At 68.9% G+C, this 55,144-nt stretch carries 57 protein-coding genes and 1 pseudogene (2 of these 58 only partly in view); 39 read left to right on the top strand and 19 right to left on the bottom strand.

Features of this window, described 5'->3' with window-relative positions; all coding sequences use genetic code 11:
• On the bottom strand, positions 1-647 hold the 5' portion of the coding sequence (locus QFZ29_RS14315) for an NAD(P)-binding oxidoreductase (protein ID WP_306894716.1). The gene continues 10 nt to the left of window position 1, outside the view; the window shows 647 of its 657 coding nt (coding positions 1-647); it begins with the start codon at positions 645-647; its stop codon lies off the left edge, out of view.
• 98 nt (positions 648-745) lie between these two features.
• Here QFZ29_RS14315 and QFZ29_RS14310 point away from each other — a divergent pair, with 98 nt between their 5' ends.
• Positions 746-2,395 (top strand): acyl-CoA dehydrogenase family protein, encoded by a 1,650-nt coding sequence (locus QFZ29_RS14310; protein ID WP_306894715.1) that lies wholly within the window; start codon positions 746-748, stop codon positions 2,393-2,395.
• A 55-nt stretch (positions 2,396-2,450) separates the two neighbouring features.
• Here QFZ29_RS14310 and QFZ29_RS14305 read toward each other — a convergent pair whose 3' ends face one another.
• The 3 genes and pseudogenes from QFZ29_RS14305 to QFZ29_RS14295 form a co-directional block, all read right to left on the bottom strand.
• Positions 2,451-3,647 carry an MFS transporter gene (locus QFZ29_RS14305; protein WP_306894714.1) on the bottom strand — a complete coding sequence of 399 codons (1,197 nt, stop codon included), beginning with the start codon at positions 3,645-3,647 and terminating at the stop codon, positions 2,451-2,453.
• An 85-nt stretch (positions 3,648-3,732) separates the two neighbouring features.
• Positions 3,733-4,110 carry a cyclophilin-like fold protein gene (locus QFZ29_RS14300; RefSeq protein WP_306894713.1) on the bottom strand — a complete coding sequence of 126 codons (378 nt, stop codon included), beginning with the start codon at positions 4,108-4,110 and terminating at the stop codon, positions 3,733-3,735.
• 269 nt (positions 4,111-4,379) lie between these two features.
• Positions 4,380-5,397, bottom strand: a pseudogene (locus QFZ29_RS14295) (zinc-dependent alcohol dehydrogenase family protein).
• Positions 5,398-5,527: 130 nt separating this feature from the next.
• Here QFZ29_RS14295 and QFZ29_RS14290 point away from each other — a divergent pair.
• A complete protein-coding gene (locus tag QFZ29_RS14290) occupies positions 5,528-6,466 on the top strand; it encodes a helix-turn-helix transcriptional regulator (RefSeq protein WP_306894712.1) in 939 nt (312 codons plus the stop codon).
• 37 nt (positions 6,467-6,503) lie between these two features.
• Here the strand turns inward: QFZ29_RS14290 and QFZ29_RS14285 are convergent, their stop codons facing one another.
• Together QFZ29_RS14285 and QFZ29_RS14280 are read right to left on the bottom strand one after the other, a co-directional pair.
• Positions 6,504-7,475: an N-acetylglucosamine kinase gene (locus QFZ29_RS14285; RefSeq protein ID WP_306894711.1), complete on the bottom strand. Its 972-nt coding sequence runs from the start codon at positions 7,473-7,475 to the stop codon at positions 6,504-6,506.
• A 12-nt stretch (positions 7,476-7,487) separates the two neighbouring features.
• Positions 7,488-7,937, bottom strand: a complete 450-nt coding sequence (locus QFZ29_RS14280; protein ID WP_306894710.1) for a MarR family winged helix-turn-helix transcriptional regulator — start codon at positions 7,935-7,937, stop codon at positions 7,488-7,490.
• Between the two features lie 104 nt (positions 7,938-8,041).
• Between QFZ29_RS14280 and QFZ29_RS14275 the strand changes: the two genes are divergently transcribed.
• The 9 genes from QFZ29_RS14275 to QFZ29_RS14235 all read left to right on the top strand — a co-directional run bounded on the left by QFZ29_RS14275 (position 8,042) and on the right by QFZ29_RS14235 (position 12,800).
• The gene (locus QFZ29_RS14275) at positions 8,042-8,464 is read left to right on the top strand and encodes an SRPBCC family protein (RefSeq protein ID WP_306894709.1); all 423 of its coding nucleotides are present in this window, start codon (positions 8,042-8,044) and stop codon (positions 8,462-8,464) included.
• 74 nt (positions 8,465-8,538) lie between these two features.
• Positions 8,539-8,757, top strand: coding sequence for a hypothetical protein (locus tag QFZ29_RS14270; protein ID WP_306894708.1), 219 nt, complete (start codon positions 8,539-8,541; stop codon positions 8,755-8,757).
• Between the two features lie 66 nt (positions 8,758-8,823).
• Positions 8,824-9,096 carry a hypothetical protein gene (locus tag QFZ29_RS14265; RefSeq protein ID WP_306894707.1) on the top strand — a complete coding sequence of 91 codons (273 nt, stop codon included), beginning with the start codon at positions 8,824-8,826 and terminating at the stop codon, positions 9,094-9,096.
• Positions 9,097-9,220: 124 nt separating this feature from the next.
• On the top strand, positions 9,221-9,769 hold the full coding sequence (locus tag QFZ29_RS14260; RefSeq protein WP_306894706.1) for a hypothetical protein: 549 nt from the start codon (positions 9,221-9,223) through the stop codon (positions 9,767-9,769).
• A complete protein-coding gene (locus tag QFZ29_RS14255; RefSeq protein ID WP_306894705.1) occupies positions 9,745-10,581 on the top strand; it encodes a hypothetical protein in 837 nt (278 codons plus the stop codon). The genes QFZ29_RS14260 and QFZ29_RS14255 overlap by 25 nt, the downstream gene beginning before the upstream one ends.
• Before the next feature lie 196 nt (positions 10,582-10,777).
• The gene (locus QFZ29_RS14250) at positions 10,778-11,215 is read left to right on the top strand and encodes a YbhB/YbcL family Raf kinase inhibitor-like protein (protein ID WP_306894704.1); all 438 of its coding nucleotides are present in this window, start codon (positions 10,778-10,780) and stop codon (positions 11,213-11,215) included.
• Positions 11,216-11,381: 166 nt separating this feature from the next.
• Positions 11,382-12,029, top strand: coding sequence for an NAD(P)-dependent oxidoreductase (locus QFZ29_RS14245; protein WP_306894703.1), 648 nt, complete (start codon positions 11,382-11,384; stop codon positions 12,027-12,029).
• Between the two features lie 121 nt (positions 12,030-12,150).
• Positions 12,151-12,489, top strand: coding sequence for a putative quinol monooxygenase (locus QFZ29_RS14240; protein WP_306894702.1), 339 nt, complete (start codon positions 12,151-12,153; stop codon positions 12,487-12,489).
• A gap of 14 nt (positions 12,490-12,503) precedes the next feature.
• The gene (locus QFZ29_RS14235; protein ID WP_306894701.1) at positions 12,504-12,800 is read left to right on the top strand and encodes a hypothetical protein; all 297 of its coding nucleotides are present in this window, start codon (positions 12,504-12,506) and stop codon (positions 12,798-12,800) included.
• Between the two features lie 4 nt (positions 12,801-12,804).
• Here QFZ29_RS14235 and QFZ29_RS14230 read toward each other — a convergent pair whose 3' ends face one another.
• Positions 12,805-13,710: a helix-turn-helix domain-containing protein gene (locus QFZ29_RS14230; protein WP_306894700.1), complete on the bottom strand. Its 906-nt coding sequence runs from the start codon at positions 13,708-13,710 to the stop codon at positions 12,805-12,807.
• A 127-nt stretch (positions 13,711-13,837) separates the two neighbouring features.
• Between QFZ29_RS14230 and QFZ29_RS14225 the strand changes: the two genes are divergently transcribed.
• Complete coding sequence (locus QFZ29_RS14225; RefSeq protein WP_306894699.1) at positions 13,838-14,689, top strand: SDR family NAD(P)-dependent oxidoreductase; 852 nt, start codon at positions 13,838-13,840, stop codon at positions 14,687-14,689.
• Positions 14,686-15,456, top strand: a complete 771-nt coding sequence (locus QFZ29_RS14220; protein ID WP_306894698.1) for an SDR family NAD(P)-dependent oxidoreductase — start codon at positions 14,686-14,688, stop codon at positions 15,454-15,456. The genes QFZ29_RS14225 and QFZ29_RS14220 overlap by 4 nt, the downstream gene beginning before the upstream one ends.
• A gap of 67 nt (positions 15,457-15,523) precedes the next feature.
• Here QFZ29_RS14220 and QFZ29_RS14215 read toward each other — a convergent pair whose 3' ends face one another.
• Positions 15,524-16,627: a carboxylate-amine ligase gene (locus tag QFZ29_RS14215; protein ID WP_306894697.1), complete on the bottom strand. Its 1,104-nt coding sequence runs from the start codon at positions 16,625-16,627 to the stop codon at positions 15,524-15,526.
• Positions 16,628-16,875: 248 nt separating this feature from the next.
• Here QFZ29_RS14215 and QFZ29_RS14210 point away from each other — a divergent pair, with 248 nt between their 5' ends.
• The 5 genes from QFZ29_RS14210 (at position 16,876) to QFZ29_RS14190 (ending at position 21,871) form a co-directional block, all read left to right on the top strand.
• A complete protein-coding gene (locus QFZ29_RS14210) occupies positions 16,876-17,253 on the top strand; it encodes a YciI family protein (RefSeq protein ID WP_306894696.1) in 378 nt (125 codons plus the stop codon).
• Positions 17,254-17,266: 13 nt separating this feature from the next.
• Positions 17,267-18,529 (top strand): RNA polymerase sigma factor, encoded by a 1,263-nt coding sequence (locus QFZ29_RS14205; protein WP_306894695.1) that lies wholly within the window; start codon positions 17,267-17,269, stop codon positions 18,527-18,529.
• A 79-nt stretch (positions 18,530-18,608) separates the two neighbouring features.
• Entirely contained in the window at positions 18,609-19,649 is a 1,041-nt protein-coding gene (locus QFZ29_RS14200) for a permease (protein WP_306894694.1), read from the top strand.
• A complete protein-coding gene (locus QFZ29_RS14195; protein WP_306894693.1) occupies positions 19,642-20,448 on the top strand; it encodes a TIGR03943 family putative permease subunit in 807 nt (268 codons plus the stop codon). The genes QFZ29_RS14200 and QFZ29_RS14195 overlap by 8 nt, the downstream gene beginning before the upstream one ends.
• Positions 20,438-21,871, top strand: a complete 1,434-nt coding sequence (locus QFZ29_RS14190; RefSeq protein WP_306894692.1) for a hypothetical protein — start codon at positions 20,438-20,440, stop codon at positions 21,869-21,871. Before QFZ29_RS14195 ends, QFZ29_RS14190 begins: the two co-directional genes overlap by 11 nt.
• An 8-nt stretch (positions 21,872-21,879) precedes the next feature.
• Here QFZ29_RS14190 and QFZ29_RS14185 read toward each other — a convergent pair whose 3' ends face one another.
• Positions 21,880-22,620, bottom strand: coding sequence for an NINE protein (locus QFZ29_RS14185; protein ID WP_306894691.1), 741 nt, complete (start codon positions 22,618-22,620; stop codon positions 21,880-21,882).
• 9 nt (positions 22,621-22,629) lie between these two features.
• The gene (locus QFZ29_RS14180; RefSeq protein ID WP_306894690.1) at positions 22,630-23,430 is read right to left on the bottom strand and encodes a sulfite exporter TauE/SafE family protein; all 801 of its coding nucleotides are present in this window, start codon (positions 23,428-23,430) and stop codon (positions 22,630-22,632) included.
• Positions 23,431-23,759: 329 nt separating this feature from the next.
• Between QFZ29_RS14180 and QFZ29_RS14175 the strand changes: the two genes are divergently transcribed.
• Complete coding sequence (locus QFZ29_RS14175; protein WP_129520071.1) at positions 23,760-23,963, top strand: cold-shock protein; 204 nt, start codon at positions 23,760-23,762, stop codon at positions 23,961-23,963.
• Between the two features lie 66 nt (positions 23,964-24,029).
• Here the strand turns inward: QFZ29_RS14175 and QFZ29_RS14170 are convergent, their stop codons facing one another.
• The gene (locus QFZ29_RS14170) at positions 24,030-24,896 is read right to left on the bottom strand and encodes an NAD-dependent epimerase/dehydratase family protein (protein WP_306894689.1); all 867 of its coding nucleotides are present in this window, start codon (positions 24,894-24,896) and stop codon (positions 24,030-24,032) included.
• A gap of 108 nt (positions 24,897-25,004) precedes the next feature.
• Here QFZ29_RS14170 and QFZ29_RS14165 point away from each other — a divergent pair, with 108 nt between their 5' ends.
• The 4 genes from QFZ29_RS14165 (at position 25,005) to QFZ29_RS14150 (ending at position 27,800) form a co-directional block, all read left to right on the top strand.
• Positions 25,005-25,643: a UdgX family uracil-DNA binding protein gene (locus QFZ29_RS14165; RefSeq protein ID WP_306894688.1), complete on the top strand. Its 639-nt coding sequence runs from the start codon at positions 25,005-25,007 to the stop codon at positions 25,641-25,643.
• A 19-nt stretch (positions 25,644-25,662) separates the two neighbouring features.
• Positions 25,663-26,919: a fatty acid desaturase family protein gene (locus QFZ29_RS14160; RefSeq protein WP_306894687.1), complete on the top strand. Its 1,257-nt coding sequence runs from the start codon at positions 25,663-25,665 to the stop codon at positions 26,917-26,919.
• Positions 26,920-27,062: 143 nt separating this feature from the next.
• The gene (locus QFZ29_RS14155; protein ID WP_129520067.1) at positions 27,063-27,269 is read left to right on the top strand and encodes a cold-shock protein; all 207 of its coding nucleotides are present in this window, start codon (positions 27,063-27,065) and stop codon (positions 27,267-27,269) included.
• Positions 27,270-27,476: 207 nt separating this feature from the next.
• On the top strand, positions 27,477-27,800 hold the full coding sequence (locus QFZ29_RS14150) for a TFIIB-type zinc ribbon-containing protein (RefSeq protein ID WP_306894686.1): 324 nt from the start codon (positions 27,477-27,479) through the stop codon (positions 27,798-27,800).
• 18 nt (positions 27,801-27,818) lie between these two features.
• Here the strand turns inward: QFZ29_RS14150 and QFZ29_RS14145 are convergent, their stop codons facing one another.
• The 5 genes from QFZ29_RS14145 to QFZ29_RS14125 form a co-directional block, all read right to left on the bottom strand.
• Positions 27,819-28,952, bottom strand: a complete 1,134-nt coding sequence (locus QFZ29_RS14145) for a glycosyltransferase (protein ID WP_306894685.1) — start codon at positions 28,950-28,952, stop codon at positions 27,819-27,821.
• Positions 28,949-31,111 (bottom strand): amylo-alpha-1,6-glucosidase, encoded by a 2,163-nt coding sequence (locus tag QFZ29_RS14140; RefSeq protein WP_306894684.1) that lies wholly within the window; start codon positions 31,109-31,111, stop codon positions 28,949-28,951. The genes QFZ29_RS14145 and QFZ29_RS14140 overlap by 4 nt, the downstream gene beginning before the upstream one ends.
• Positions 31,112-31,292: 181 nt before the next feature.
• Complete coding sequence (locus QFZ29_RS14135) at positions 31,293-31,745, bottom strand: VanZ family protein (protein WP_306894683.1); 453 nt, start codon at positions 31,743-31,745, stop codon at positions 31,293-31,295.
• Between the two features lie 89 nt (positions 31,746-31,834).
• Complete coding sequence (locus tag QFZ29_RS14130; RefSeq protein WP_306894682.1) at positions 31,835-32,254, bottom strand: VOC family protein; 420 nt, start codon at positions 32,252-32,254, stop codon at positions 31,835-31,837.
• Positions 32,255-32,404: 150 nt separating this feature from the next.
• The gene (locus QFZ29_RS14125; protein ID WP_306894681.1) at positions 32,405-33,328 is read right to left on the bottom strand and encodes a helix-turn-helix domain-containing protein; all 924 of its coding nucleotides are present in this window, start codon (positions 33,326-33,328) and stop codon (positions 32,405-32,407) included.
• A gap of 91 nt (positions 33,329-33,419) precedes the next feature.
• Between QFZ29_RS14125 and melA the strand changes: the two genes are divergently transcribed.
• The 7 genes from melA to QFZ29_RS14090 all read left to right on the top strand — a co-directional run bounded on the left by melA (position 33,420) and on the right by QFZ29_RS14090 (position 39,388).
• Entirely contained in the window at positions 33,420-34,862 is a 1,443-nt protein-coding gene (gene melA / locus QFZ29_RS14120; protein WP_306894680.1) for an alpha-galactosidase, read from the top strand.
• Positions 34,863-35,244: 382 nt separating this feature from the next.
• Positions 35,245-35,646 (top strand): ArsR/SmtB family transcription factor, encoded by a 402-nt coding sequence (locus QFZ29_RS14115; protein WP_306894679.1) that lies wholly within the window; start codon positions 35,245-35,247, stop codon positions 35,644-35,646.
• Positions 35,643-36,116: an SRPBCC family protein gene (locus QFZ29_RS14110; RefSeq protein ID WP_306894678.1), complete on the top strand. Its 474-nt coding sequence runs from the start codon at positions 35,643-35,645 to the stop codon at positions 36,114-36,116. The genes QFZ29_RS14115 and QFZ29_RS14110 overlap by 4 nt, the downstream gene beginning before the upstream one ends.
• Before the next feature lie 35 nt (positions 36,117-36,151).
• Positions 36,152-36,598 (top strand): VOC family protein, encoded by a 447-nt coding sequence (locus QFZ29_RS14105; protein WP_306894677.1) that lies wholly within the window; start codon positions 36,152-36,154, stop codon positions 36,596-36,598.
• A gap of 137 nt (positions 36,599-36,735) precedes the next feature.
• On the top strand, positions 36,736-37,341 hold the full coding sequence (locus tag QFZ29_RS14100; protein WP_306894676.1) for a hypothetical protein: 606 nt from the start codon (positions 36,736-36,738) through the stop codon (positions 37,339-37,341).
• Positions 37,342-37,409: 68 nt separating this feature from the next.
• Positions 37,410-38,318, top strand: coding sequence for a PhzF family phenazine biosynthesis protein (locus tag QFZ29_RS14095; RefSeq protein WP_306894675.1), 909 nt, complete (start codon positions 37,410-37,412; stop codon positions 38,316-38,318).
• 80 nt (positions 38,319-38,398) lie between these two features.
• Positions 38,399-39,388: an aldo/keto reductase gene (locus QFZ29_RS14090; RefSeq protein WP_306894674.1), complete on the top strand. Its 990-nt coding sequence runs from the start codon at positions 38,399-38,401 to the stop codon at positions 39,386-39,388.
• A gap of 16 nt (positions 39,389-39,404) precedes the next feature.
• On the opposite strand, the gene QFZ29_RS14085 is transcribed toward QFZ29_RS14090, so the two are convergent.
• Complete coding sequence (locus tag QFZ29_RS14085; protein WP_306894673.1) at positions 39,405-41,849, bottom strand: phosphoketolase family protein; 2,445 nt, start codon at positions 41,847-41,849, stop codon at positions 39,405-39,407.
• Positions 41,850-41,998: 149 nt separating this feature from the next.
• Here QFZ29_RS14085 and QFZ29_RS14080 point away from each other — a divergent pair, with 149 nt between their 5' ends.
• The gene (locus tag QFZ29_RS14080) at positions 41,999-42,919 is read left to right on the top strand and encodes an AEC family transporter (protein ID WP_306894672.1); all 921 of its coding nucleotides are present in this window, start codon (positions 41,999-42,001) and stop codon (positions 42,917-42,919) included.
• A 39-nt stretch (positions 42,920-42,958) separates the two neighbouring features.
• Complete coding sequence (locus QFZ29_RS14075) at positions 42,959-43,708, top strand: DUF1353 domain-containing protein (protein ID WP_306894671.1); 750 nt, start codon at positions 42,959-42,961, stop codon at positions 43,706-43,708.
• 23 nt (positions 43,709-43,731) lie between these two features.
• Here the strand turns inward: QFZ29_RS14075 and QFZ29_RS14070 are convergent, their stop codons facing one another.
• Entirely contained in the window at positions 43,732-44,019 is a 288-nt protein-coding gene (locus QFZ29_RS14070) for a hypothetical protein (protein ID WP_306894670.1), read from the bottom strand.
• 97 nt (positions 44,020-44,116) lie between these two features.
• Here QFZ29_RS14070 and QFZ29_RS14065 point away from each other — a divergent pair, with 97 nt between their 5' ends.
• Together QFZ29_RS14065 and QFZ29_RS14060 are read left to right on the top strand one after the other, a co-directional pair.
• Entirely contained in the window at positions 44,117-44,704 is a 588-nt protein-coding gene (locus QFZ29_RS14065) for a TetR/AcrR family transcriptional regulator (RefSeq protein WP_306894669.1), read from the top strand.
• Positions 44,705-44,917: 213 nt separating this feature from the next.
• A complete protein-coding gene (locus tag QFZ29_RS14060; protein WP_306894668.1) occupies positions 44,918-45,682 on the top strand; it encodes an LGFP repeat-containing protein in 765 nt (254 codons plus the stop codon).
• A 36-nt stretch (positions 45,683-45,718) separates the two neighbouring features.
• Here QFZ29_RS14060 and QFZ29_RS14055 read toward each other — a convergent pair whose 3' ends face one another.
• The gene (locus QFZ29_RS14055) at positions 45,719-48,085 is read right to left on the bottom strand and encodes a beta-galactosidase (RefSeq protein ID WP_306894667.1); all 2,367 of its coding nucleotides are present in this window, start codon (positions 48,083-48,085) and stop codon (positions 45,719-45,721) included.
• Positions 48,086-48,280: 195 nt separating this feature from the next.
• Here QFZ29_RS14055 and QFZ29_RS14050 point away from each other — a divergent pair, with 195 nt between their 5' ends.
• The 5 genes from QFZ29_RS14050 to QFZ29_RS14030 all read left to right on the top strand — a co-directional run.
• Positions 48,281-49,588 carry an ABC transporter substrate-binding protein gene (locus QFZ29_RS14050; RefSeq protein WP_306894666.1) on the top strand — a complete coding sequence of 436 codons (1,308 nt, stop codon included), beginning with the start codon at positions 48,281-48,283 and terminating at the stop codon, positions 49,586-49,588.
• A 59-nt stretch (positions 49,589-49,647) separates the two neighbouring features.
• Positions 49,648-50,616: a carbohydrate ABC transporter permease gene (locus QFZ29_RS14045; RefSeq protein ID WP_373426216.1), complete on the top strand. Its 969-nt coding sequence runs from the start codon at positions 49,648-49,650 to the stop codon at positions 50,614-50,616.
• Between the two features lies 1 nt (position 50,617).
• On the top strand, positions 50,618-51,544 hold the full coding sequence (locus QFZ29_RS14040; protein WP_306894665.1) for a carbohydrate ABC transporter permease: 927 nt from the start codon (positions 50,618-50,620) through the stop codon (positions 51,542-51,544).
• 32 nt (positions 51,545-51,576) lie between these two features.
• Entirely contained in the window at positions 51,577-52,593 is a 1,017-nt protein-coding gene (locus QFZ29_RS14035; protein ID WP_306894664.1) for a LacI family DNA-binding transcriptional regulator, read from the top strand.
• A 72-nt stretch (positions 52,594-52,665) separates the two neighbouring features.
• Positions 52,666-55,144: the 5' portion of a DEAD/DEAH box helicase gene (locus tag QFZ29_RS14030; RefSeq protein ID WP_306894663.1), read on the top strand. Its footprint extends 56 nt past the window's final position; the window shows 2,479 of its 2,535 coding nt (coding positions 1-2,479); its start codon is at positions 52,666-52,668; its stop codon lies beyond the right edge, outside the window.

Raw genomic sequence — 55,144 nt, 5'->3', positions numbered from 1 at the left:
GCGGTGAGCGCCTCGACGATCGGCTCGTCGCCGCTCACGAGCTCGAACTGCACGCGCACCGCGAGGCCGTTCTCGAGCACCGCGGCGATCACGGCCGCGACATCCGCTCGGGGGATCCGTCCGCGCCCGACGGGCGTGCCGACGCGCACGAGCCCGGTCGGCGGGTCGTTCGTGAGGGAGCCGGGGCGCACGATCGTCCAGTCGAGGTCGCGGTCACCGTTGCGCACCGCGGCATCCGCTTGGCTCTTGGCCTTCAGGTAGATCTGGAAGATGTCGTCGGATGCCGCGTCGAAGCGGTCGACGTTGATCGCCGACACGATGACGAGTCGGCGCACGCCGGCAGCGTCGGCGGCGTCGGCGAGCAGGATCGCGGCATCGCGGTCGACGGTGAACTTGCGCTCGGCCGAGCTGCCGGGGCCGGCGCCCGCGGCGAACACGGCCGCGTCGGCGCCCGCGAGCACCTCGGCGAGCTCGCGGACCGAGGTGTGCTCGAGGTCGAGCACCACGGCGGTCGCGCCGGCCGCCTCGACGTCGGCGCGGTGATCGGGATCGCGGATGATCGCCAATGGTTCATGCCCGCCGTCGGCGAGCAGGCGCTCGAGGATGAGCGCGATCTTCCCGTGGCCCCCAGCTATGACGACTCGCATCGCCACAGTCAACGCTGCGGCGGCCGATGCCGCAAGCGACGGAGTCATCTCATCGTGTCGGCGGATGACTCGAACGACGAGAATGGCCCCGGAGGTCGATGATGATCAACACGCACGAGGTCGAGAACCAGGTGCCGCCGCGCGAGGACGTCGACGAATTCACGTCGAACGCGCCGCTCGTCGAGGCGGTCGAACGATGGGGGAGGCCCGCGGCCGCCGCTGCCCTTCGTGAGACCGGGCAGCTCGTCGGCACCGCCGCCTTCCAGCACGACGCCGAGCGGGCGAACACGCACCCGCCGATCCTGCACACGCACGACCGATGGGGGCGCCGCGTCGACGAGGTCGAGTACGACGACGCGTACCACCGCATCCTCGACGCGGCCGTGGGCGCGGGCGCGCACACGTCGGCGTGGGCCGATCCCGGTGCGGGCGCGAACGTCGATCGCGCCGCGACGTTCTACCTCTTCGCGCAACTGGAGCCCGGGCACGCGTGCCCCGTTTCGATGACCCACGCGGCGGTGCCGACGCTCGCGCTCGCGGCATCCGGCCTTCGGGATGAATGGATGCCGCGGCTGCTGAGTCGGGAGTATGAAGCGGGGCTGGGTGGGGGTGGTGCGAAGGCGTCGGCGCTCGTCGGCATGGCGATGACCGAGAAGCAGGGCGGCTCCGACGTGCGCGCGAACACCACGCGAGCCGAGCCGACCGGCGCCGACGACGGGTGGGGCCGCGAGTTCGCCCTCACGGGGCACAAGTGGTTCTGCAGCGCGCCGATGAGCGACGCGTTCCTCGTGCTCGCGCAAGCGCCGGGCGGGCTCAGCTGCTTATTCGTGCCCCGTTTGCTGCCCGACGGGACGCGGAACGTGTTCCGCATCGAGCGCCTCAAGGACAAGCTCGGCAACCGGTCGAACGCCTCGAGCGAGATCGAACTCGCCGGAACCAGCGCTTGGCTCGTCGGCGAGGAGGGCCGCGGCGTCGCCACGATCGTGCAGATGGTGACGCGCACGCGCCTCGATTGTGTCATCGGCACGGCGGCCGGCATGCGGCAGTCGGTCGCCGAGGCCGCGTGGCATGTGCGGCATCGCAACGCGTTCGGATCGCTCCTCGTCGACCAGCCCGCGATGGCGGCCGTCGTGGCCGAGCTCGCACTCGAATCCGAGGCGGCGACGCTCACGTCGATGCGCCTCGCCCGCGCGTACGACGACGATGCGGATGCCGCCGAGCAGGCCTTCCGGCGCCTCGCGACCGCCGTGTCGAAGTACTGGGTCTGCAAACGGGGGCCGGGCCACGCCTACGAGGCGCTCGAGTGCCTCGGCGGCAACGGCTACACCGAGGCGTTCCCGCTCGCGCGGCGCTATCGCGAGCAACCCCTGCTCGCGATCTGGGAGGGATCGGGCAACGTCATCGCCCTCGACGTGCTGCGGGTGCTCGCCCGCGAGCCCGAGGCGTTCGAGGCCTTCTTCGACGAGGTCGGGGCCGCCGCGGGGGAGCATGCCGGCTTCGACCTCGAGCTCGCCGAGGCGCAGTCCGTGGTTCGGGAGATCTCGGCGGATGTCGCGGGCTCGGCGGCCCGGGCGAGGGAGCTCACCGAGCGGCTCGCCCTGGTACTGCAGGGAGCATTGCTGCTCCAGCACGCTCCGAGCGAAGTGGCGGACGCCTTCGTGCGCACACGCCTCGAGGGCGCCGGCGGCATGCTCTACGGCGCGCTCCCTCCTGGCGTCGACACGGCGGCGCTGCTCGCGCGGGCGTAGCGAACCGCGGGCACGATGGGTGTGAAGCGCGCCGTTCGAGCTCCTATTCGCTGCGTCATCTGGCTGGGAAGGCTGAGTGGCGCCCCCTGTACGCGATGCCGAGGAGCAGGATTGCGAGCCCGCTCATGACCATCGGGAGCATCAGGCCGTCGAAATTGTCGACGAGGGCAGCGCCGAGCACGCCGGCCGCGAAGATCGCGAGGTTGAACGAGACCGGCAGGAAGGCGTTCGCGACGTCAGCGTTCTCGCCGCTCAAGTCGCTCATCGCGGCCTGCATCTGAGCGGGTGCGCCCCCGAAGGTGATGCCCCACAGGGTGATCGCCACGAGCACGGCGACGATCGACTGATGACCGAGGAACAGGACCACTCCCGCGGCGGCGAAGAGGGCGATGCTCGTGAAGAGGAGAAGTCGTCGATGGCGGTCGATGATCGCACCGGTGACCGCGATGCCGATCACTGACGCCATCCCGAACACGACGAGCGCGAGTTCGACGGTGGGCCCTGCGCTGGCAGTTCGAAGGTAGGGAGCGATGTAGATGTAGGTGGTGCTGTGGGCGAGCATCCAGACGAAGACCACGGCGAGGATGGCGGCGATGCCGGGGATGCCGAAGACCCGACGGAGCGGGAGGCGGGACGTTGCGGCCTGACCGGATGCCCCGGGGATGAACGCGACGGCCAGCGCGATGAGGATGAGCGTGAGGATCGAGAGTCCTCCGAACGACCATCGCCAGTCGAGGTTGGTTCCGACCCAGGATCCGATCGGCGTTCCGAGGGCGATGCCGATCGGGGCTCCCGCGGAGACGATTGCGAGCGCGCGGCCGCGGTGTCCTGGCGCGGTGATGCGAAGCGCGTACCCGGCGAGCATTCCCCAGAGCATCCCGGAGAACGCGCCGGCGACGAATCGCGCCGCGAGGGAGAGCGCGACATCGGTGGCGAGCGCCGTGACGGTGTTCACGACGAGGAACCCGGCGATGCCGATCAGGAGCAGGCGCTTTCGACGCATGCCACGGGTGAGGGTGATGGCCGGGATCGTCGCCACGACTGTCCCGAGGGCATACGCGCTGACGAACTGTCCTACGGTTCCTTCGGACGTGTCCATGCTCGCCGCCATCTGGGGCAGCAGCCCAGCAGGCATGGTCTCGGTGGAGATGAGGACGAACCCGAGAAGGGCCATCACCGACAGGGCCGCCCAGGGCAGGCGTTCGGCTCGGACGGGTGTGGCCGTCTGATCGGGCGCGATTGTCACGTTCACTTCGTTCCATTCCTTGGCGGGCGATACGTCATACGGAACCCCCCTCGTTCGTTCGCTGCCGGAAGCGCTACCCCGCCCCGCACGTTCAGCCTGCAAGGTTCAGGGTGGCGGTGAAGTCGGAGTTGAGGCCGCGGATCCGAGTGAGGTCGTCAAGCGTGCCGATCCTGACGATGCCGTTGAAATAGCCCACAGGTTCGTAGTAAAGGACGAGGGCTTGCCTCGGGGCGTAGTACCCGATGGTGAGCGGGTCAGCATCGTCTCCGGCGGGCACCCCGTCGAGCGAGAGCGGTGTGGGGAGGTCTGCGATCTTTTCCTGGCCGCCGTAGTCCGTGAATGAGAGCGTGAGGGGAAGCTGATCGATCAGTGACCGTGAGGCTGCGTTGTCTGCCAGATTCCCGGTGAGCACTGTTCGGTCGATGGTGATCGTAATGGTGGTGCCGTCTGTTGGAGGCTGCTGAGTCATGTTTTCGCTGGCTCCTGGGATGGTCGAGGTTGGGGAGGGGGTTGAGGTCGGGGTCGAGGGAGACGTCGGGGATGTACTGGGCGTCGCTGAACGCGTTGGGTTGTCGATGGGTGCAGTGCATCCGGTGAGGGCAAGGAGGACCGCCAGCGATCCTGCGATGAGGAGCTTTCGTCGCATCGTTGTTTCCTTCTCTTGGACTGGGGTGCTTGAGCCTGCGAAGGGTCGCACCGGCCGCCGAGGGGGTGCGGCGCCCGGTGCGACCCGGAGCGTCACGGCCGAAGCAGTGCCTTGATGGCGCGTCGTTCGTCCATGGCCTTGTAGCCCTCTGCGGCTTGATCGAGCGGGAGTTCGAGGTCGAAGACCTTGCCGGGTTCGATCTTCCGGTTGATGATCAGATCGATGAGCTCCGGCAGGTACTGCCGGACGGGGGCGGGTCCGCCATGCAGGTTCACGTGTGAGAAGAAGAGCTCCTCGCCGGGCAGCTCGACGCCGTGAGCGACGCCGACGTAGCCGACGTGCCCGCCAGGCCGGGCGGACCGGATCGCCTGCATCATCGACTCCTGAGTGCCGACGGCCTCGATGACCGAGTGCGCACCGAGACCGTTGGTGAGCTCCTTGATCTTCGCGACGCCTTCGTCTCCGCGCTCGGTGACGATGTCGGTCGCGCCGAACTCCCACGCCAGCTTCTGACGGGGCTCGTGACGGCTCATCGTGATGATCCGCTCGGCGCCGAGCTGCTTGGCGGCGAGGACGCCAAGAAGACCCACGGCACCGTCGCCAACCACCGCGACGATCTTGCCCGGCCCCCGCTTGCGCCGCCACGGCTCCGAACCAGCCGGTGCCGAGCACATCCGAAGCGGCGAGCAGGCTCGGAACCAGGTCGGGATCGGGCAGTTCCGAGGTGGCGACGAGGGTTCCATCGGCCAGCGGGACCCGCATCAGCTCGGCTTGGGCGCCTTGGACCCCCTCGCGGTGCACGCACGAGGTCTGGTAGCCGGATCGGCAGATCTCGCAGGTGTTGTCCGAGGCGAAGAATGATCCGACGACGAACTGACCGGGCGTGATCGTCGTCACCTCGCTGCCGACCTCCTCGACGATGCCGGCGTACTCGTGCCCGATCGGGGTTGGTCCGTTGGTCGCATCGATGCCGCGGTAGGGCCAGAGGTCCGACCCGCACACGCACGCAGCGGACAGCCGGATGATGGCGTCGGTCGGGGCCAGGATGCTCGGGGCCTCGCGATCTTCGACACGGATGTCGCCGGGACCGTGAAGTACTACACCACGCATGATTCTTCTCCTTGGCTGTCGTTCGCGTCAGTCTCAAGAGAACGGCATCCCAGACTGTCGAGGGAGGCCCTGCTGTGAGGCGTACTCGCAGGGCATCCCTCCCGGAGCGGCACGGGCGTACTGTCATTGCATGGACAATCGCAATGAGGTCCGCGAATTCCTCGTCTCGCGGCGGGCCAAGGTGACCCCGGAAGACGTCGGCCTGCCAGCCGGCGGCAACCGCCGCGTCCCGGGCCTGCGCCGCACCGAGGTCGCAACACTCGCCGGCGTCAGCATCGAGTACTACTCGCGTCTGGAACGCGGCAGCATCGCCGGTGCGTCGCCGAGTGTGCTGGATGGAATCGCTCGCGCACTCCGGCTGGATGACGCAGAGCGAACCCACCTGTTCGATCTCGCCCGGGCAGCCGACGGCACCGCGGCGATCACACGACCGCGCCGCAGAACCGGGAAATCCTGGACCGTCCGACCCAGCCTGCAATGGGCGCTGGACGCCGTCGTCGCCGGGCCCGCCTTCGTGCGCAACGGCCGGATGGACCTCCTCGCGATGAACGCCCTCGGCCGGGCGTTCTACTCCGAGGCGTTCATCGACCCCCAACGTCCCGTGAATCTCGCACGCTTCGCCTTCCTCGACGACCGTGCACGGCAGTTCTACCGGAATTGGGAGTCCATCGCCGACATCAACGTGGCGATCCTCCGCACCGAGGCCGGCCGCGACCCGCACGACAAGGAACTTCATGACCTGGTCGGTGAGCTCTCCACGCTCAGCGAGGAGTTCCGCCGACGCTGGAGCGCGCACAACGTGCGCGACCACGGAACGGGAGTCAAGCACTACCACCACCCGATCGTGGGCGACCTGAGCTTGGCCTACGAGGGTCTCGAGATGGCCGCCGAACCAGGCCTCACCTTGACCATCTACACCGCAGAGCCGGGGTCGCCGTCCGAAGAGGGACTTCGACTCCTCGCATCCTGGGCCGCATCACAGGCCGCGGAATCGGATGCACAAGCGTTGCGCCCGACGGGAGCCGCCGCCGATCCGGGGAAGCGTGACGGACACTCAGTGGACCGGTAAGAACAGAAACGAAGTTGGGGCGCCGTTCCTCTCGCCGTCAGTGAACCCAGAGGAACGGCGGATGCCCCGCTGGCGCGTCACCCGACGCGACGAGTCTCGCGAGCCGCACCGCGCCGTCGAGCGGCGTGCCGGCCGGATCGATGAGTGATGCGTCTGGCGCGAGGCGCACGAACTCGGCCTCGAACCCGGCGGTGAACGCACCGCCGGCCTTGAAGACGCCGCCGACACCCGACGCGCGCCAGGGCAGTCGAGGGTCGAGCGCTGCGGCGAGCGTGCCCGCCACGAGCGTCCCAGCGGTCGACATGATGCGGGTCGCCACGGGGTCGCCGATGCCGGCGAGCGCGGCGACATCCGCCGCGAAGCCTGCGAGGATCGCGCCGCGGTCGTCGCGCGTGGAGAGCTGCGCGGGCCACTCGGGCGCCGGGCCGAAGCGAGCGACGGCCGCGGCAAGGAGTGCCGCGGCATCCGTCGTCACGCCGTCGTGCGTGAGGATCGCGGCCTTGAGTCCTTCGATGCCGACCCACGCGCCCGAGCCGCGATCGTCGTAGAGGTGGCCCCAGCCACCGACCCGCCGCCAGATCGAGCGGAGGTCGGTGCCGATCGCGATCGTGCCGGTTCCCACGGCCACGACCGCGCCGCCCGAGCCGGCGAGTGCGCCGAGGTGCGCCGTGACGCCGTCGATCGCGAAGGCGACGGGAGCGCCTCCGGCCGCGGCGCTGAGACGCGGAAGCTCGACGGCCGGGTCGCCGGCGAGCGAGGCGATGCCGGTGGCGCCGATGCCGATCGCGGCAAGCGGGGCATCCGGCCACTGCACGCGAACCGCGGAGATGAGCCGTTCGGCGACTTCGAGTGTGCTCGTGCCGCCCTCGGCGATGCTGCGAACCCCCGGCAGCAGGCGGCGCGAGGAACCGAGCGGGGCGCCGGCCGGCTCGAGTGCGGCGCGGCTGCCGGTGCCGCCGATGTCGATACCGAGCACCCAGGGTCCGGGTTCGGAGATCCGTTGCACCATGCCGGTCATTCGTCAGCCGCCGAATCGCCGCTCGAGGCTCGCGGCCGAGGGCGATTCCCCGAGCACCCGCTGCAACGCCTCGAGCAGGCGGGCGGCATCGCGAGAGCCGATGCCGTCCTCGAGTAGCGCGTCGATCTGCGCCGTGGCCTTGCGCACGCGGGGGAGCAGCGCGTGGCCCGATTCGCTCAGGCTGAGCTCGATCGATCGGCGATCGCGGGAGCTCGGCATCCGTTCGACCCACCCGCGCGTGACGAGCAGGTCGACGGCTCGGCTCGGGCTGCCGACCTCGCACACGATGAGCTCGCCGAGCGTGCGCAAGCTGATCGGGCCGCGCTCGCCGAGCACGGTGAGGATCTCGGATTGCGCGGGCGTGACGCCCAGCGGCCGCAGCCGCTCGGCGAGCAGCCGGTTGCCCTCGCGCTGCACGGCGAGGATCGTCAGCCGCAACTGCTCGAAGTTCATCGCCGCCTCCACGCTCAATTGTCACGCTGCACTTGTGTCGAGTATATCGATGATGTATCACTGAATTACACGTAATCCATGATGTGTCATCTAAGGAGCTCGCGATGTCCGCCCTTCACTCCAGCACCGTTCAATTGCCGGCGACGGATGCCGCGGTGCTCGCGGTGCTCATCGACGCAGGCGGGTTCGCCTCGTGGAACCCCGCCCTCACGTCCGTCGACTGCCCAGATCCCGTTGCCGTCGTGGGAGCCGCATACCCCGCCACCGTGCGAGGCGTCATTCCGGCGACGTTCACGTACGAACTCATCGAGCCGCGGCGCGTGGTGCACCGGCTCGCTTTCCGCGGCTTCGAGGAGCTCGGCGAGTGGGAGCTCGAGCCGGCTGGCGACGGCGCGACTCGCGTGACGCACTCGTTCCGTCAGACCGGGCCCGTCGCAGCACTGATTCCAGCCGGTGCCGCCGGCGTCGCGGATCTCCGCACCGGCCGCCTGCGCGACGAGGTGCAACGGCGGTCGAGCGTGGGCTGAAGGTGCCACGTCGGCCCGCTTGGTCTCGGCGTTGCAACGACCCGATGTCGGACCCCCGGCGTACCGTGGCGCACATGACGAACCAGATGCAACACAACCTCGAGCGCGACGTGCTCGACGAGCCGTGCCCGCGCTGCGGGTCGGTTGCCGTTCGCGTCGGCGTCTACGTAACCCTTGTCGAGAACCCGGCGACGGATGCCGCGGCCGACCCGTTCGCAGGCGACAGCCCGCTCTTCGACTGCCGCGATTGCGGGTTCGAATGGGGCGAGCTCGTAGCCGACCTCATGCGCTGACCTCTGCGTCGAATTCTCCGTCGTGCGACGGAGGCATATGGCGCCCGCGATTCCTAGGCTCGACCTATGACTGATGATCAGAAGCCTCGCCCGATATCGCAGCTGGGCGCCGCGTGGGGCCTTGGCCTCGCGCTCGGCATCGGGATCGGCGTCGCTCTCGGAGTAGCCCTCGGCAACACTGCTCTGGGCATCGGAATGGGCATCGGCGTCGGATTGGCCCTGGCAATCGCGTTCGGTGCGACGAAGAAGGCGCCGGGTGCCGCATCCGCAGCCGGTGCGGCCGCCTCTCCCGACGCGGAAACCGACACGCCTGAACCGCCGGCCGACGGCCCGCGCTGACCGCTCGCTGCCCGCTCGCTGCCCGCTCGCCGCCTGTGGATAACAGGCGAAATCGCCCTTCCGCTCGCCTAGGGTATTCGCCATGCCCCGTTCTCGCCCGGCCCGACCCGCCCGTCGCACGGGCGTGCTTTCGCTGGCCGCAGCGGGTGCGATCGCCCTGGCGCTGAGCGGCTGCACCGGTGCCCCCGGGCCGACGCCGACGCCGAGCGCCTCGACGGACACCGCCGAGCCGATCTTCGCCTCCGACGAGGAGGCGCTCGCTGCGGCGGAGGCCTCCTACGTTCGATACCTCGAAGTCGTGGACAAGCTAACCCAAGACGGAGGATCCGATCCTGACAGGGTGAGAGATGTCGCGACGCCGGCCTATGCGGTCGAGTTGCTGGACTCACTCCAAAGGCTGCGGGAAAGCGGTAACCACACCGTTGGAGCGACACGATACGAAGACATGAGGCTCATCGAGCGAGGTGAATCCGATGGCTCGGCGAAAGTGTCGGTGTATCTCTGTCTGGATGTCAGCGACATAAGAGTCGTCAATGCCGGGGGGTCCGACGTCACACCAGCCGATAGGGCGGCCCGGGCGCCTATTCAGGCTCAATTCGAATCGTCGGCGAATAACTCGGCTGAGCTTCTTCCGTCAGGATCTGAGTCGTGGTCCGGCGACGACTTCTGCTAGCGACCGGGGCTCTCGCAGCTCTCACTACCCTCATTGCCGCCAGCCCCGCGTTCGCCGCTAACGAGATCGACTGGGTTAGTGGGCAGAACACGAATTCAGAAACGGAGCTAGTTGCAGGGAAGAGCGATGCGGGATCGGAACTAGATGACGACGACGTGGCCTCGCCAGTCGTTGAAGAGGAAGGTGACGGCGAAGAGGAAGTCGATGGCGAAGTCATCAATGTCATTGACCTGGCGCTTGGCACGCGTCCAGACAATTGCAGCCCCATCAATGTCGCCATCTGCGCCGGCGATCCTCAGCCAGAGCCCGAGGAACCCGCACCGGAGGTCGTCGTCAGCCTCCGCGACATCGCGTCGTTCCGGCCGGCGAAGCCGGGAAACGGGATGGAGCCGGGCGGGTGGGCGATCGAGGATCTTCCGGCGAACTTCGTGGCCGCGGCATCCGTCGAGGTGGTCTCCGGCACGTTGCTCGGGCAGCCCGCCGACGTTCGATTCACGCCGGTGGGCTACCGATGGACGCACAGCGACGGCACGATCGTCGAGAGCGGGCATCCGGGCGCGAACTGGGAGGCGCTGGGCTTGCGTGAGTTCTCCGCGACCCCAACGAGCCACAGCTACGCCGAATCAGGCGAGTACATCGTCGAACTCTCCGTTGTGCTGCGCGCCGAGTATCGGTTCGCCGGGTCCGGATGGCGAGCCATCGCCGGCACGCTGAGCATTGCCGGCGAGCCGCAGCCAGTGCTCGTGGGACAGTTCGACACGGTGCTCACGCAGGGCGACTGCAACACGCATCCGTCGGGCCCAGGCTGCTGAATCGGCTTTCGCGGCGCGGGTCAACGCCGTGGAGGAGGAGCCCGTTCTGCCGGAGTGACCGAATTCGGTCACTCCGGCGCGATCCGGTCACTCCCGCGAGCGGCCGGGCGATTCTGGATGCACGCCCACATCCCGCGGCTCGTCGATGGAGAATGACGTCGAAGGAAATGACGAGCTCTCGAAGGAGAGGTACGACATGAAACTCAGCTCAACCGACTTCGACGACGGCGGGCAGCTCGACACGCGGCACGGGAAGAAGTTCGACAACGTGTCACCACAACTGGCGTGGACCGACCTGCCGAGCGGAACCGGATCGCTCGCACTGACCATGATCGACACTGATCCGGTCGCGCGTGGGTACGTCCACTGGTTCGTCGACGGCATCCCAGCGGTCGACGGGCAATTCGACAGTGGGGTCGGGGGAGCGGTACCCGCGGGGCGCGAGCTCACCCCCTATGCCGGTCCCTTCCCACCATCCGGAACGCACGAGTACGTCTTCACGCTCTATGCGCTCGACCCATCGGCGCCGGAGCTCTCGGCGAAGACCGCGGCGAACGAACTTCCCCAAGTCGTCTCTGGTCACGTGCTCGCCACATCCGAGCTCAAGGTGAGCTTCACCAATCCGAATTCCTAGGCCTCGGCGCGAATATCCCCAGGCGTCTCATCCGCCGTGGATGTCGTGCTCGCCCTACTTACGGAAAGGTGCCTACTTACCGAAAAGTGCCTACTTACCAAGAGAAACCACCTCTCATACAGTGACCGGAGCACGGAACACGGATTCACATCGCGAGAGGGAGACAATGGCGCGCATCACTGTGCTCGGCGGCACCGGATACACCGGGGGAAACATCGCACGGGAGGCCGCTGCACGGGGTCACGACGTGACATCCTTCAGCCGGAACGAACCCGCCGAGCCGGTTCCCGGCGTGCGCTACGAGACCGGTTCGATGCTCGACGAGACCGACCGCGAACGTGCCGTGGCAGGCGCCGACGTCGTCGTGGCAGCCCTCGCCCCGCGAGGCGAGCTGGAAGACGAGCTGAGCTCGGTCTACGCCGGGCTCGGCGAACTCGCCGCCGCGTTCGGAGCCCGCTATGGGGTCGTCGGAGGATACAGCTTCCTCCGCCCCGAGAAGGGGGCGCCCCGCATCGCCTTCACCGAGGAGATCCCGCCGCAGTACGCGAAGGAAGCGCGCGTGATGGCGACGATCGCCGACGAGCTCGTCGACGACGCGCCCGAGGAACTCGACTGGTTCTTCGTCAGCCCCGCGGCGGTCTACGGGTCGTATGCGCCCGGCGAGGCACGCGGCACGTACCGCATCGGCGGCGACGTCCCACTGGCCGATGAGAACGGCCCGTCCGCGATCTCTGGCGCCGACTTCGCTGCAGCGATCGTCGACGAGATCGAGAAGCCGACCCACCGCCGCGCACAGTTCTCGGTCGCCTACTGACCGGATGAGCCGGGCGGCGACGCGGCCCCCAACGCGTCGCCGCCCCTCCGGCGGGAGAACCGATCCAAGTTGCCCGCGAGCCGCACTGGCACACCATGCGATTCGCGACCACCATGGTCGAATGACCTTCGCGAACGTCGGACGACTCGGCACGAAGCCGGGCACGCGCCAGCAGCTCATCGAAATCCTCACTCGAACGAGTGGGGAGATGGCCGATCACGGATGCCTCCTCTACGAAGTGGGCCTGAACGACGAAGATCCCGACGCCGTGTTCGTGAGCGAGCTGTGGGAGTCCGCTGAGGCCCACGCGGCATCCCTCGAGCTCGACAGCGTGCGCGCCGCGATCGCCGAGGCGAGGCCGCTTCTGAGCGGCGACATGGGCGGGTACCGTTTCGATGTCGTCGGCTCGCCGCTTCGCCGGTTGGCCGCTGACCGTGCGACCGCGACGAGGGGACATTGATGTCTACAGAATCGATGCCGTCCACCGTGATCTGGTGGGGCGTCGTCACCGCCATCGGAGGGGCGTTGTTCATCACGTTCGCGCCCACGGCGCTGAATCTCATGATGGTCCCCAACACAGATCAGTGGCAGTCGGCATACGTGGTGCTGGATGCGTTGATCCAGATCGCACGAACGCTGCTCGCACCCCTCGGGGCGGCGTTGATCGCTGCAGGACTGGTGATGCGATACCTCGATCGGCGTCTGCAGGGTGAACGTATCGCCGACCGCCCTCGGCGCATGCGTTGGCCCGACTCGCGGGAAGAGGCCTGACGGGCTAGGCGTCCGTCGCCTCCGTGGGCACGGGTGATGACGTCGACGCAGCCGCATCGGTGGTCGCGGCCCAGTTGGCGAGCAGCTGCAGCCCGTCGTGTGAGGATGACCCCGGTTCGGCGGTGTACGCCAGGAGGATGAGTCCACGCTCGGAGGACAGCTCCATGCCCTCGTAGCTCAGGTCGAGGTCTCCGACGACGGGGTGGTGGACCGACTTGGTCCCGGTGCGGTGCTCGCGGACGTCGTGTGAGGCCCAGAGGCTACGGAACGCATCGCTGCGCGTCGACAACTCGCCCACGAGGTCGCTGAGGGCGCGGTCGTACGGCGCACGCCCTGCCTCGCTCCGGAGGACCGCCACGCTCTGGTACGCCGTGTCATCCCAGTGTCGGAAGAACGTCTGGGCGCGCGGGTCCAGGAACACGAAGCGCGCGAGGTTGGCCGGGCGCTGCGGCTGCACGTACGCCTCCGAGAAGAGGGCGAACCCCAGTCGGTTCGCGGCGACCACATCGAGCCGCCCGTTCTGCACGACCACGGGGACGCCGGTCATCGCGTCGATGGTCTGCTGCACGCCGGGTCGCACCTGTTGCTGCCGAGCCGGTCGCTGTTGCTGCCGGGGCCGGGCGCCCTCGTTCGCCGAGCGGACGAGATCGTACAGATGGGTGCGCTCGGCGTCATCGAGCTGCAGCGCACGGCTGATCCCCTCGAGCACCGACTCTGAGACGCCCGTGGCGTTGCCGCGCTCGAGGCGCACGTAGTACTCGACGCTCATTCCCGCGAGCAACGCGACCTCCTCGCGGCGGAGGCCCGGAACGCGGCGGCGACCGCCGAAGTTCGGCAGCCCGGCCTGCTCCGGCGTGAGTCGAGCCCGCCGAGTGGTGAGGAACTCACGGATGTCGCTGCGGCTGTCCATGCCTCGACGCTACGCCGATCGTCGCGCGCGAGGGGGGTCCTGCCGTTAACCGGAACGGCCGGGACTCCCTTGACCGCGCGGGTACGCCTTGACTGGGATTCATCACCCAACGAAAGGCACACAGAACATGACTGACCAGAAGGTTTGGTTCATCACCGGCACCAGCCGTGGCATGGGCGTCGACCTCGCCAAGGCGGCACTCGCCGCCGGTCACGCCGTCGTCGCCACCGGCCGGGACGCGGACCGCGTTCGCAACGCCGTCGGCGAGCACGACGACCTCCTCGCCGTTGCCCTGGACATCACCGACCAGGATGCCGCCGATGCCGCTGCACAAGCGGCCGTCGACCGCTTCGGCAGGATCGATGTCCTCGTCAACAACGCCGGCAACTTCTACGCCGGCTTCTTCGAAGTCATCAGCCCCGAGCAGGTCCGCGCCCAGATGGAGACGAACTTCTTCGGCCCGCTCAACGTGACCCGTGCGATCCTCCCCGTCATGCGCGCTCAGCGCAGCGGCCAGGTGATCACGATCACCTCGTCGGGCGGTCTCGTCGGATTGGAGTTCGCCGGTGCGTACGCCGCGTCGAAGTTCGCGCTCGAAGGCTGGATGGAGTCCCTCGGGTACGACGTCGAGCCTTACGGGATCACGACGACCATCGTGGAACCCGGGTTCTTCCGCACCGAACTCCTCGTCGAGGGCGCCTCCTCGATCTGGCCTGAGCTGACCGTTGACGACTACACCGAGCGCACCGCAGCCACCATCGCGTTCTGGAAGAGCATGAACGGCCAACAGGGCGGCGACCCCGCCAAGCTCGCCGCGGCGCTGGTCGCGATCGCCGGGCTCGAGCAGCCTCCGCTGCGCTGGCTCGCCGGCGCCGACGCGATCGCGACGGCGGAGCAGAAGGCGAACGAGTTGCTCGCCCACGCCGACGCTCACCGCGAACTGTCGAGCTCGCTCGCCTTCGACGATGCATCCGTTTGACCGGACCAACGAAACTGATCAGTACGGTCGCCCTCGTCACGGGGGCCAGTAGCGGCATTGGCGAGGCCACCGCGCGCCGTCTCGCCCGCCACGGCGCATCCGTCGCCCTCGTGGCCCGACGACGAGGCCGCTTGGAGGCACTCGCCGCCGAGATCGAGGAGGCCGGCGGCAGCGCACTCGTCGTCGAGGCGGACATCACAGATCGCGCCCAGGCCGAGGCGGCCGTGCAGCAGGTGGTCGACCGCTTCGGTCGCCTGGACATCCTCGTGAACAACGCCGGCGTGATGCTCCTCGGTCCCGTCGTCGGGGCCGATGTCACGGAGTGGGAGCGCATGATTGCCGTGAACGTGCAGGGCCTGCTCTACACGACTCGCGCCGCGATGCCGCACTTGCTCGCCGCCGCCGCCGACGAGGCCCGCCGAGTCGCCGACATCGTCAACATCAGCTCGATCGCCGGCCGCGTGGCGTGGGGCGGGTACGGTGTCTACAACCTCACCAAGTTCGGCGTGAACGGGTTCACCGAGTCGCTCCGCCAGGAGGTCACCCAACGGCATGTGCGCGTGGGCGTGCTCGAGCCGGGCGGTGTGGCGACCGAGCTCGGCTCGCACAACAGCGCTGAGATCCAGGACGAGATGATCGCGCCGTTCCTGGAGCGGACCGAGATCCTCGCCGCTGAGGACATCGCCGACGGCGTCGCCTACATGGTGACTCGCCCACGGCACGCGTCCATCGGCGAGCTGTGGATCATGCCGACCGACCAGGCCTGACCGAGCTCGCGCCGCCAGGCAGGCCCGCTGTCGCGAGGACTGACGGCCACGATCGCCACGAGCGCCACTACTCCGCGGTGATCGTCTCGTCGAATAGCGTGCGCAGGGCGCGCCGCCCGTCGCGCTCCAGCGCGGCACGCTGACGGGCTGCGCCCGTGCCGTCGTGCAGGAGCCGGCGTACCGACTCGTTCACCGCGTCGAGGTCGCCAGCGGCGGAGAGCTCGGGCTCGAGTATGCGGACGAATCCCTGCACGGCCTCGCCAGCGGGGGCGAGTCCGCCGCTCGCCGGATCGAACACGTCGGCCTGCAGGCCCACGTGCGCCGAGTGCAGCACGGCGGCGCTCAGCAGCTCTGACGGGACCTCGGCCGAGGCGTCGGCCGCGGCATCCGGCGCCGAGGGCTCCTGGAGGGAATGGGTGACGAGGCCGCGGCAGAGCGCGGCGATGAGGATGGTCGTCTCGGCGTCGAGCTGCGCGTCGGCCATGCGGAACTCGATGGTGGGCAGGTGTTCCGAGAGACGCACGTCCCACGCGATGAGGGCGAGGTCGCTGATGCCGCCGATGCCGATGAGGCGTGCGATGCGGCGGTCGTAGTCGGCCGCGTCGATGAACGACGGGGGGCAGCCCGCCGTGCTCCACCGGCGCAATTGCACGTTGCGCCAGCTCTCGTAGCCGGTGTCGTACCCGCGCCAGAGCGGCGAGTTCCCCGAGATGGCGGTGAGGAGTGGCATCCATGGCCGCGCCGCATTGAGCGCGATGACGCCGGCCTCCCGATCGGGAATGCCGACGTGCACGTGCAGGCCGCTCATCTGGTGGTCGGCGATCAGGCCACTTAGGTCGCGCACGATGCGGTTGTATCGCTGCTGCTCGGTGATCGACGGGAACGGCGTCGTGTCGGGCGGGGTGCCCACGCTCGCTGCGACCACGTCGAATCGCGCGGCATCCGCGGCCATCTCCCGCCGGAAGGCGAGCAGGGAGCGACGCGCATCGTCGAGGCGCTCGAAGACGGCCGACGCGTGCTCGACTTGCGACGCGAGGAACTCTCGGTGCGTGACGTCATGCCACTCGGGTGAGGCGGAAAGACGCTCGAAGACATCGGCGGCGACGTCCGCAGGCAGCAGGCTCTCACGGTCGAGGAACATGAATTCCTCTTCGATGCCGAACGTCGTCATGCATCCCCCGATCCACGGCAACCGTGCGCCCTGCACGCACTCTCGCGGCCTTGCACGTGCCGTGTCAAGTGGTTGCCGTCGCCCCGCCGCTCGGCTGATCGACGACAGCGAACGCGACGAATGCAGCGGATGCCGCCGATGTCGGGGCATCGGTCGAGAATCGCGACGCAGCCTCGACATACTGATGGGAGCGCGGTTCTGCCTCCCGGACGAACGATGAACGATCAACGATCGAAGGAGCCACTCCGATGAAGTACCTGATCCAGATCTACAGCAACCCCGAGTCGCGCACGGCATGGGAGGGCTTCAGCCCCGAGGAGCGAGCCGAGGGCTACGCGTACTACCGTGCCATCAGCGACGAGCTCGTCTCGAGCGGCGAACTGCTCGCGAGCGAGCCGCTCGCCGACATCTCCCTCGCCAAGCGCGTGACGAAGACCGACGATGGCGCCGTCGCGAGCGATGGACCTTTCGCCGAGACCAAGGAGCTGCTCGCCGGCTTCTACCTCGTCGACTGCGACAGCGAGGCGCGCGCCCTCGAGATCGCCGCCCGGTTCCCCGAGGCCGAGTACGGGCTCATCGAGGTTCGCCCGACGCTCGACATGGCCGATCGCGGCGGCGACCTCTGAGAGACCGCCGGTCGTGAGCGACGCCGTTCGGGCACTGCGAGACGCCGCACCGTCGGCCCTCGCGGTGCTCGTGCGGCGCTACGGCGACTTCGAGGGGTGCGAGGACGCGATGCAGGAGGCGCTCATCGCGGCATCCACGCAATGGCCGACCGATGGCGTGCCCGACAGCCCGCGAGCCTGGCTCGTGCGGGTGGCGTCGCGGCGCTACATCGACCAGGTGCGCTCCGACATCGCCCGCCGCCGCCGCGAATCGCTCGCCGCCGAGCTCGAGCCGCCGGCCGCAGCGGTGCCCGCCGTCGACGACACGCTCACGCTGTTCCTGCTCTGCTGCCATCCGGAGCTCGGCCGGCCGGCGCAGCTCGCGCTCACCCTGCGCGCCGTCGGCGGGCTCACGACCGCCGAGATCGCACGCGGCCTCCTCGTGCCCGATGCGACGATCGCGCAGCGCATCTCCCGCGCGAAGGCGCGCATCAGGTCGAGCGAGGGATTCCGGATGCCGGCGCCCGACGAGCTCGCGGCCCGCATCGCCGCCGTGCGCCACGTGCTCTACCTCATGTTCACCGAGGGGCACACGGCGAGCTCGGGCGACGAACTCGCGCGAGTCGACCTCTCGGCCGAGGCGATCCGCCTCACCCGGCGCTTGCATGAGGACGTGACGGATGCCTCGGGCGAGACCGCGGGCCTGCTGGCGCTCATGCTGCTCACCGACGCGCGGCGGGCGGCGCGCACCGACGCGTCGGGCGCACTCGTGCCGCTCGACGAGCAGGACCGCTCGCGTTGGGACCGCGTGATGATCGACGAGGGCGTCGCGCTCGTCACCGAGGTGCTCGATCGCGCCCCCATCGGGCCGTACCAGCTGCAGGCCGCGATCGCCGCCGCGCACGACGAGGCCGCCTCGACCGAGTCGACCGACTGGATCGAGATCCTCGGGCTCTATGACCTGCTCGCCCGCCTGGCCCCCGGCCCCATGGTGACGCTCGGTCGCATCGTCGCGCTCGCGATGGTCGAGGGCCCCGCCGCAGGACTCGCCGCGCTCGACCGGGCAGAGGGGGCATCCGTCGACGACTCCGGCTCGGGCTCCGGCGCGGGCCACGGCGGCGCAGCACTCGCCGAGCATCACCGCACGTGGGCGGTGCGCGCCCACCTGCTCGAGCGAGCCGGATCGACGGATGCCGCATCCCTCGCCTTCGTCGAAGCCGCCCGCCGCACGCTCAACGGGCCGGAGCAGCGCTACCTCGCGGCGAAGGCCGAGGCGCTGCGCGCCTCTGCCGGTTGAGGAGCCACGAGACGCTCGGATGCCACCGGAGGCACGACATGGACGCGGGGCACAGGAATCGTTGCGTACCCTAGACGCCATGAGCCTGACGAAGCCGGTGCCGCCGCACCACGCGACGACCGGCTCACGCACCGCTCGATCGCGCGGCGCCGTCGGCCTGGGGCTCGGCGTCGCGCTCGTGCTCCTCTTCGTCGCGATCCGCGTGCTCGCACCCGAAGAGGTGGGCAACCTCCTCTCGAACTCGGTTCAAGACTTCTTCACCCTCTCGATCAGCGTCGTCATCGAGAGCCTCCCGTTCGTGATCCTCGGCATCCTGCTCTCCATCGGCGTGCAGGTGTGGCTGCCCGAGGGGTTCCTGTTGCGGCACCTGCCGCGCAACGCGGTGGCGCGTCGCATCGTCATCTCCATGCTCGGCGTGCTGCTGCCGGTGTGCGAGTGCGGCAACGTGCCGCTCGCCCGCGGCCTGATCCTTCGCGGGCTCACCGTGGGGGAGTCGATGACGTTCCTGCTCGCGGCGCCCATCCTGAACCCCGTCACGATCATCACGACCTACCAGGCGTTCGGCTGGAACGACGGCATCCTCGTCTCGCGCATCCTCGGCGGCTTCGTGATCGCGAACCTCATCGGGTGGATCTACAGCCGTCACTCGAGCCCGATGAGCCTGCTCACGCCGAAGTTCCAGGCGACGTGCGCGCACGCCCACGACGAGGTGCCGGCGACCCGCACCCGACGCAGCGTCGACATGTTCACGAAGGAGACGACCGCGATGCTGCCCGCGCTCTTCGTGGGCTCGGCGATCGCCGGTCTCATCCAGGTGGGCGTCTCACGCGACCTGCTCGTGACGCTCGGCCAGAACCCCGTGCTCTCGGTCTTCGCGCTCATGGCGCTCGCGTTCGTGGTCTCGATCTGCTCGAACGTCGACGCGTTCTTCATCCTCGCCTTCGGCTCCACGTTCATGCCGGGCGCGATCGTGGCTTTCCTCGTCTTCGGGCCGATGATCGACGTGAAGATGCTCGCGCTCATGCGCACGACCTTCACGGCGAGAACGCTCGTGCAATTGACGGTGATCGTCGGGCTCGCGAGCGCAGCCCTCGGATTGGCGGTGAACGCTCTTGCTTAAGCGCCTGATCGCCCGGTGGCAGGGCGTCCTGCTCACGCTCGTCGGCATCGTCGCGACCGTGTGGCTCGGTGCCACCGGCCAGCTCGGGCTCTACATCCACCCCCGCTACTTCTGGTTCTCGATCGCGATGGCCCTCATCGGCGCCGTGTTCGTCGTCGCGGCGTTCGCGTTCACCCCGCTCCCCGAGGAGCCCGATGAGGCGACGGATGCCGCAGCCGCACCAGGACTCCACGACCACTCGCACCACGACACCGCCGAGCCTCCGCGAGGGAACCGCGCCGGCACGGTTCGCGCCGCGCTCGCGGCGTTGACCATCGTGGTCGCCACGGGCGCGCTGCTCGTGCTCCCGCCGACGACGCTCACGTCGGCCACGGCCACCCAGCGCAGCATCAACAGCGCGACCTCCGCACTCGACGCGAGCTCCCCGACCCTCGTCGGCGGCGACACCGCGAACTTCACCGTGAAGGACTGGGCGCTCCTGCTGCGACAGAACCCCGACGTCGGCTACTACGCCGACAAGGACGTCGACGTCGTCGGCTTCGTCACGGCGTCACCCGACGACCCCGAGAATGTGTTCTACCTCGCGCGGTTCAGCGTCACGTGCTGCGCGGTCGATGCGCAGCCGATCGGCGTGCCCGTGTATCTGCCCGGGTGGCAGGAGCAGTTCGAGGAAGACCAGTGGCTCGCGGCGACGGGTGCAATCGAGCAGAACCCCGGCTCGACGGGCGACGAGCCGCTCGTACTCGTGACCGAGACGCTCGAGGTCACCGAGCAGCCGGAACAGCCGTATGTCTTCTGAGTCGCCACTGTCGCCGCGGTCGCCGCGGGTTCGCGTGCGTGACGCGTTCGCTCGGCGCCTGCTCGGCACGATCGTGGTGCTCGCCGTCATCGCGGGTGGATTCGCGTTCGCGAGCGTCGTGCAGGGTCCTCGCCTGAGCGCAGCGAAGATCGACACGCAGCGATCGCCCCGGCTCGCGGGGCAGCAACTCGTCATCGAGGTGAACCAGCCCGTCGCGTCGTTCGACGCCGACGACGTCTCGGTCGAGCCCGAGGCATCCGTGTCGGCCGCCGCCGACGACCGCCTGATCACCGTCACCTTCGACGAGCCGCTCGACTACGCGAGCGAGTACACCGTGCGCGTGCCGGGCGTGATCGGTGCCTTCCAGGGCGTTCCCGCGACCCTCGAGTACACGTTCGAGACGCCCGACGAGCAGGTCTACAGCCTCGTGCGCCGCAGTCTCGACGGCGAGCCCGACCTCATCCAGCGCAAGTCGTTCACCGAGCCGGGCGGCGAGATCGTGTTCACGGCGCCGCGCATCCAGGAGTTCGCGCACGCCGGCGACGTGCTCGCGGCCGTGACGATCGACGACGCCGGCGCCAACGAGCTGTTCGTGGCCGACGTCGAGCAGGACGAGCCGCAGGAGATCGCCCTGCCGATGGACGCCGTCGTGCGCGACCTCGAGGCGTCGACCACCAATCCGCTCATCGGATACCTCGTCAGCACGCCTCCCGTCGACGGGGTGCGAGCACAAGACAGCGCCCTGTACGTCGCCGACCTCACGGGAGCGGCCGGTGGACCGCCGCAGCCCGTCGTCGGCCTCGACGGCGAGCCGATCAAAGTCGCGAGCTGGACTTTCGTGCCCGGCACGACGGCCGTCGTCGTGCAGGACTTCGAGCAGTCCGTCTTCCTCGTCGACGCATTCGGCAGTGCGCCGGTCACCCCGCTCGGTGTGCACAGCGAGGTGCGCGGCTTCGTGCCCGGTACGAGCCGCCTCGTCGTCGCCGACCCCGATCGGGGATCGATGATCGACCTCACCGATGGAACCACGACGACGGTCGACCTCCCGGTGCCGAGCCTCGGCGACACCGACTACCCGGGCCGGCTGACGATGACCGGTGACGACGGCTACGTGCTCTCGGTCGTGATGGTCGTGGTGCAGCCCGACGGCAGCACGTCGATCGCCTCACGACTCGCGCAGGTCGACGCGACGTCGACGAGAGACGTGTTCACGCCCGCGAGCGAGGGAAGCATCATCCGCGAGTACTGCATCTCGCCGAACGGCCGGTACGCCGCGGTCACGACCTCCGATGCGCAGGGCCGGCCCGACGGCTACCCCGGGCTTCCCGGCTACACCGAGTCGACGATGTCGGTCGTCGACCTGTCGAGCGGCGCCGTGGTGCTCAGCCAGAGCGGCGGCTTCTCGGACTGGTGCTCGAACTGAGCGGTGCTTCAGCGCACGATGGCGGCGACGACGCCCGAGATCACGGCCGACACGATGCCGAGCCCGACGAGCCCGCCGGTGACGATCCACGCGATGCGCTTGTGCTCGTCGAAGCCCTCGAGCGGCCGGCCGTCGCGGTCGCGCTGCGCGCCGAACAGCACGAGCAGCAGGTCGACGAGCACCCAGACGCCGAGCCCGCCGAGGGTGACGAGCTTCAGGATCGCGGTGCCGATCTTGCCGAGGTAGAACCGGTCTGCGCCCCAGTACCCGAGCAGCAGCGCGAAGAGCCACGTCGTGATGAACGTGCGGCCGGCGCTGCGGTAGGCGTCGTATGAGAAGGAGGGCCCGGATGCCGCGCCGCCCTGGTGCTCGGGCGGGAGCGGCACTGTCGTGTGCTCGTCGGGGTGGCGACCATCGGGCGCGGTGACGAGCGGCGATGCCGGCAGCTGACGCACCATCGTCGCCTCTTCGATCGCCGACGACGTGATCGTCGCCGACCCGATCGTGGAGGCGTCGATCGTGGAGGCGTCGATCGTGGAGGCGTCGATCCTGGAGTGGCCGATCGCCGGCGCCGCAATCGCCTCGGGCTCGAATGCGACCTCCGAGACCTCGCCGAGCGGAGCCGGCGCGGCATCGGCGGGCTTGGGTGCGGTGTGCGGGGTCCAGGCGTTGCCGTCCCAGTACCGCAGCACCGCAGCATCCATCACATCGTCGTACCAACCCGCTGACGGTCGTCGCTCAGATGACACGCTCGCTCCTCATTTCCTCTGCAACCGAATGGCCCGCACTGACAATTGAATGGCGGCCACGACCACGAGGGCCGCGAACAGCCACGACGACCACTCGGGCGAGAGCAGGAACGCGACTGCGACGCCCGGGATGGATGCCAACGTCGCGGCGATGCCGACGACGAGGCCGGCGCGCACGTCGACCACGCCGCCGCGTGCGCTCGTGATCGTGCCGCTCGTCGCCGTGGGGATCATGACGGCGAGCGAGGTGCCCTTCGCGGCGAGGTCGCCCATGCCGAGCAGGGCGATGAACGCCGGCACCATGATGACGCCGCCGCCGACGCCGAAGAGTCCGGCGGCCACGCCGATCACGAGCCCGAGTGCGATCATGGCGATGGCGGTGCCGAACTCGAGGTCGAGTTGCCGCTCGCCCCGCTCGGGCACGATGAGCAGCATGCGCAGCGCGACCCCGAGGAGCAGCGCGATGAACATCCAGCGCAGCCAGCCCAGGGAGAGGCGACGCAGGAGCAGCGCGCCGAGCCACGAGCCGACCACACCGCCCACCGCGACGAAGAGGGCGACGACGAGGTCGACCTCGCCGTTGACGAAATAGGTGAACGATCCTGCGATCGCCGCCGGCACGATCGCCGCGAGCGACGTGGCCGATGCCCGGCGCTGGTCCATGCCGGCGAAGGCGATGAGGAGCGGGACCATGAGGAGGCCGCCGCCGACCCCGAACGCCCCTGAGAGCAGTCCGCCGGCGGCGCCGATGAGGGCGAGCCGCAGCCAGGACGCGCGTGCAGGAGGTGCAGGCGCGGCGGCGGAGTTCACCCGCCCACTGTAGACGAGGGCCCGCCGTTACGCGGATTTCGGGCTCGGACTTCCGTCGTCATGTAACGGTCGCGTATCGTGTGAACCTGAACGGAACCCGATAGGGTAACGTCAACGATTCCTCCATCAAGCGGGCATTCGCCCGCGCCTCCACCTGATTGCCCGGAGGCGGACTGATCCGCGCGGCATGACCGATACGAGACGGCGGATGCCAGAGCGCACCCCCGCCCCTCGCCCCTGCTTCGGCGGCACCCGCCACCGGAGTCGCGATCGACCGTCGATCGCAATCGGGTTCGCATCAGCGGCCCATACGACAGAAGGACAGCAGTATGGCAACCGGAACCGTCAAGTGGTTCAACGCCGAAAAGGGCTTCGGCTTCATCGCTCCTGACGACGGCAGCGCCGACGTCTTCGCGCACTTCAGCGCCATCACGGGCAACGGCTACCGTTCGCTCGAAGAAGGCCAGAAGGTCGAGTTCGAGGTCGCACAGGGCCCCAAGGGTCTTCAGGCCGAGAACATCCGCGGGCTCTAAGCCGGCACAGCACCACTCGAACGCCGTATCCGCACGGGCCTTCCGTGCGGATGCGGCGTTCGCTGTTCAGTCGACGGATGCCGCGGCATCCGTCACCTCGTCGCGCCAGGAGTGACGCGGCTCGAAGCCGAGCATCCGCCGCGCCTTCTCGATCGAGAGCATCGTGTCGTGCTCGCCGAGCTCACCGCGCACCGGCACTCCCGGGAACACCTCGGCGACGAGTTCAGCGTTGGGCCGTGACATCACGGTGTCGGCCGCGGCGATGATGAACCGCTCGAAACCGGGCGGCGCCTTCTCGAGCGCGAGGCTCACCGCCTGCGCTCCGTCGCGGCCGTCGATGTATCCCCAGAGATTCCACTTGCGCAGCGTCGCGTCGGCGTCGAAAGAGGGGAACGCGGCGTAGTCGGCGGGGTCCATGACGTTCGAGAAGCGCAGCGCCGTGATCGAGAGCTCGGGGTCCCAGCGCACGAGCTCGATCGCGAGCTGTTCCTCGAGGTGCTTCACGAGCGAGTACGTGCTCTCGGGGCGGGCGGCGTACTCCTCGTCGACGGGGATGTACGGCGGCGGCACGTCGAACGGCAGGCCGAGCACCGTCTCGCTCGAGGCGTAGACGATCCGGCGGATGCCGAGTCGCTTCGCGGCCTGGAAGACGTTGAACGTCGACAGCATGTTGTTGTGGAACGTCGCGACGTCGCTCGCGAGCCCCGGCGCGGGGATCGCGCCGAGGTGCACGATCGCGTCGACGCCGCTGTGGCGGTCGTCGACCCCGGCGATCGCGTCGAACACCTGGCCGTAGTCGGTGAGGTCGACCCTCGTGAACGAGCCGCGCTCGCCGTACTGGTCGAGGTTGGTGACTCCATGGCCCTCATCGCGAAGGGACTGTACGACGGTACGGCCGAGCTTGCCCGAGCCTCCGGTGACGGCGATCTGCATGCGACCCAGTCTCGCAGGTGGTCTCGACCACCGGGGCGGCGTTAACACGCAGCGGCCGCGAATGCAACGGGGTTCACACCGCGAATCGACCGTGCGTACGCTCGCGATATGGCGGATGCGGAACGGCCGGGCGCCGAAGGCTGGGTTCCCGAATCGCGGGAACTCTCGGTGCTCGAAGCGTCGGTCGACGGATGTCGCGGCTGCGAGCTGTGGCAGAACGCCACGCAAGCGGTGTTCTCGCGTGGCGCCCCCGACTCGACGATGATGCTCGTCGGCGAACAGCCCGGCGACCAGGAGGACCTCGCCGGCGAGCCGTTCGTCGGCCCGGCGGGACGCGTGCTCGAAGACGCCCTCATCGCGGCGGGGATCGACCCCGAGCGTGTCTACCTCACGAACGCGGTCAAGCACTTCCGATTCGACCAGCGGGGCAAGCGCCGCATCCACGCGAAGCCGGCCGTCGGCCACATCCTCGCGTGTCATCCATGGCTGCAGGCGGAGTTCGACGCCGTGCATCCGAGTATCGTGGTGTGCCTCGGCGCCACCGCAGCCCGGTCGGTGATGGGTCGCACTGTGGTGATCGGGAAGGTGCGCGGCGTGCTGCTCGATGCGCCAGAAGGAGTGCCCGCGCCGGTGCTCATCACGACGCATCCCTCGTCCGTGCTGAGGATGCGGGAGAAGCCCGAACGCGAGGCCGCCTTCGACGCGTTCGTCATCGATCTGAGGACCGCGAGCAATGCCACGAAGTGAACATCGGATGCCGAAACATATGCGATCGCCGGAATCTGTTGAGCCGCGCCACCCCTCGATTCCACAGGCGGGAGATTTCCCAGCACCCTCCCATGCGGACCGGCTAGAGTCGGAACATCTACAAGCGGGTGGTTACCCGCGAGACACGGCTGGGAAGTCGACGACCAGCTGGGACGTAAACATCTCTCACACCGAATCCCTCGGTGCGATCCGGGCGACGAAGCCCCGCACCGGCGACGCGGATATCACGCGTAGTTACACCGCCCTCTCCCGGGTCGTTCGCGAGTCCGGACTCCTGAACCGCACCCGCTGGTTCTACCTCGCCGTCATTTCGGTCCTCACGCTCGCACTCGGCGGCGCGACCACGGGCTTCATCCTGCTGGGTGACTCGTGGTTCCAGTTGCTCATCGCGGGCGCCCTTGGCCTCATCTTCACGCAGTTCGCGTTCCTCGCTCACGAGGCATCCCACCGTCAGGTGCTCGAGTCGGGTCCGAACAACGATCGTGTCGGCCGCCTCCTCGCCGCCGGCGTCGTCGGCATCAGCTACTCGTGGTGGATGACGAAGCACACGAGGCACCACGCCAACCCCAACAAACTCGGCAAAGACCCCGATATCGACTTCGACACGATCTCGTTCACCGAGAAGGATGCCGCGAGGCAGAAGGGCCTGCTCGCCCTCATCACTCGCAAGCAGGGGTACCTGTTCTTCCCTCTGCTGACGCTCGAGGGCATCAACCTGCATTACCGGTCGATCGGCACGTTGTTCGAGCGAGGGCCCGTGAAGGGTCGCTGGATCGAGCTCAGCCTCATCGCCGCGCGCTTCACGGTGTACCTCGGCGCGATCTTCTGGGTGCTGCCTCTCGGCATGGCGTTCGCCTTCCTCGGCGTGCAGCTCGCCGTCTTCGGCGTCTACATGGGTGCCGCCTTCGCCCCGAACCACAAGGGCATGCCGATCATCGCCGAAGACGTGAAGCTCGACTTCTTCTCGAAGCAGGTGCTCACCTCGCGCAACGTCTCGGGCGGCATCTGGGCGAGCGCGCTCCTCGGCGGGCTCAACTACCAGGTCGAGCACCACCTGTTCCCGAACATGCCCCGGCCGCACCTCGCCAAGGCACGTGAGATCGTGCGCGAGCACTGCCGCACGGTCGATGTTCCCTACACCGAGACGACGCTGATGCAGTCCTACGGCATCGTCATCAACTACCTCAATCGCGTCGGCCTCGCCGCGCGCGATCCGTTCGACTGCCCGATGGTGAACCAGTTCCGCAGGACCTGATCACCGCACCATGAGAGACATGCGTACTCCACACGCACCCAGAACTTCCGGCGTCGGACGTCGCCGCCGGAACCCCGCACGACCCTAGGTCGTGCACGCTGCAGCCGCTTCCGCGGCGCGGCATGAATACAGAAGGAAATAACATGGCAACCGGAACCGTCAAGTGGTTCAACGCCGACAAGGGCTTCGGCTTCATCGCTCCCGACGACGGCAGCGCCGATGTCTTCGCGCACTTCAGCGCGATCACGTCGGGCGGCTACCGCACGCTCGAGGAGAACCAGAAGGTCGAATTCGAGACCGCCCGCGGCCCCAAGGGCCTGCAGGCCGAGAACATCCGCGTTATCGCGTAATTCTCGCTTAGTGATTGATCGGCGGGTTTCCCGCTGATCGACGAGCGGATGCCGGTGCCCGCGCCTCTTCAAAGGTGCGGCACGGCATCCGCTTGCGCAGTTAACCGTTCACCGCCCCGATAGCAGCCGGATGGCGGTGCGTCATCCGGGTTCTCTTCAGCTTCCATTTCTAGGCTCGAGCCAGAACCCCGAAGGAGAGCTATAGCCATGCAGTGCCCCAATGACGGAGCCGTACTCGTGATGAGCGAACGTAGCGGCATCGAGATCGACTACTGCCCGACGTGCCGCGGTGTCTGGCTCGACCGTGGCGAGCTCGACAAGATCGTCGAGCGCGCATCGACGGAGTACTCGGCGTCGGCCGCTCCCGCAGCTCCCGCCGCCCCGGCGCCTCCTGCGCAGCCGCAGGCTCCCGCCTACGGCCAGCGGCCCTACGACGACGGCTACGGCCGGGGTGTCGAGCAGCGTCCGTACGGCGACCAGGGCTACCGCAGGAAGAAGAAGGAGAGCTGGCTCTCCGAGCTCTTCGACTGAGCAGGCGCCCTCGCCTGGTCAGGCGGTGCGCGACGTCGCCTCCGACGTCGTGGCGGTCGGAGCGGCAGACGCCGCGTGACCAATGGGGAGGCGCACGGTCGAAGGGCGTTTCGCACTCGTCGTGTCGAGGCGAGGCTGGCGCTGCAGCAGTTGCGTGAACAGTGCGACGTAGTCGCCCGCCATTCTCGCCGCGGCGAACCGCTTCTCGACGATCGCGCGGCACAGCTCACGATCGAGTGAGCTCGCGCGCTGCAGGGCGAGCGCGAGGTGTTCCGGAGTCGAACGGATGAATCCGCTCCGGCCCTCCTCGATGATCTCGGGCACCGACCCGTGAGGGGTCGCCACCACCGGCGTGCCGGTCGCGAGCGCCTCGATCATGACGAGTCCGAACGGCTCGTCCCACTGGATCGGATTGACGAGCGCGCATGATTCGCCCATGAGCACGTACTTCTCCTTCGTCGAGAGCTCGCCGAGGTATTCCGTGTTCGATCCGAGTGCCGGGCGCACCATCTCCTCGAAGAACGCGCACTCCGCCGAGTCGCGCATCTTCGCGGCGATCCGGAGCGGGATTCCGGCGAGCGCCGCGGTGCGGATGGCTTCGGGCAGGCCTTTCGCCGGATGCATCCGCCCGACGAAGCACGCGGATGCGCCGCCCGGGCCGCGCGGGACCTCCTCGACATGGATGCCGTGGTGGATGATGCGGGCGATGCGCACCGGGCCCGCCATCGACGCCTGGTTGTGGGAGATCGCCACGAACGAGACATCCGGTGAGGCCGCTCGGTAGATCTCATGGATCATCGGCATGAACGGCCCATGGGCGATGGCGACGATGGGCACGGCACCCGTCCGGGAGGCCGCGACGACCGGCCCGGCGAGGGTGTTGTCGACGATCACGTCGACGTCGGTGAGCGCCGCATACGCGCGAATGAGGTGCCGGAGCTCGAAGGCGGTGACTCCCATCGTCTTCGGATCGGAGGGCTGGAAGCCGGGCAGCCTCGGCACCGGACAGGTGCTGTCGAGTGAGGCGGCGAGGAGCACGTCGTGACCGGCTGTACTCAGCGCTCGGGCGAGGGTGTCGACGAACGACTCGATTCCGCCGTACGCGGGCGGCGGGATGGGCAGCCACGGGGGCGCGATGATGCCGATTCTCATGGTGCCCCCCTTCGCGTGCGGGCGTTGGCCGATGGTCGAGGCTCATGACGCAGGGCGAGGCCAGGCGGGAGGCCGGTGATCGAGGCGCCTTCCCGTTCGACGTCGACCGAGACGCGAGCACCCGCCAACGGGACGTTCTCCAGGCGGAGGTCGCCGAAGCGGGCCGGCACCATCGGCGCCAGCCACACCTCACCGGTCGGAACCGACGGGTCGAAGCGGAGGAGCGTGCGCAGCAACGAGAACGGCGTCGCCGCAGCCCAGGCCTGCGGCGAGCACGACGCGGGGTAGGAGACCGGCTCGGGATACTGGCTGCGGTCGAATCCGCAGAACAGCTCGGGCAGTCGCCCGTTGAAGAACCCCGCCGCATCGAACAGCCCGAAGACGATGCGCTCGGCCTCCTCGACGAATCCGTATCGCATGAGGCCCGCGGCGACGATCGCATTGTCGTGAGGCCAGACCGAGCCGTTGTGGTAGCTCGCCGGGTTGTAGGCCCCCATGTTCGACGCGAGCGTGCGCACACCCCAGCCCGTGAACATCTCGTCGGAGAGCAGGCGTTCGGCGACGTACGCGGCTTTGTCGTCATCGACGATCCCGCTCCAGAGGCAATGTCCCATGTTCGAAGCGCAGGCGTCGACCTGGCGCTTGTCGCGGTCGAGCGCGATGGCGAAGTACTTTCGGTCGGGCATCCAGAACTGCGCGTTGAACTCGGCCTTCAGCGCGCTCGCCCTCGACTCCCAGATTCGCGCCGATTCGTCATCGCCGCGGATCGACGCCAGCATCGCGCGCTCGCTGAACGCGGCGTACGCGTACCCCTGCACCTCGCAGAGTGCGATCGGCGCCTCGGCGAGCGATCCGTCGGCGAAGTTGATGCCGTCCCACGAGTCCTTCCAGCCCTGGTTGATGAGCCCGTGTTCGTTCAGGCGGGCGTACTCGACGAACCCGTCATTGTCGCGATCCCCGTCGCGATCGATCCACTCGAGGGCCCGGTCCGCGGCCGCGATGAGGTCGTCGGCATCATCGGGCAGCCCGCCCCAGCGGGCGAGCTCGCCGAGCACGACGACGAAGAGCGGCGTGGCATCTACAGTGCCGTAGTAGACCGAACCGCCGCCGAGCGCGAGGTTGGTCGTAGCCCCGAGGCGAACCTCGTGGAGGATGCGACCCGGTTGCTCCTCTGAGGACGGTTCGAGCTTGACGCCCTGCAGGTCGGCGAGCGTCTGCAGCGTGCCGAGTGCGAGCGTCGGATCGAGCGGCAGCGACATCAGGGCGGTGAGCAACGAGTCGCGCCCGAACAGCGCCATGAACCACGGCACTCCTGCTGCCACGACCGCGCGCTCAGGATGCCGGGGATTGAAGATCCGCAACGCGCCGAGATCCCGCTGGCTCTGCACGATGACCCGCTCGATCTCGTCGTTCTCGACAGAGGGAACGGGGATCCCGGAATGCCAGGCCATGAAGCGGCGCAGCGGCTCCGCCTCGTGGAACGGCTCCGTCTCGTGGAGCGGCCCCTCGAAGGGCTGGCTCGTGGTGAGGTCCTCTCCGTACGCGGTCGGCGTGAGGTGGAGCCGCCGAGTCCAGGAGCCGTGCGGCGTGAGGATCACGTCGAACACGAGCCGATCCCCGACGATCGACCCGCCGCGCGCCGAGATGCTCACGCCGAGCCCCTCGCCGTCGCCGAGCGAGTCCATGCGGAGGCTACCGGGCGGCGCTGCGCTCGCCGGGCGGGGAGTGCCGCGAGCGCGCCCTTCCTTCACTTCGAAGATGTCGGCGAAATCGGCTTCGAGCACGAGTTCGACCCGGCAGATGATCGGTTCGCGCGAGAAGCTCTGGAGCGTGATGTCCTCGCGCAAACCGCCGTCCACTCGCCGGTCGCGTTCCACGATGAGCGGCGTGTCCGCCCGCCCGGGCACGTGGCCGGCCCTGCCGATCATGACCGCGCGATACGGCTCGGGAGTCATCGACGACAACGGTTCGACGGGGGACCCGTCGACGAGGAGCATCAACCTCGAGATGAGCCTCGTGTCCCGGAAGAACACGCCGTGCGGGAGGTCGGGGACGATGTCGCCGTTGAAGCTCGACACGCAGAAGGCCGAACCTTCCACGATGGTGATCGCGCCGGCTCCTGCAGACTGTGCCAGCGTGTCGACATTCCAACCGGTCATGGGCGTCCACTCGGGTCTTGCGCGGCGCCCTGCAACGCGTGTCCGGGCACCGAGTTCGGGTCTCGTAACACGGTAGGCGGGGATGCGCTGCCTCAATAGGGGATTGACCGATGCGATTCGGGCGTGTAGCCACGGGCACGCGGAGCGGGCGGCGCGCGTCGTGCAGGCGCTTCGGCGCGTGTCAGACGGAGCGCTGCATCGCCCGCTCACCGGCGATCCACGCCCAACGGAAGGCCCAGACCATGCCCGCGAGCGCCAAGCCGATCACGGCACCCGTCGTGTTCGCGAGCAGGTCCCGCGGGTCGGAGATGCGGTCGTCGAGCGGAATCTGCGCGACCTCGATCGCGCACGTGAGCAGCGCCGCCGCGCCCAGCGCGATGATCCAGCGCCGTGCACCGAACAGCATGGCGAACAGCACGCCGACGGGCACGAACATCAGGATGTTCGCGGTGAACTCGAACGACGACCCCGTCGTCCACGTCGCACGCTCGAGCCAGATCGACGGATTCAGCACGCCGAGCGGCGCCTGGTTTCCCTCGGCTCGCCACGGCGCGGGGCCGAGCGTCGCCCACGCGACGAGCGCGAGATACGCCGTCGTCACTCCGAGGAGCGGGAGGAGACGGCGACCGGGCATGGCTCCACTGTGCCGGGTCAGGCTGCGAGCAGGCTGACCCCAGCCCGTGGGCGGGCTATGAGCCATCCGTCGTCAGGAGGCGGATGCCGCTACGTCGCGTTCGCCGCGATGTTCACGAGCCAGTGCACGCCGAAGCTGTCGACGCACATGCCGAACGCGTCGCCCCACGGCGCGACCTCGAGCGGAACCGTGACGGTTCCGGTCGACGACAGCTGGTCCCAGTAGCCGCGCAGCGTCGCGTCGTCGCCGGGCCCGCCGGAAAGCGACACGGAGATGTTGTCGCCCGGCGTAAGGTCGAGGGCGCTCGGCACGTCGGCGCCCATGAGCACGATGCCCCCGTCGGCCTCGAGCTGGCCGTGCATGATCTGGTCCTTCTCGGCGGGGTCTTCGCTCGCCTGGTAGTCGCCGAAGGTGCTGAGCGTCAGCTCGCCGCCGAAGACCGACTGGTAGAACTCCATCGCCTCTCGGGCGCTGCCGCGGAAGTTGAGGTACGGGTTGAGCGTGACCATGGGATGACCTTTCGACTCGACGTCATTGCCACGGCCGATTCTCGTCGCTCCGGCCCGCGCACGCGACCCCCGGTTCGCGACGCTCGATCGGCGGCCAGGTCTACTTGAACGAAGGCCCCCGGCCTCAAGAGCTGCGAACCCACATATCGTCTAGAGCAAGCGGGAACGGTATCTGCCCGGTGAGGTTCCGCATCGCTTCGTGAACTGCGCGTAAAAGCTGCTCTGAGAACCGAAGCCAGCCGCGTGTGCGACCTCGCTCGCCGTCATGGTTGTGGTCACGAGCAGACGCTGTGCCTCCGCTACACGGCAGCGAATGAGATACTCGGCGATGGTCGAGCCGACTGCTCTGCGAAAGAGCGATGTCGCGTAGTTGGGGTTCAGGTTTGCGGCCGAGGCGATGTCCACCGCCGAGATTTGCTTGCGAAAGTGCGCCACGGTGAACCGCGCCATCTCGGTCACGCCCCGCATCGAATCGGACGAGATGTTCAGAGGGCCGGTCGTCTCGATCGAGGTTTTCTCGCCGCCGTGGTGATGCCGGTGCAGGAGGCGACGGATGAGTGCCTGGACCTCAAGTAGCGCAATCGTCTCGAGACCGTCGATACCCACCTCCTGCTGCCAGGAGACGAACATGGCTTCCAGATCCCGGGCGACCGTGGTCGCTGACACGATGATGGGCCGGTTGAGCAACACCTCGCTCAGGTCCGACATAGGAAGGTTCCAGCCCAGCACGGTCGTCAGGGGCACGTGAATCCAGCACATGTCGCCGTCCGCTCCGGCATCTGTGGCGACGAGGCGGTGTGGGGTCGCGCCCCAGAACACAGCCAGTGATCCGGCCGGAACAGAGATCCGCGTCCCGCCGAACTGGTAGTCCAAGGTTCCGTGCAGGACGATGTTGATCTCGAGGTCGTCGTGGCGGTGCGGTAGGGGCATCACTGGTGCGCCGCCACGGTGGATCCAGAGCTGCGTCCTGGTAGCCACGACGGCGCTGTCGCCGTGTAGCTCGGGACCTTCACTCGCTTCCTCTGCTGAGTCGACGGAACCCGGTCGTCTCGACGCTTGCTCGCGAGCGTTCATCCAGACAGTCTACGGAGCCAGCTGAGAATTCAAGAAGGTCAGACATGAAAGGAGGAGGTTATGCCAGAATTCGAACCTTAGGCTCGCACCCATGACTGCAACGACGCACAATCCCAAGATCACCATCATCGGAGCGGGGGGATTCGTCTTCCCGTTCCGCCTGATCGGCGATATCCTCAGCTTCCCGGCACTGCAAGGAAGCACGCTTGCCCTCATGGACCTTGACGCGGACCGTGTTCACCGCACTGCGACCGCCGCGCGGGACCTCATCGACCACCATGGGTTCGAAGCGACTGTCGTCGAGACCACCGATCGACGCGAGGCACTCGCCGACGCGGACTTCGTCATCATCACCTTCCAGGTGGGCGGCCTCGATGCCTATCGCTGGGACGTCGAGATCCCGCGCCGGTATGGAGTCGACCAAGCCGTCGGTGACACTGTCGGCCCCGGCGGCGTTTTCCGATTCCTGCGTTCAGTGCCGGCATACGAGGCGATCGTCTCGGACGCGCTCGAATTGTGCCCGAATGCGCAGTTCATCAACTACGCCAATCCGATGGCGATGGCGACGGCTTTCCTGAACGCGAAGGGGCTTAACGCCGTCGGCCTGTGCCACAGCGTGCAGGGCACCACCCATATGCTCGCAAGATCTCTGGGTGTCCCGTACGAGGAGGTGTCCTTCCTGTCGGCCGGGATCAACCACCAGGCGTGGATCCTCGAGTTCTCGCGCGCCGGCGAGGACCTGTACCCGGAGCTGCGCCGCGTCATGTCGGAGCGCCACCGAAGCGGTGTTGCTGCTGCGGGCCTCAGCGAGGACGACGGCGACCACAGCGAGGTGGCCGAGGTGATGAGCAACTACGAGGGGGGAAACGAGCAGGTGCGTACCGCCCTCATGAACGCCTTCGGCTACTTCGAGACAGAATCGAGCCACCACGCTTCGGAGTATCTTCCCTACTTCCGGAAGGACCCGGAGACGGTGCTTCGGTTCATCCCCGAGCGGTGGGACTATTACGAAATCTGCCTCGCCCATGATGAGAAGGGTGATATCGATGAACAGTTGGAACGGTTGAAGGCCGACCTCTCACCATCGCTCGAGTACGGTGCCAGCATCGTGAACGCGGCGATCACCGGAGTGCCGACAGTCGTGTACGGCAACGTACCGAACGCGAGGGGACTCATTCAGAACCTTCCTGCTGACGCATGCGTCGAGGTGCCGTGCGTCGTTGACCGGAGCGGCGTACAGCCCACTGCAATCGGCAGCCTGCCGCCGCAGCTCGCGGCCCTGAACCGTACCAACATCGGTGTGCAGACTCTCGCTGTGCATGCTGCCCTCACCGGGAACATCGAGCACGTCTATCACGCGGTGGCACTCGATCCTCTGACGGCGGCGAAGCTCACCCTCGACCAGATCCGCGCCATGACCGATGAGCTCCTTCTTGCCCATGCCGCGCTGCTTCCCCAGTCGCTTCGTCCGCGATCGGTGCATGTCGAACCTTCGGCCAACTCGGACCTGAGACCGGTAGCGGTTCGGGGTTGACGTGAGGAGAACCTCCGGGTGACTATGGCTGGTCACAGGCCCCCATCCCCGGAGGTTCTCGTGTTCCATCGGAGTACGTGAGTCTCCGGGTGGGCGCGCCGCAGCTGACCGCAAACTGATTCATCACGACCTTCGATGAGCGCACCATCATCGGGTCGATCGTGGCCCAATCGCGGTCGCCCCGATCACGAGTGACAACCTCGTGGTCCTGCCGAAGCAACAGCGCGTATCGGCGTTTCGTGACACCCGTGTCGCCAGAAGTGCGGCCTGTGTCAGCTAGAGCTGGTTTGTGTCACGGCAACCCGTTCCCGACAACACTTGACGGCGGCATCCGATCGTCGTAGATTGTAATCAATCAAATGGTTGATCAAGGAATGAGTTGATGATCGTGGATCCGAGCGCAGACGACCGCCTCGACCGTGCCTTCATGGCACTGGCCGACCCGGTGCGCCGGGGCATCATCGCCCGCCTCAGTCGAGGGCCGGCCACGGTCAACGAACTCGCCGAACCATTCGAGATCACGAAGCAAGCGGTCTCGAAGCACATCCAGGTGCTCGAGCAGGCGGGGCTCGTCACGCGAACGCGCGACGCGCAACGCCGACCCGTGCACCTGGATGCCCAGGCCCTCCAGGCCCTCACCGCGTGGATCGACCGATACCGGCTGATCCACGAGCAGCGATTCCGCAATCTGGATGAACTGCTCGCCACCTCTCGCGGCACGGACGCCGCGGCATCCGATGCCGGCACTTCCGCCGGCACCGCACAGGAAGAAATGGAATCATGACCAACCCCGTCACCATCACCGCCCCCGAGGGCCTGCCCTTCATCGATATCGAGCGCGAGTTCGACGCCCCCGTCGCCGCGGTGTTCAACGCGCACCGCGACCCCGAGCTCGTCAAGCAATGGCTCGGGCCGCGCGGCTACGACATGGACGTCAAGCGCTGGGACTTCACGACGCAAGGCGGCTACCGCTACGTGCACACCAACGCCGAGGGCGAGTCCTACGCCTTCAACGGGGTGTTCCACTCCGTGCGCGAGAACGAGTTCGCCATCCAGACCTTCGAGTTCGAGGGCTTCCCCGACGTCGTGAGCATCGAGTCGATGACGTTCGAAGACCTCGGCAACGGCCGCACGCGGTTGCGCGCACACTCCGTCTACCCGAGCGTCGAGGCTCGCGACGGCATGATCCAGAGCAACATGGAGCAGGGCGTGAGCGAGGGCTACGAGCGGCTCGACGAGCTCGTCGCCGCCTGACCGATCAGCACCCGAACCAGAGACGGAGTACCACCATGGACTGGACCCTCGAAGTCGTGATCCTCCCGGTGAGCGACCTCGACCGCGCCATCGAGTTCTACCGCGACCGGGTCGGCTTCGACCTCGACCACGACACCGTGATGGGTGAGCTGCGATTCGCCCAGCTCACCCCGCGCGGTTCCGGCTGCTCGATCGTCATGGGCACCCTGCCGGCACAGCAGGAGATGGCACCGGGATCGATGAAGGGCCTGCAGCTCGTGGTCGCCGACGCGCGCGCCGCTCGGGCGGAACTGTTCGAGCGCGGCGTCGACGCGAGTGAAGTGCAGGTCATCGACCCGCGCGACGGCGGCACGTTCTTCGGCTTCGAAGACCCCGACGGCAACTCGTGGGCCGTGCAGGAGCTCAAGGTCCGGGCCGAGCGTCCCCTGATCCCGCTCGAGTGGCGAGAGCGCTTCGGCGCCGACCGGGAGCCGAAGGCCTGAGCGAGCGGATGCCGCGGGCACGCCCTCCTCGCGAGGTCGGCCCGCGGCATCCGTTCTCGCCCGGCGCGACCGCCTTTTGTGCGCCCCCGGTTGCGCGGCTGCTGGCGGGCGGCCATCATGAGCCGGGGGAGGGATGCATGGGGCGGCAGGCGAAGGCATTCTGGATCGACGCGGGAGAGCGAACAGCAGTGATGCTGCATCTCGAGTCCGATGCGCTCGAGGTGAGTGGTGGGCGGCGTGCGAAGGTGCCGCGCTCCGAGTTCCGGCACATCGGCTCGGCCGACGGCGTCGTGGAGTTCGAGGCGGGCGGCGACCGCTTCCGGTTCGAGCTCGGCGAGGCGGCATCCGCTTGGGCGAAGGCCCTCGCGACGCCCGCGCCGACGCTCGCCGAGAAGCTCGGCGTCGCGCACGGGGAGACCGTCGCCGTGCGCGGTGAGCTGCCCATGATCGAGCTGACCGATGCGCTGTCGGATTCCGCACGTGTGGCGCCATGGGAGGCGGCGGTCGTCGTGGCCGTCGTGCGCACCGAGACCGAGCTCGTCTCGCTCCCCGGATGGCTGCGTGAATGCGGCGTCGGCGTGGCGCCGGTCTGGATCGTGCACGGCAGAGGCCGCGCGACCAGTGCACCGGGCGACACCGGGGTGCGCGCGGTGATGCGGGCGCACGGGTACCACGACACGAAGGTCAGCGCGATCGGCGGCACGTGGTCGGCGACGCGGTACTCGCCCCCGAAGAACACCTGAGTGCGAGGCTTGCGCCCGCGGTCGCGCGAACGGATGCGGCATCCGCTTGCGCGTGCGACGATCGGATGATGAGCGACGCCACCGAGATCCTGCGCTACGCGGCCTTCAGCGCCGACCCCGAGGGCGGCAACCCGGCGGGCGTTGTGCTCGACGCCTCGGGCCTCGACGACGCCGCGATGCAGCGCATCGCCGCCGAGGTCGATTACGCCGAGACGGCCTTCATCACGGGTGAGCGGGGCGGCTCCAAGGTCGTGCGCTTCTTCTCGCCGATCGCCGAGGTGCCGTTCTGCGGGCACGCGACGATCGCGGCCGCCATCGCGCTCGCCGAGCGAAACGGCCCCGGCACCGTGCGCTTCGATACGCCGGTCGGCGAGATCGTGATCGAGACCACCGCCGACGCCGACGGCATTCTCGCCGCCTTCACGAGCGTCGACACCGATCTGGCGCCATTGGGCGAGTTCGTGCTCGAGGCGCTGCTCGAACTGCTCGGCCTCGACCGCACCGACCTCGACGCGGGCTTCCCGCCGCGGCTCGCATACGCGGGCACCTGGCATCCGGTGATCGTGCTCGCCGACCCGGCGACGTTCGACGGGTTCACGTTCGATCCCGGCGCGGTGCGCACGCTGATCGACGCACAGGGCTGGCCGACCACGATCACGGTGCTGCATCCGCTCGGCCGGCATGCCGGGGCGTCCGGGAGCGGGAGCGCCGGTCCGGGCGAGGTCGTCGCACGATTCGAGGCGCGCAACCTCTTCCCCGTGGGCCGCATCACCGAGGATCCGGCCACGGGTGCCGCTGCAGCGGCCGTCGGCGGCTACCTGCGCGGCCTCGGCCTCGTCGAGCCTCCCGCTCGCATCGTCATCGAGCAGGGCCGGCATGTCGGCCGCCCGAGCGAGCTCACGGTCGACATCCCCGAGCGGGGCGGCATCGTCGTGAGCGGGCGCGCCGTGCGGATCGCCGCCCCGGTGGTCGAGTAGCGCCGGGCACAGCTCAACCAGCGTGGTGGTCGGGCTAGGCTCGTTCGCGGCATCCGACATCCGATCACCACAGGAGCACCATGCAGACTCGCATTCTCGGCCGCACGGGCCGCACCGTCTCGGTGATCGGCCTCGGCACCTGGCAGCTCGGCGCCGACTGGGGAGACGTCGACGAGGCCGACGCGCTCGCCGTGCTCGACGCCGCCCACGAGTCGGGCGTCTCGTTCTTCGACACCGCCGACGTCTACGGCGACGGCCGCAGCGAATCGCTCATCGGGCAGTGGCTGCGCGCCAACCCCCGCTCGGGCGTCACGGTCGCCACGAAGATGGGGCGACGGATGCCGCAAGAGCACGCCAACTACTCGCTCGCGAACTTCCGGGCCTGGACGGATCGTTCCCGCGCGAACCTCGGCGTCGACACCCTCGATCTCCTGCAGCTGCACTGCCCGCCGACCTCGGTCTACGGCGACGACCGCGTCTACGACGCACTCGACACGCTCGTCGACGAGGGGGCCATCGCCGCCTATGGCGTGAGCGTCGAGCGCGTCGACGAGGCACTCGCGGCGATCGCCCGGCCGCACGTGGCCTCGGTGCAGATCATCCTCAACGCGTTCCGGCTGAAGCCGCTCGACGAGGTGCTTCCCGCGGCTGAGCAGGCGGGCGTCGGCATCATCGCGCGCGTGCCGCTCGCGAGCGGGCTGCTCTCGGGGCGCTACACGCTCGACACCGAGTTCGCCGCCGACGATCACCGCAACTTCAACCGCCACGGCGAGTCGTTCGACGTGGGCGAGACCTTCTCGGGCGTCGACTATGCCACCGGAGTGCGAGCCGCGGCCGAATTCACCGAGCTCGCCCGCACGGCGGCGCCGAACGCCACGGCCGCGCAAGTGGCCCTCGCGTGGATCGCGCAGCAGCCCGGCGTCAGCTCGGTCATCCCCGGCGCCCGCACCCCCGAACAGGCGCGCGCGAACGCCGCCGCGGGTGCGCTCGAGCTGCCCGCGAGCCTCGACGCAGCCGTGCGCGAGCTCTACGACCGCGACATCCGTGCGCAGGTGCACGAGCGCTGGTAGCCCAGCCGCCGTCGGATCACCCCGCGCGGAACCGCCAGCCCGTGATCCACTCCGGATCCTCACCGTGTTCGTACGCATACGCGCGGGCGGCCTCGCGGGCTGCATGCCACTCGTCGGCGATCTCGGCGACCCCGGGCTGCTCGCCGAGCCCGGGCACGCGGCGCAGCACGTCGAGCGCGAGCCGGTAGCGGTCGAGGTCGTTCAGGTGCAGCATGTCGAACGGTGTCGTGGTCGTGCCCTTCTCGATGAAGCCGCGCACGTGCAGGTGCTCGTGGCTGGCGCGCCGGTAGGCGAGCTCGTGCACGAGCGATGCGTACCCGTGGAACGCGAAGATCACGGGCACGCCGGGCGTGAAGATCGCGTCGAACTGCGCATCGCGCAAGCCGTGCGGGTGGTGCGCGGGGTCCTGCAGCCGCATGAGGTCGACGACGTTCACGAGCCGCACGGCGAGCTGCGGCATCCGATCGCGCAACAGCTGGGCCGCGGCCACGGCCTCGATGGTGGGCACGTCGCCGGCGCACGCGATCACGACGTCGGGAACGGATGCCGCAGGGTCGGCCGCGTCGAATCCGGGCTCGTTGCCCGCCCACTCCCACACGCCGAGCCCGGCCGCGACGTGCGCGACCGCCTCGTCGTGCGAAAGCCACTGCTGCTGCGGCTGCTTGCCGGCGACCACGACGTTCACGCGATTGCGGGTGCCGAAGACGTGACGCATCGTGGCGAGCAGCGTGTTCGCGTCGGGCGGCAGGTAGACGCGCACGATCTCGGCCTGCTTGTTGACGACGACGTTCAGGAACCCCGGGTCCTGGTGCGAGAAGCCGTTGTGGTCCTGGCGCCACACGTGCGACGACAGCAGGTAGTTGAGGGAGGCGACATCCCCACGCCATGGCACGTCCTTCGCCGACTCGAGCCACTTCGCGTGCTGGTTGAACATCGAGTTGACGATGTGGATGAACGCCTCATAGCTCGTGATGAGGCCGTGGCGCCCCGTGAGCAGGTAGCCCTCGAGCAGGCCCTGCATGAGGTGCTCGCTGAGCGCCTCGATGACGCGGCCGTCGCGGGAGAGGTGCTCGTCGAGCGGATGCAGCTCGCCGGCCCAGGCCCGCTCGGTCACGTCGAACACGGCGCCGAGCCGGTTCGAGAGCACTTCATCGGGGCCGAAGAGCCGCACGTCGTCGGGGTTGTCGCGCAGGAGCGCGGCGAGCCAGGATCCGAACACGCGCGTCGCCTCGCCGGTCGCGCCGCGCGCGCCGTCGTCGCCGGTCTCGTCGACGGCGAACTCCTCGGTCTCGGGCAGCCGGAGCGACCGCTCGATGCCGCCGTTCGCGCGAGGGTTCGCACTCATGCGCAGATCGCCACGCGGGCGCAGCGCGTCGAGCTCGGCGATCGGGCGGCCCTCGTCGTCGAACAGCTCGTCGGGGCGGTAGGAACGCAACCAGACCTCGAGCTGCGCGAGGTGCTCGGGGTTCTCGCGCACCCCCTCGAGCGGCACCTGGTGCGAGTGGAAGGTGCCCTCGACCTGCACGCCGTCGACGATGCCGGGCCCAGTCCAGCCCTTGGGGGTGCGCAGCACGATGCACGGCCAGTGGGGGGCCTCCTCGGTGAAGGCGCCGTCCGCGGCATCCGCTCGGATCTGCTCGAACCGGTCGAAGGCGACGTCGATGGCCGACGCCATGCGTTCGTGCACGAGCATGGGATCTTCGCCATCGAAGCCGCCGGTGACGAGCATCGGCTCGTAGCCGTTGCCGCGCAGGAAGTCGACGAGCTCGGTCTCGGGGATGCGTGCGAGCAGCGTGGGGCTCGCGATCTTGAAGCCGTTCAGGTGCAGGATCGGCAGCACCGCGCCGTCGGTGAGCGGGTTGAGGAACGCGTGAGCGCGCCAGCTCGCGTTGAGCGGGCCCGTCTCGGCCTCGCCGTCGCCGATGACGCACGCGACCACGAGTCCGGGGTTGTCGAGGGCCGCGCCGAAGGCGTGCATGAGCGAGTAGCCGAGCTCGCCGCCCTCGTTGATGGAGCCGGGGGTCTCGGGCGCCGCGTGCGACGGGATGCCGCCCGGGAACGAGAACTGCCGGAACAGGCGCTGCATGCCGGCGCCGTCGGCCGAGACCGCGGGGAACAGCTCGGAGTAGGTGCCGTCGAGCCACGTGTTCGCGACCATCGCCGGGCCGCCGTGACCGGGACCGCACACGTAGAGCGTCGGGGTGCCGCGCTCCACGATCACGCGATTGAGGTGCGCGTAGACGAAGCTCAGGCCGGGGGAGGTGCCCCAGTGGCCGAGCAGCCGCGGCTTGATGTCGCCGGGTTCGAGCGGCCGCTCGAGCAGGGCGTTGTCGGTGAGGTAGATCTGCCCGACGCTCAGGTAGTTCGCCGCTCGCCACCACGCGTCGACGAGTTCGAGGGGCACGGATGCCTCGGCCGACTCGATCTCGGAAACCTCGCCGTGCCCGAATGCCCCGGTCATGTCGCCCCCAGCCGTTCGACGCCGTGTGCCCTTCGAGCCTAGGCGGACCCCCGAGCCCCCGCCAGTGCCGACCCAACCACCCCCCACCCCGGAGTATCGTCGAAGGCGATGACCGCCGTGCCGACCTCTCTCTCGACACGGCCGAGCGCGTGATCGAGATCTTCACCGGCTTCGCCGTCATCGCCCTCGCGGTGTTCGTCGGCTACGTCGCCGCCCGCACGGGCATCCTGGGCCCTGAGGCCCGCCCGATGCTCGCGCGGCTGAACTTCAACGTGCTCGCGCCGTTCCTGTTGTTCTCGGTGCTCGCCACCGCCGACGTCGCCTCCCTGTTCTCGGCGCTCCTGCCCGTCTCGGCGATCGCCGCCGTGGCGATGATGCTGATCTTCGGAGTCGTCTCGCTCTTCGTGTGGCGGCGTGGCATCGAGCGCACGGTCATCGGGTCCCTCTCGGCGGGATACGTGAACGGCAACAACTTCGGCATCCCGATCGCGGTCTACATGCTGGGTGACGCGGCGTACTCCGCTCCGGTCGTGCTCCTGCAGCTGCTTCTGTTCGCGCCGGTGGCCCTCGCCATCCTCGGTGCCCGGGTGCACGGCCATACGTCGGCGCGGGCGATCGTACGATCGACGCTCCTAAACCCGATCATCGTCGGGTCACTCGCCGGCGTGCTCGTCTCGGTGTCGGGTCTCGAGCTGCCGCCGATCGTGATCGAGCCCATCCAGCTCATCGGGCACGCGGCGGTGCCGCTCATGCTCATCACCTACGGGTTGTCGTTGCACGGTCAGCGGCTCCTCGAGCCGGGCAGCGGCCGGGGCGACGTGTTCTTCGCCGCGGCGCTGAAGCTCCTCGCGATGCCGCTCGTCGCCTGGGCGGTCGGCGCGTACGTGTTCGGGCTCACGGGCATCGAGCTCTACGCGGTCACCGTGCTCGCGGCGCTGCCGACGGCGCAGAACGTCTTCGTCTTCGCGCAGCGCTACGAAACGGGGGAGATCGTCGCGCGCGACACGGTGTTCGTCACGACCGTCGGGTCGGTTCCGGTGCTCTTCGCGGTGGCGCTGCTGCTCGGCTGACCGCACACGGCAGGATGTTCCAGAGCGAAGGAGACCACGATGCCGTTCCTCACCGACGACGACGGGCCGCTCGACGAGCTGCTGCTCGCCGAACGTCCGGCCGACGGGTACCGGTTCGAGCTGCGCGCGCCCATCGTGTACCTCGACCCCGTCTCGGGGCGTCGCTATCGGGTGCCGGCGCGGGCAGAGGCATCCGGAGCCCATGCCGTCACCGACCTCGCGTCGGTGCCGACTCCGCTGTGGGGATTCATCGCGAGCTACGGGCGGCAGTCGGCGCCCGCAGTGCTGCACGACGAGCAGTCGATCGTCGCAGCCGAGCTCGGCGATCGAGCCGCCGCGCTCGCGCAGCGGCGGGAAGACGATCGCGTGTTCCGCACGGCGTTGCGTGAACAGCGGGTGCCCCTGTTGCGTTCGTGGCTGATGTGGGCGTGGGTGTCGGCCGATCGCGAGCGCGCTTACGGCGGGCTGCTCGGGTGGTTGCTGGTCGTGCAAGCGGTCGTGGGGGCGCTCGTCGTGCTCGCGGCATCCGTCGTTGCCTTCTGGAATCCCGCGTGGCTGGCGCTCGTGCTCGTGCCCGCGCTCGCCGCGGCGCTCTGGGCGAGGCTCGCGTCGCTGCAACTCGTGCTCACGTTCTCGCTCGCGATCGTGGGGCCGCTGTTCCTCGTGCACGTCGCGGCGCTCGTGCCGTTCCGCCTGCTCGAGGCGCTCGTCGAGCTCGTGAGCGGTGGTGATCCCGGGGGCGTGCTGCGGCCGACGGTGCGACCCCCCGGTGGTCCGGTGGTTGAGTAGCGCGGCTACCCGACCACCGAGCTTCAGCGCCGGCGCAGCGCGCCGTACCCGCGGATGAGCTGCGGCACGACGAGGTAGACCGCGAGCGGCACGACGATGAGCGTCAGCACGAAGGCGCGCAGCACCGGATGCCACGACTCGGAGATCGGCGCCATCGCGAGCATGCCGATCGCGACGAGCGGGAAGATGGCGAGCCACGTGATGACGGCGCGCACGTGCACCGAGGGCGGCCCGGCCGGCGCGGCGGGTGCGCAAGCGGGTGCGACGGCGGGCGAGGTCGCGGAGTCGGTGGCGATGGATTCGGTGGTCATGTTGTGCTCCTCGATGTTTCCAACTGAATAGTTGTAAGTGAACCACGCCGCGAGGTATTCCGCAACTATCCAGTTGGAGTTGGGTAGACTTGCCGCCATGGCCTGGGACACCGAGCGCACCAAGCGCCTCCTGCTCGACGCGGCGACGACGGAGTTCAGTGAGCACGGGCTCGCGGGCGCGCGCATCGACCGCATCGCGGCATCCGCCGGCGTCAACAAGGAGCGCATCTACCAGTACTTCGGCAAGAAGGACGAGCTCTTCGCCACGGTGCTCGCCACCCGCCTGCGGGCGATGATGGACGAGGTGCCGATGACCGGGGAGGGACCCGAGGCGGCGGGCGACTACGCCGGGCGCCTGTTCGACCATCACCTCGCCGACACCACCATCCCGCGACTCGTGTTCTGGGAGGGCCTCGAACGCGGCGCCGCCACCGCCGACGCGGCGCGGGTCGCGTATCACGACGCGAAGGTGCTGCGCTTCCAAGATCTGCTTCCGGGCGTCGACCGCGCGATGGCGGGAGAAATCCTCCTCACGATCGTGACCCTCGTGAACGCGTGGCCGGTGCTCGCGCATCTCGACGGGTATCTCGTCGGCGCGAGTGCCGGGCGCACGGCCGAGCGCCGCGCCTTCATCGTGAAGACGACGGTCGCGATCGCCCGCGCCGCGCCCCGCTCCGGTGGTTGAGTAGCGCCGCGCGGGCTACTCGACCACCGCGAAGATCAGGGGTACCCCTGATTCCCCCTGTCGGCCGGTGACCATATGGTCGGAGACGATCGTCGTCCTATGGACCGCAGGGGGAACTGTCACTGTGGGAGGTCGATTCAGAGCCGGCCATGCACCGTGGACTCGAACACTGGTGCAGGCCGGCTCCCCAATTCATGAGCGAGAGGACGATCGATGACTGAGCGGATGACGCGCATCGCGCGGCGCAGCCACCCGAACGCCGCTCGCCCCGACGAGGTCCATGCGACTCGCGTCGATCGAGCGCTCAGCTGGAGCGACTTCCGTGCCGCCGTGCGCTACGACCCGGCCAACCGCCTCCTGGTCGCGGTGCCCGCGATCAGCGCCAAGCGCGCCGAACATCCGTGGCTGGGCGAGGCGACCGGGTTGCACACGCGCATCGGCACCGCCGACGCGTATCACCGCGAGTTCACGCACGGCTCCGTGTACTGGTCGGAGCGCACCGGCGCCCACGAGGTGCACGGCGCGATCGCCGAGCGTTGGAAGGCCGAGGGCGGCGAGGCGTCGTTCCTCGGATTCCCGACCACCGACGAGCAGCCGTCCCGTGGCGTGGCCTCCGTTCGCGGCGACCATGCTGCCGAGACGCGCCGCGGCCGCTTCGCGCACTTCGAGGGCGGTTCGATCTACTGGACGCCCCTCCACGGTGCCGCCATCGTGCACGGCATGGTGCGTGACATCTGGGCACTCCTCGGCTGGGAGAACTCGGCGCTCGGCGTGCCCGTGGGCGACGTCGTCGTCGACGTCGAGTCGGGAGTGCACCGGGGTGTGTTCGAGCGCGGCAGCATCGAGTGGTCGCCGGCCAGGGGTCCGATCGTCAGCGTGATTGCGCCCGCGGCATCCGATGCCCTCGACGTGGAAGTCGAGTACGACGGCGTCGGCCGTCTGCAGACGGGGTTCGCGCCGCAGGCCACGCAGGCCTGAGACAACCGAACCGCGAAGTCTCGCCCAGACGTTCGCCTACGCCTCGCGCCAGGCCGGCGCCTCGACGAGGCGCACCGAATCGAGTGCGACGAGCGGGTCGCGGGTTGCTTCGCGCCGAGCAGCTGCGGTGGCCGGGAGGTGCACGGATGCCTCGGGGTGCAGCGGCACGATACGCAGGGTGAGCTCGACGGGGCCATCGTCATCGGCGCGGCGTCCGAGTGCGTCGCGCCCGCCGAGCCCGATCGTCCACGGCGTGCCGTCCCAGAACCGGTCGGCCACGACCTCGCCGCCGAGTTCGAGCCGCGCGACGTCGCCCGCCCACTCGATCTCGAGGGTGCGCATTCCGTGGCCCCTCGGCGGGAGCGTGATCGTCCACGCGGTGCCGTACCGGGCGACGTCCTCTCGCGTCGGCGCCGACGCCCGGCCCGCCCGGTCGCCGTAGTTCGCGGGCGGCGCTTCACCCTGTTGCGGCGCAGAGGCGTCGACGAGTTCGTCGCGGCCAGGCGCACGCACCGCGAACGTCACCGGCTCGAAGCGGCCCGCCTGCACGCGGTACTCCTGCACGGCAGGCACCGACGACGATCGCGCGACGAGTGCCCCGGCTGCGTCCTCATGAACGGGCGCATCCGAGAGCACGAGCCGGCGCTCGCCGGTCGCGTCGAGCACCCAGACGAGTCCCGTGGATGTCGCGGGCACGACGAGCACCGCGAGCCGGCCCTCGCCCTGCACGAGCTCGAGCCGGCGAACCTCGCTCGCGTCGATCACGAAGACGCCCGGAGCGGTGCTCGTGATCGCGGCATCCGAGTCCGTCTCGACGGTGGCGCCATGCGCCGAGAGCTCGACGGGGATGCCCGCCTCGGCGACGACGACGAGGGTGGGATGATCGCCGCCGAGCACCGTGAGCGGCGAGGCGGTCGCCCAGTCGAGGCGCACCCCGCCGAGCTCGAGGTTCACGGGCCAGTGCGCGATCGTTCCCGCGGGAACGTCGACGGGGGCGTGCGGGAACACGGTCGTTCCGCTATCGAGGGTCACGGCGAACTGCGCACCGCGGTAGGTCTCGAGTGCGACGTGCGGCTGCTGCCAGGTGACGAACACCCAGCCCGACTCCCCGTCGCTGCGCAGCGCCCACCGCAGGGTGCTCGCGTCGTCGACTCCGGCGGGCAGGTGCTCGGGCAGGGTCGAGGGCATCTCGGCGATGGCCGATCCGAAGGCGGCGAGGAACGCGTGCTGGCGACGCAGCTCGGCGTGGCTCGAGGCGAGCCGGCCGGCCGCGCCGATCGGGGCGTGGAAGTCGTAGTCGAACTCGGGCAGGTCGTTCGGGTAGCCCGTGGCGTGCGACTCCTGCAGCGCGGGGCGCGGGTTCACGCCGCCCGCGTACATGTAGTAGCCCTGCCAGCCGGAGCCGTTGCCGATCTTGTTGTGCGCGACGGCCGCGATGTCCCTGCCGTCGAGCAGCGGACGCCGGTGGTAGGCGGTCGCCATGCCGCCGCCGAGCTCGCATGTCGCCGCAGGGAACGACGCCGAGGGAAGGCGACGCGTCTCGCCGCGGCGGCCGATTCCGGGGTGGTCGCGGAGATCGGCGCCGATGCCGGGATCGTCCCACGTGTGCGAGAAGAAGAAGTGCTCACGGAAGGTGGTGTCCCAGTCGTGGTTGGCGTCGACCCAGAAGCCGTCGCCGTAGCCGCCGAACAGGGGGAGCACCTCGCCCGCCGGCAGCTCGGCGCCGCCCCAGGCGGTCGCGGTGTAGACGGGTGCCGTCATGCCGTGGCGGCGGGCGAGCGCCTTGAGCGTCGCGAGATGACTCGGCTGGTCGTAGAGCTCGTTCTCGAGCTGGATCGCGATGACGTTGCTCGCCGGTCCGCAGAGCGGCGCGAGCTCGAGGCCGAGGGCGGCGAACCACTCCTCGACGAGCGCGAGGTAGCCAGGGTCGTCGGTGCGGTGCGCGACCGGGGCATCCTGGATCCAATCGGGGAAGCCACCGTTGCGCGCCTCGGCGTGACACCACGGGCCGATCCGCATGACGACGTCGAGACCGACCGCCGCGCACAGTGAGACGAATGCGGCGACGTCGAGGTCGCCCTCGAAGCTCGGCCGGCCCGGTTCGAGCTCGTGGTGGTTCCAGATGACGTACGCAGCGACGACCGTGACGCCGCCCGAGCGCATGAGCCGGAGCCGCTCCTCCCACTCCGCGCGGGGCACGCGGCTGTAGTGCAGCTCGCCCGAGACGGGGATCGCGGGGCGGCCCGAGATCTCGACGTAGCGGTTGGTGAGCGCGACACGCTCGTGTCGGTCGATCGTGGTGCCCATCGCGGGCCGCGTGAGCGGCTCGGCCCAGGGTTCGTGGGTCACGGCGAGCGGCTGCGACGTCGGTGTCGAGCGCGGGCTGGGGAGGACGGATGTCACGACGAAGTGCTCCTTCAACTGTGTGCGCTCCCAGTTCTATCACAGCAAGCGGCGACCAGTGTCATTCTGAATGCGCTGGCTTGACACCCGAGCGCCACTATGTGTTACTGGGAGCGCACACAGTCCGATCGACTCCATGACGGAGTTCCGGCCGGACCCCTGCACTCTCACACAGCTTTCGACAAGGAGGACGAAATGCGTAGGACACTCCGTCTCGGCGCTCTCGCCACGGCCGCCGCCGCAGCACTCATCATGACGGGTTGCGCGCCTGACGCGGGCTCGGCCGGCACGGCCGACGACCCGGTGGAACTCAACTACTGGGCCTGGGCGCCGAACCTCGACAAGGTCGTCGACATCTGGAACGAGGAGCACCCCGAGATCCAGGTCACCGTCAACAAGCAGGACGGCGGCGACCCCGCCATCACGAAGCTCCTCACCGCGATCAAGGCGGGCAGCGGTGCTCCCGACCTGATCCAGGCCGAGTACCAGAAGATCCCGACGCTCGTGGCATCCGACGCCCTCGCCGACCTCGCCGACGCAGGTGCGAATGACATCGCGAGCGAGTTCCCCGACGGCGTCTGGGACTCCGTGACCCTCGGCGGCGACGCGGTCTACGCGATCCCGCAGGACACCGGCCCCATGATGTTCTACTACCGCGACGACATCTTCCAGCAGCTCGGCCTCTCGGTTCCCACCACGTGGGACGAGTACGCCGAGGTCGCACGCGCCGTGCACACGGCCGACCCGTCGAAGTTCCTCGGCACCTTCTCGGCGAACGACGCCGGCTGGTTCGCGGGCCTCGCGCAGCAGGCGAACTCCGAGTGGTGGTCGATCGACGGCGACGCGTGGAGCGTCGGCATCGACGAGGAGCCGACCCAGAAGGTCGCCGATTACTGGGGCGGTCTCGTCGAGGAGGGCGTGATCGACAACAAGCCGATGTACACGCCCGAGTGGAACGCGGGCCTGAACGACGGCACGCAGGTCGGCTGGCTCGGCGCCGTGTGGGGTCCGGGCGTGCTCTCGGGCAACGCCGCCGACACCGCGGGACTCTGGAAGGCCGCGGCGCTGCCCGACTGGGACGACTCGCAGCCGAGCAACGGCAACTGGGGCGGCTCGTCGACCGCGGTCACGACGCAGTCGAAGAACGTCGAGGCGGCCGTCGAGTTCGCCACGTGGCTGAATACCGACCCCGAGGCGATCGCGGCGCTCGTCACCGAGACGGGCATCTACCCGGCCTCGACGGCGGCGGCAGCGGGTGCGCTCACCGAGGCGCCCGAGTTCTTCAGCAACCAGCCCGACTTCTACGACGTCGCGGCCGAGGCTGCGGCATCCGTCGCCCCGTTCCAGTACGGCCCGAACGTGAACGTCGCGTTCAGCGCCTACAACGACGAGTTCGCGAAGGCCGCCGAGGCGAAGTCGCGGCAGGCCTTCCTCGACGCCCTCACGGCGATGCAGCAGATCACCGTCGACGACATGACCTCGAGCGGATTCACGGTCAAGTAGCGTGCGGCCGGAGGGGGCGCCCGCGCGGCGCCCCCTCCTCAGCAGGAGAGAGAACCACCATGACAGCGACAGTGGAGTCGGCGCCGGTCGCCACGCGGCATCCTGAGCGCCCATCCCGTCGGCGCACCCAGGCACGCCGGGCGCTCGTGCCCTATGCGATGCTCGCCCCCGGCATCGTGCTCTTCGCGGTCTTCATGGCCGCCCCGATCTTCTACACCCTCTACCTCAGCTTCCAGAAGGAGATGGTCGAGGGGCTCGGCCTCGGCTCGGGGTCGCGATCGCAGGTGTTCGCGGGGTTCGAGAACTACGTGAGCGCCCTCGGCAATCCCGAGTTCGGGGCGAGCGTCGGCCGGGTGCTCGTCTACGGGCTCGTCCTCGTGCCGGCGATGCTCGGCCTCGCGCTCCTGTTCGCGCTCCTCCTCGACGCGAAGCGCACGCGCACCAAGGCCTTCTCGCGCACCTCGATCTTCCTGCCCTACGCGGTGCCGGCCGTCATCTCGTCGCTGCTGTGGGGCTTCCTCTACCTGCCGGCGGTCAGCCCCTTCTACTGGGTCTTCGAGCAGTTCGGCTGGGATGTGCCGTCACTGCTCTCCTCGGGGCTCGTCACGTTCGCGATCGCGAACATCGGCCTCTGGGGCGGCGTGGGCTTCAACATGATCGTCATGTACACGGCGCTCAAGGCCGTGCCGAGCGAGATCTACGAAGCGGCCACGATCGACGGCGCGAGCGAGTTGCAGATCGCGCTGCGCATCAAGGTGCCGAGCATCGCGCCGGCCCTCGTCATGACGGCGCTCTTCTCGATGATCGCGACGCTGCAGGTCTTCGCCGAGCCGACGACCCTGCGGCCCCTCACGAACAGCCTCTCCACGAGCTGGTCGCCGCTCATGCTCGTCTACCGCGACGCGTTCACTCGCGACGACGTCTACTCCGCCGCGGCGACGTCGATCATCATCGCGCTCGCGACGTTCGCGATCTCTTTCATCTTCCTGCGCGTCGTGCAGCGCCGCGCCTTCGGTCAGGAGGACTGACATGACCACGGTCTTCAACTCATCGGCCGAACGGGTCGCGTCGCCGCTGCCCGGCATCCACGAACCGAGGCGAGCGGATGCCGCGAGCCGCCGCGTGCGGCATCCGATCAGCGTCGGCACGACTGCCGTGCTCCTGCTCGGCGCCGTCTACTGCCTGCTGCCCGTGCTCTGGGTGCTGATCGCCGCGACGAAGGGCAGCGCTGAGCTGTTCTCGACGTTCACGTTCGCCCCGTCGACGCACCTGTTCGACAACATCGTCGAGCTCGCTCAGTACCGCGACGGCCTGTACTGGCGGTGGATGGTGAACACCGCGCTCTACGCGGGCGTCGGTGCCATCCTCTCCACCTACGTGTCGGCGCTCTCGGGCTACGCGCTCGCGAAGTTCTCGTTCCCCGGCAAGGGCACCGTGTTCAAGGTGCTGCTCATGGGCGTGCTCGTGCCCGGCGTCATCCTCGCGATCCCGCAGTACTTCCTGCTCGCCCAGATGGGACTCACGAACACGTACTGGTCGGTGCTGCTGCCGCAGATCATCAGCCCGTACGGCATCTACCTCGCCCGCATCTACGCGGCGGCGGCCGTGCCGACCGACGTCATCGAGTCGGCGCGCACCGAGGGAGCGCGGGAGCTCTACATCCTGCACCGCATCGCCATGCCGATGATGATGCCGGGACTCGTGACGATCTTCCTGTTCCAGTTCGTCGCGGTGTGGAACAACTTCATGCTCCCGTACATCATGCTCGGCGACGACCGGCTGTTCCCCATCACGGTGGGCCTCAGCGGCCTGCTCAACCAGGGCGCGAGCCAGCCGTCGATGTACACGCTCGTGATCACGGGCGCGCTGCTCTCGATCGTGCCGCTCATCGCGCTGTTCCTCGTGCTGCAGCGGTACTGGCGCGTCGATCTCGCCGCGGGAGCCGTGAAAGCCTGAACATGGCGGGCCGCGGCAATAGGGTGGGTGGCGTGGAACCCGGATCGCCCCGACGACGACCGACGATCGAGGATGTCGCTCGCGTCGCCGGCGTCTCGCGCGGCACCGTCTCGCGCGTGCTCAACGGCGGGCACTGGGTCGGGGCCGCTGCCGCGGCGGCCGTCGACGAGGCGATCAAGCAGACCGGGTACCGCATCAATCCCCACGCTCGCAACCTCGCGACGAGCCGCGCGAACTCCATCGCGTTCCTCCTCACCGAGTCGCACGAACGGCTCTTCGAGGATCCCAACTTCTCGGCCCTCATGCGCGGCGCCGCCGAAGCGCTCGCCGAGCACGACCTGCCGCTCGTGCTGCTGATGGCCGGCTCCGACGACGAGCAGCGCCGGGCGACGGAGTTCATCATGGCGGGCCACGTCGACGGCGCCCTCCTCGTCTCCTCGCACCGCGGACGCCAGAGCTTCCTCTCCGAGTTCGCCGCGGCCCGCGTGCCGGTCATCGCGTGCGGCGTGCCGCTCGGCTTCGAGAAGTCGATCGGCTACGTCGAGGCCGACGACGTCGACGGTGCCCGCGCGATGGTCGACTACCTCCGATCGACCGGACGCAGCACGATCGCGCACATAGCCGGCCCCCTCGACACGTCGGGCGGCATCGGCAGACTCGCTGGGTATCGCGAGGAGCAGGGCGACGCCTTCGACGAGCGCCTCGTCGCCCAGGGCGACTACAGCAGGGCGAGCGGCTTCGCCGCGATGAAGGAACTCCTCGAGCGGATGCCGCACCTCGACGCCGTCTTCGCCGCGAACGACCTGATGGCGGCCGGCGCGATCGACGCCCTCGTCGCCGCCGGACGCCGCGTGCCCGACGACGTCGCCGTCGCCGGCTTCGACGACTCGCCAGTCGCCCAGCGCACCGACCCGCCGCTCACGACGATGCGCCAGCCCTTCGACCGCATCAGCCGCGAGATGGTGCGCATGCTGCTCGACGTGCGCGACGGCCAGCGTGCAGCACGGCTCACCGTGCCGACCGAGCTCGTCGTGCGCGAATCGGCCTGACCCGGTCCGGGTGTGCTCGCGCCGCCGGCCGTGCGCGCCGGCTCCCCAGCTGCGCGTGACAGACTCGAACGGATGACCCTGACGCTGCCCGACCTCGCCCCGCGCCCCTACGACGCCGACGCGATGTACGACGCCTTCGTGGGCTGGGCCGACGAGCGCGGCTTCGCGCTCTATCCCGCGCAAGACGAGGCGATCATCGAGATCGTGTCAGGCGCGAACGTGATCCTCTCCACCCCGACGGGCACGGGCAAGTCGCTCGTCGCGGTCGCGGCGCACGCGGCATCCGTCGCCCGAGGCGGCCGCACCTTCTACACGGCGCCCATCAAGGCGCTCGTGAGCGAGAAGTTCTTCCAGCTCGTCGAGATCTTCGGCGCGCAGAGCGTGGGCATGGTCACGGGTGACAGCTCGGTCAACGCGGATGCCCCGATCATCTGCTGCACGGCCGAGATCCTCGCGAACCTCGCACTCAGGCAGGGCGCGGATCTCGAGGTCGACCAGGTCGTCATGGACGAGTTCCACTACTACGGCGATCCCGAGCGCGGCTGGGCGTGGCAGGTCCCGCTCATCACCCTCACGCGCGCGCAGTTCATCCTCATGTCGGCGACGCTCGGCGACGTCACCGCGATCGCCGACGACCTCACTCGCCGCACGGGCCGCGAGACCGCGCGCGTCACCGGCGTCGACCGGCCGGTGCCGCTGCACTTCTCCTATGCGAAGACCCCCGTGCAGGAGACCGTCGAAGAGCTGCTCGAGACGCGTCAGGCGCCGGTGTACATCGTGCACTTCTCGCAGGCCGCGGCGATGGAGCGGGCGCAGGCACTCTCGTCGATCCGCATCGTCTCCCGCGAGCAGCGCGACGAGATCGCCGACGCGATCGGCGGGTTCCGCTTCACCACGGCCTTCGGCAAGACCCTCTCGCGGCTCGTTCGCGCCGGCATCGGCGTGCACCACGCGGGCATGCTTCCCCGCTACCGCCGGCTCGTCGAGACCCTCGCGCAGCGCGGGCTCCTGCGCGTCATCTGCGGCACCGACACCCTCGGCGTCGGCATCAACGTGCCGATCCGCACGGTGCTCATCACGGCGCTCGCGAAGTTCGACGGCACGAAGATGCGGCAGATCAGCGCGCGCGAGTTCCACCAGATCGCAGGGCGCGCCGGCCGCGCGGGGTACGACACGGCGGGCACCGTCGTCGTGCTCGCGCCCGAGCACGAGATCGACAACGAGACGTCCGTCCGCAAGGCGGGCGACGATCCGAAGAAGCTCAAGAAGGTCGTGCGCAAGAAGGCGCCGGCCGGACAGATCACGTGGGGCGAGGGCTCGTTCGAGCGACTCGTGGCCGCCGAGCCCGAGCCGCTCACCCCGCACCTGCAGCTGAGTGCCGCGATGCTGATCAACGTGATCGGGCGCGGTGGCGACGTCATCGGAAACATCCGCTCGCTCGTGACCGACAACCACGAGCCGCGTCCGCGGCAGTTCGAACTCGCCCGGCGCGCGCTCGAGATATTCCGGACCCTGCGCGACGCGGGCGTGGTCGAGATCGTGCCGACGCCCGATGCCGCGCCGCCGATCGTGCGGCTCACGGTCGACCTGCCGCCGAACTTCGCGCTGAACCAGCCGCTGTCGCCATTCGCGCTCGCCGCGATCGAGCTGCTCGACCCCGATGCGGCGCCCGGATCGGGAATCGCGACGGGCCACTACGCGCTCGACGTCGTGAGCGTCATCGAGTCGACGCTCGACGACCCGCGGCCGATCCTCTCGCAGCAGCAGTACAAGGCGCGCGGCGAGGCCGTGGCCGCGATGAAGCGCGATGGCGTGGAGTACGACCAGCGCATGGAGCTGCTCGAAGAGGTCACGTGGCCGAAGCCCCTCGACGAGCTGCTCGCGCAGGCCTTCGAGACCTTCGCGTCGAGCCAGCCGTGGGTGCGCGACTTCGAGCTCTCGCCCAAGTCGGTCGTGCGCGACATGTTCGAGCGCAGCATGTCGTTCGGAGAATACGTCTTCCACTACCAACTCGCACGCAGCGAGGGGCTCGTGCTGCGCTACCTCTCCGATGCGTTCCGCGCCATCCGGCAGACGGTGCCCACCGAGGCGAAGAACGAGGAGCTGCTCGACATCATCGAGTGGCTCGGCGAGCTCGTACGGCAGGTCGACTCGAGCCTCGTCGACGAGTGGAACGAGCTCGTCGACCCCTCGACGCACCTGCCCGAAGACGACGCGCCCGTCGTTCCGCCCGCACCGCCGTCGGTCGTCACGAACCGTCGCGCCTTCATGGTGCTCGTGCGCAACGAGCTGTTCCGCCGCGTGCAACTCGCGGCGCTGCAGCGCGACGACGAGCTCGCCGAACTCGACCCCGACGTCGACTGGCCGGCCGCGCTCGACCGCTACTACGACGAGCACGACGAGATCGGCACGGGCGGGGCTGCGCGTTCGCCCGCGCTCGTCGCGATCGATGAGACGGATGCCGCGGCCGGCACCTGGCGCGTCGAGCAGACGATCGACGACCCAGCCGGCGACCACGACTGGCGCATCCGCGCGGAGGTCGACCTCGACG

Source organism: Agromyces albus, assembly GCF_030815405.1.
Taxonomy (GTDB): domain Bacteria; phylum Actinomycetota; class Actinomycetes; order Actinomycetales; family Microbacteriaceae; genus Agromyces; species Agromyces albus_A.
This window is presented reverse-complemented; position numbering and strand designations above follow the sequence as displayed.

Excerpts from the sequence above, each read along its gene's own strand:
- QFZ29_RS14310 (WP_306894715.1), top strand. The coding sequence starts at position 746 with ATGATGATCAACACGCACGAGGTCGAGAACCAGGTGCCGCCGCGCGAG.
- QFZ29_RS14300 (WP_306894713.1), bottom strand. The coding sequence starts at position 4,110 with ATGACTCAGCAGCCTCCAACAGACGGCACCACCATTACGATCACCATC.
- QFZ29_RS14290 (WP_306894712.1), top strand. The coding sequence starts at position 5,528 with ATGGACAATCGCAATGAGGTCCGCGAATTCCTCGTCTCGCGGCGGGCC.
- QFZ29_RS14285 (WP_306894711.1), bottom strand. The coding sequence starts at position 7,475 with ATGGTGCAACGGATCTCCGAACCCGGACCCTGGGTGCTCGGTATCGAC.
- QFZ29_RS14280 (WP_306894710.1), bottom strand. The coding sequence starts at position 7,937 with ATGAACTTCGAGCAGTTGCGGCTGACGATCCTCGCCGTGCAGCGCGAG.
- QFZ29_RS14275 (WP_306894709.1), top strand. The coding sequence starts at position 8,042 with ATGTCCGCCCTTCACTCCAGCACCGTTCAATTGCCGGCGACGGATGCC.
- QFZ29_RS14270 (WP_306894708.1), top strand. The coding sequence starts at position 8,539 with ATGACGAACCAGATGCAACACAACCTCGAGCGCGACGTGCTCGACGAG.
- QFZ29_RS14265 (WP_306894707.1), top strand. The coding sequence starts at position 8,824 with ATGACTGATGATCAGAAGCCTCGCCCGATATCGCAGCTGGGCGCCGCG.
- QFZ29_RS14250 (WP_306894704.1), top strand. The coding sequence starts at position 10,778 with ATGAAACTCAGCTCAACCGACTTCGACGACGGCGGGCAGCTCGACACG.
- QFZ29_RS14245 (WP_306894703.1), top strand. The coding sequence starts at position 11,382 with ATGGCGCGCATCACTGTGCTCGGCGGCACCGGATACACCGGGGGAAAC.
- QFZ29_RS14240 (WP_306894702.1), top strand. The coding sequence starts at position 12,151 with ATGACCTTCGCGAACGTCGGACGACTCGGCACGAAGCCGGGCACGCGC.
- QFZ29_RS14235 (WP_306894701.1), top strand. The coding sequence starts at position 12,504 with ATGCCGTCCACCGTGATCTGGTGGGGCGTCGTCACCGCCATCGGAGGG.
- QFZ29_RS14230 (WP_306894700.1), bottom strand. The coding sequence starts at position 13,710 with ATGGACAGCCGCAGCGACATCCGTGAGTTCCTCACCACTCGGCGGGCT.
- QFZ29_RS14225 (WP_306894699.1), top strand. The coding sequence starts at position 13,838 with ATGACTGACCAGAAGGTTTGGTTCATCACCGGCACCAGCCGTGGCATG.
- QFZ29_RS14215 (WP_306894697.1), bottom strand. The coding sequence starts at position 16,627 with ATGACGACGTTCGGCATCGAAGAGGAATTCATGTTCCTCGACCGTGAG.
- QFZ29_RS14210 (WP_306894696.1), top strand. The coding sequence starts at position 16,876 with ATGAAGTACCTGATCCAGATCTACAGCAACCCCGAGTCGCGCACGGCA.
- QFZ29_RS14200 (WP_306894694.1), top strand. The coding sequence starts at position 18,609 with ATGAGCCTGACGAAGCCGGTGCCGCCGCACCACGCGACGACCGGCTCA.
- QFZ29_RS14190 (WP_306894692.1), top strand. The coding sequence starts at position 20,438 with ATGTCTTCTGAGTCGCCACTGTCGCCGCGGTCGCCGCGGGTTCGCGTG.
- QFZ29_RS14175 (WP_129520071.1), top strand. The coding sequence starts at position 23,760 with ATGGCAACCGGAACCGTCAAGTGGTTCAACGCCGAAAAGGGCTTCGGC.
- QFZ29_RS14170 (WP_306894689.1), bottom strand. The coding sequence starts at position 24,896 with ATGCAGATCGCCGTCACCGGAGGCTCGGGCAAGCTCGGCCGTACCGTC.
- QFZ29_RS14165 (WP_306894688.1), top strand. The coding sequence starts at position 25,005 with ATGGCGGATGCGGAACGGCCGGGCGCCGAAGGCTGGGTTCCCGAATCG.
- QFZ29_RS14160 (WP_306894687.1), top strand. The coding sequence starts at position 25,663 with ATGCGATCGCCGGAATCTGTTGAGCCGCGCCACCCCTCGATTCCACAG.
- QFZ29_RS14155 (WP_129520067.1), top strand. The coding sequence starts at position 27,063 with ATGGCAACCGGAACCGTCAAGTGGTTCAACGCCGACAAGGGCTTCGGC.
- QFZ29_RS14150 (WP_306894686.1), top strand. The coding sequence starts at position 27,477 with ATGCAGTGCCCCAATGACGGAGCCGTACTCGTGATGAGCGAACGTAGC.
- QFZ29_RS14145 (WP_306894685.1), bottom strand. The coding sequence starts at position 28,952 with ATGAGAATCGGCATCATCGCGCCCCCGTGGCTGCCCATCCCGCCGCCC.
- QFZ29_RS14140 (WP_306894684.1), bottom strand. The coding sequence starts at position 31,111 with ATGACCGGTTGGAATGTCGACACGCTGGCACAGTCTGCAGGAGCCGGC.
- QFZ29_RS14135 (WP_306894683.1), bottom strand. The coding sequence starts at position 31,745 with ATGCCCGGTCGCCGTCTCCTCCCGCTCCTCGGAGTGACGACGGCGTAT.
- QFZ29_RS14130 (WP_306894682.1), bottom strand. The coding sequence starts at position 32,254 with ATGGTCACGCTCAACCCGTACCTCAACTTCCGCGGCAGCGCCCGAGAG.
- QFZ29_RS14125 (WP_306894681.1), bottom strand. The coding sequence starts at position 33,328 with ATGAACGCTCGCGAGCAAGCGTCGAGACGACCGGGTTCCGTCGACTCA.
- melA (WP_306894680.1), top strand. The coding sequence starts at position 33,420 with ATGACTGCAACGACGCACAATCCCAAGATCACCATCATCGGAGCGGGG.
- QFZ29_RS14115 (WP_306894679.1), top strand. The coding sequence starts at position 35,245 with ATGATCGTGGATCCGAGCGCAGACGACCGCCTCGACCGTGCCTTCATG.
- QFZ29_RS14110 (WP_306894678.1), top strand. The coding sequence starts at position 35,643 with ATGACCAACCCCGTCACCATCACCGCCCCCGAGGGCCTGCCCTTCATC.
- QFZ29_RS14105 (WP_306894677.1), top strand. The coding sequence starts at position 36,152 with ATGGACTGGACCCTCGAAGTCGTGATCCTCCCGGTGAGCGACCTCGAC.
- QFZ29_RS14100 (WP_306894676.1), top strand. The coding sequence starts at position 36,736 with ATGGGGCGGCAGGCGAAGGCATTCTGGATCGACGCGGGAGAGCGAACA.
- QFZ29_RS14095 (WP_306894675.1), top strand. The coding sequence starts at position 37,410 with ATGAGCGACGCCACCGAGATCCTGCGCTACGCGGCCTTCAGCGCCGAC.
- QFZ29_RS14090 (WP_306894674.1), top strand. The coding sequence starts at position 38,399 with ATGCAGACTCGCATTCTCGGCCGCACGGGCCGCACCGTCTCGGTGATC.
- QFZ29_RS14085 (WP_306894673.1), bottom strand. The coding sequence starts at position 41,849 with ATGACCGGGGCATTCGGGCACGGCGAGGTTTCCGAGATCGAGTCGGCC.
- QFZ29_RS14075 (WP_306894671.1), top strand. The coding sequence starts at position 42,959 with ATGCCGTTCCTCACCGACGACGACGGGCCGCTCGACGAGCTGCTGCTC.
- QFZ29_RS14070 (WP_306894670.1), bottom strand. The coding sequence starts at position 44,019 with ATGACCACCGAATCCATCGCCACCGACTCCGCGACCTCGCCCGCCGTC.
- QFZ29_RS14065 (WP_306894669.1), top strand. The coding sequence starts at position 44,117 with ATGGCCTGGGACACCGAGCGCACCAAGCGCCTCCTGCTCGACGCGGCG.
- QFZ29_RS14060 (WP_306894668.1), top strand. The coding sequence starts at position 44,918 with ATGACTGAGCGGATGACGCGCATCGCGCGGCGCAGCCACCCGAACGCC.
- QFZ29_RS14050 (WP_306894666.1), top strand. The coding sequence starts at position 48,281 with ATGCGTAGGACACTCCGTCTCGGCGCTCTCGCCACGGCCGCCGCCGCA.
- QFZ29_RS14045 (WP_373426216.1), top strand. The coding sequence starts at position 49,648 with ATGACAGCGACAGTGGAGTCGGCGCCGGTCGCCACGCGGCATCCTGAG.
- QFZ29_RS14040 (WP_306894665.1), top strand. The coding sequence starts at position 50,618 with ATGACCACGGTCTTCAACTCATCGGCCGAACGGGTCGCGTCGCCGCTG.